41 protein-coding genes and 1 pseudogene (1 of these 42 running past the window's edge) are annotated in these 57,671 nt (G+C 57.4%); 23 read left to right on the forward strand and 19 right to left on the reverse strand.

Annotated features, from left to right (window positions below; translation table 11 throughout):
• From AC6I79_RS01065 to AC6I79_RS01080, 4 genes are all read left to right on the forward strand, one after another.
• Nucleotides 1–815 carry the 3' portion of an MFS transporter gene (locus AC6I79_RS01065; protein ID WP_152390341.1) on the forward strand. Its footprint begins 394 nt before the window's first position, so 815 of the gene's 1,209 nt are visible here — the last part of the coding sequence; its start codon lies off the left edge, out of view; it ends in the stop codon at nucleotides 813–815.
• 53 nt (nucleotides 816–868) lie between these two features.
• Nucleotides 869–2,218 (forward strand): cation:proton antiporter, encoded by a 1,350-nt coding sequence (locus AC6I79_RS01070; RefSeq protein ID WP_159378010.1) that lies wholly within the window; start codon nucleotides 869–871, stop codon nucleotides 2,216–2,218.
• A gap of 26 nt (nucleotides 2,219–2,244) precedes the next feature.
• Nucleotides 2,245–2,592 (forward strand): hypothetical protein, encoded by a 348-nt coding sequence (locus AC6I79_RS01075; RefSeq protein WP_021507870.1) that lies wholly within the window; start codon nucleotides 2,245–2,247, stop codon nucleotides 2,590–2,592.
• Between the two features lie 163 nt (nucleotides 2,593–2,755).
• Entirely contained in the window at nucleotides 2,756–3,652 is an 897-nt protein-coding gene (locus AC6I79_RS01080) for an alpha/beta hydrolase (RefSeq protein WP_058759350.1), read from the forward strand.
• Between the two features lie 184 nt (nucleotides 3,653–3,836).
• On the opposite strand, the gene AC6I79_RS01085 is transcribed toward AC6I79_RS01080, so the two are convergent.
• A complete protein-coding gene (locus AC6I79_RS01085) occupies nucleotides 3,837–4,754 on the reverse strand; it encodes a bestrophin family protein (protein ID WP_031279808.1) in 918 nt (305 codons plus the stop codon).
• A gap of 252 nt (nucleotides 4,755–5,006) precedes the next feature.
• Here AC6I79_RS01085 and AC6I79_RS01090 point away from each other — a divergent pair, with 252 nt between their 5' ends.
• A complete protein-coding gene (locus tag AC6I79_RS01090) occupies nucleotides 5,007–5,648 on the forward strand; it encodes a hydrolase (RefSeq protein ID WP_021508093.1) in 642 nt (213 codons plus the stop codon).
• A 1-nt stretch (nucleotide 5,649) separates the two neighbouring features.
• Here the strand turns inward: AC6I79_RS01090 and AC6I79_RS01095 are convergent, their stop codons facing one another.
• On the reverse strand, nucleotides 5,650–6,552 hold the full coding sequence (locus tag AC6I79_RS01095; protein ID WP_262256841.1) for a LysR substrate-binding domain-containing protein: 903 nt from the start codon (nucleotides 6,550–6,552) through the stop codon (nucleotides 5,650–5,652).
• Nucleotides 6,553–6,647: 95 nt separating this feature from the next.
• Here AC6I79_RS01095 and AC6I79_RS01100 point away from each other — a divergent pair, with 95 nt between their 5' ends.
• Entirely contained in the window at nucleotides 6,648–7,469 is an 822-nt protein-coding gene (locus AC6I79_RS01100) for an SDR family oxidoreductase (RefSeq protein ID WP_021508095.1), read from the forward strand.
• Between the two features lie 95 nt (nucleotides 7,470–7,564).
• Here the strand turns inward: AC6I79_RS01100 and AC6I79_RS01105 are convergent, their stop codons facing one another.
• The 3 genes from AC6I79_RS01105 to gorA form a co-directional block, all read right to left on the reverse strand.
• On the reverse strand, nucleotides 7,565–8,368 hold the full coding sequence (locus tag AC6I79_RS01105) for an acyltransferase (protein ID WP_059012346.1): 804 nt from the start codon (nucleotides 8,366–8,368) through the stop codon (nucleotides 7,565–7,567).
• A gap of 70 nt (nucleotides 8,369–8,438) precedes the next feature.
• Nucleotides 8,439–9,371 (reverse strand): nucleoside recognition domain-containing protein, encoded by a 933-nt coding sequence (locus AC6I79_RS01110; RefSeq protein ID WP_031279810.1) that lies wholly within the window; start codon nucleotides 9,369–9,371, stop codon nucleotides 8,439–8,441.
• Between the two features lie 141 nt (nucleotides 9,372–9,512).
• The gene (gorA, locus tag AC6I79_RS01115; RefSeq protein ID WP_159378013.1) at nucleotides 9,513–10,865 is read right to left on the reverse strand and encodes a glutathione-disulfide reductase; all 1,353 of its coding nucleotides are present in this window, start codon (nucleotides 10,863–10,865) and stop codon (nucleotides 9,513–9,515) included.
• Between the two features lie 130 nt (nucleotides 10,866–10,995).
• On the opposite strand from gorA, the gene rnz reads away from it, so the two are divergent.
• A complete protein-coding gene (gene rnz, locus AC6I79_RS01120) occupies nucleotides 10,996–11,907 on the forward strand; it encodes a ribonuclease Z (RefSeq protein WP_058759345.1) in 912 nt (303 codons plus the stop codon).
• A 3-nt stretch (nucleotides 11,908–11,910) separates the two neighbouring features.
• On the opposite strand, the gene AC6I79_RS01125 is transcribed toward rnz, so the two are convergent.
• The gene (locus tag AC6I79_RS01125) at nucleotides 11,911–12,753 is read right to left on the reverse strand and encodes a 23S rRNA (adenine(2030)-N(6))-methyltransferase RlmJ (protein ID WP_021508100.1); all 843 of its coding nucleotides are present in this window, start codon (nucleotides 12,751–12,753) and stop codon (nucleotides 11,911–11,913) included.
• A gap of 336 nt (nucleotides 12,754–13,089) precedes the next feature.
• Here AC6I79_RS01125 and AC6I79_RS01130 point away from each other — a divergent pair, with 336 nt between their 5' ends.
• The 6 genes from AC6I79_RS01130 (at nucleotide 13,090) to AC6I79_RS01155 (ending at nucleotide 30,143) form a co-directional block, all read left to right on the forward strand.
• Entirely contained in the window at nucleotides 13,090–13,539 is a 450-nt protein-coding gene (locus tag AC6I79_RS01130; RefSeq protein WP_021508101.1) for a YuaE family lipoprotein, read from the forward strand.
• A gap of 133 nt (nucleotides 13,540–13,672) precedes the next feature.
• Nucleotides 13,673–15,517 carry a hypothetical protein gene (locus AC6I79_RS01135; RefSeq protein WP_498027519.1) on the forward strand — a complete coding sequence of 615 codons (1,845 nt, stop codon included), beginning with the start codon at nucleotides 13,673–13,675 and terminating at the stop codon, nucleotides 15,515–15,517.
• 216 nt (nucleotides 15,518–15,733) lie between these two features.
• Complete coding sequence (gene prlC / locus AC6I79_RS01140) at nucleotides 15,734–17,776, forward strand: oligopeptidase A (RefSeq protein WP_211724982.1); 2,043 nt, start codon at nucleotides 15,734–15,736, stop codon at nucleotides 17,774–17,776.
• A gap of 8 nt (nucleotides 17,777–17,784) precedes the next feature.
• On the forward strand, nucleotides 17,785–18,534 hold the full coding sequence (gene rsmJ / locus AC6I79_RS01145) for a 16S rRNA (guanine(1516)-N(2))-methyltransferase RsmJ (protein WP_021508104.1): 750 nt from the start codon (nucleotides 17,785–17,787) through the stop codon (nucleotides 18,532–18,534).
• Between the two features lie 508 nt (nucleotides 18,535–19,042).
• Nucleotides 19,043–29,179: an Ig-like domain-containing protein gene (locus AC6I79_RS01150; protein ID WP_498027520.1), complete on the forward strand. Its 10,137-nt coding sequence runs from the start codon at nucleotides 19,043–19,045 to the stop codon at nucleotides 29,177–29,179.
• A gap of 73 nt (nucleotides 29,180–29,252) precedes the next feature.
• The gene (locus AC6I79_RS01155; protein WP_021508106.1) at nucleotides 29,253–30,143 is read left to right on the forward strand and encodes an OmpA family protein; all 891 of its coding nucleotides are present in this window, start codon (nucleotides 29,253–29,255) and stop codon (nucleotides 30,141–30,143) included.
• Between the two features lie 84 nt (nucleotides 30,144–30,227).
• On the opposite strand, the gene uspA is transcribed toward AC6I79_RS01155, so the two are convergent.
• Nucleotides 30,228–30,665, reverse strand: coding sequence for a universal stress protein UspA (gene uspA, locus AC6I79_RS01160; protein ID WP_021508107.1), 438 nt, complete (start codon nucleotides 30,663–30,665; stop codon nucleotides 30,228–30,230).
• 421 nt (nucleotides 30,666–31,086) lie between these two features.
• On the opposite strand from uspA, the gene uspB reads away from it, so the two are divergent.
• A complete protein-coding gene (uspB, locus tag AC6I79_RS01165; protein WP_010618665.1) occupies nucleotides 31,087–31,422 on the forward strand; it encodes a universal stress protein UspB in 336 nt (111 codons plus the stop codon).
• A 78-nt stretch (nucleotides 31,423–31,500) separates the two neighbouring features.
• On the opposite strand, the gene pitA is transcribed toward uspB, so the two are convergent.
• Complete coding sequence (gene pitA, locus AC6I79_RS01170; protein WP_021508108.1) at nucleotides 31,501–33,000, reverse strand: inorganic phosphate transporter PitA; 1,500 nt, start codon at nucleotides 32,998–33,000, stop codon at nucleotides 31,501–31,503.
• A gap of 240 nt (nucleotides 33,001–33,240) precedes the next feature.
• On the opposite strand from pitA, the gene AC6I79_RS01175 reads away from it, so the two are divergent.
• Together AC6I79_RS01175 and AC6I79_RS01180 are read left to right on the forward strand one after the other, a co-directional pair.
• Entirely contained in the window at nucleotides 33,241–34,425 is a 1,185-nt protein-coding gene (locus tag AC6I79_RS01175) for a BaiN/RdsA family NAD(P)/FAD-dependent oxidoreductase (protein WP_031279812.1), read from the forward strand.
• 360 nt (nucleotides 34,426–34,785) lie between these two features.
• On the forward strand, nucleotides 34,786–35,133 hold the full coding sequence (locus AC6I79_RS01180; RefSeq protein WP_136548270.1) for a hypothetical protein: 348 nt from the start codon (nucleotides 34,786–34,788) through the stop codon (nucleotides 35,131–35,133).
• Nucleotides 35,134–35,309: 176 nt separating this feature from the next.
• On the opposite strand, the gene AC6I79_RS01185 is transcribed toward AC6I79_RS01180, so the two are convergent.
• Complete coding sequence (locus AC6I79_RS01185; RefSeq protein ID WP_021312984.1) at nucleotides 35,310–35,930, reverse strand: hypothetical protein; 621 nt, start codon at nucleotides 35,928–35,930, stop codon at nucleotides 35,310–35,312.
• Between the two features lie 229 nt (nucleotides 35,931–36,159).
• Here AC6I79_RS01185 and AC6I79_RS01190 point away from each other — a divergent pair, with 229 nt between their 5' ends.
• A complete protein-coding gene (locus AC6I79_RS01190) occupies nucleotides 36,160–36,786 on the forward strand; it encodes a response regulator (RefSeq protein WP_021508111.1) in 627 nt (208 codons plus the stop codon).
• A 2-nt stretch (nucleotides 36,787–36,788) separates the two neighbouring features.
• Nucleotides 36,789–40,412: a response regulator gene (locus AC6I79_RS01195; protein WP_159378016.1), complete on the forward strand. Its 3,624-nt coding sequence runs from the start codon at nucleotides 36,789–36,791 to the stop codon at nucleotides 40,410–40,412.
• 610 nt (nucleotides 40,413–41,022) lie between these two features.
• Here AC6I79_RS01195 and AC6I79_RS01200 read toward each other — a convergent pair.
• The 3 genes and pseudogenes from AC6I79_RS01200 to AC6I79_RS01210 form a co-directional block, all read right to left on the reverse strand.
• Nucleotides 41,023–42,420, reverse strand: a complete 1,398-nt coding sequence (locus AC6I79_RS01200; protein WP_159378017.1) for an autotransporter domain-containing protein — start codon at nucleotides 42,418–42,420, stop codon at nucleotides 41,023–41,025.
• Between the two features lie 148 nt (nucleotides 42,421–42,568).
• The gene (locus AC6I79_RS01205) at nucleotides 42,569–42,973 is read right to left on the reverse strand and encodes a hypothetical protein (protein WP_159378018.1); all 405 of its coding nucleotides are present in this window, start codon (nucleotides 42,971–42,973) and stop codon (nucleotides 42,569–42,571) included.
• Nucleotides 42,918–43,733 (reverse strand): annotated as a pseudogene (locus AC6I79_RS01210) (S6 family peptidase). The gene AC6I79_RS01205 and the pseudogene AC6I79_RS01210 overlap by 56 nt, the downstream one beginning before the upstream one ends.
• A gap of 115 nt (nucleotides 43,734–43,848) precedes the next feature.
• On the opposite strand from AC6I79_RS01210, the gene AC6I79_RS01215 reads away from it, so the two are divergent.
• Nucleotides 43,849–44,196, forward strand: a complete 348-nt coding sequence (locus AC6I79_RS01215) for a hypothetical protein (protein WP_031279814.1) — start codon at nucleotides 43,849–43,851, stop codon at nucleotides 44,194–44,196.
• Between the two features lie 361 nt (nucleotides 44,197–44,557).
• On the opposite strand, the gene AC6I79_RS01220 is transcribed toward AC6I79_RS01215, so the two are convergent.
• Nucleotides 44,558–45,052, reverse strand: a complete 495-nt coding sequence (locus tag AC6I79_RS01220; protein ID WP_150360762.1) for a helix-turn-helix domain-containing protein — start codon at nucleotides 45,050–45,052, stop codon at nucleotides 44,558–44,560.
• Nucleotides 45,053–45,423: 371 nt separating this feature from the next.
• On the opposite strand from AC6I79_RS01220, the gene AC6I79_RS01225 reads away from it, so the two are divergent.
• Nucleotides 45,424–46,392, forward strand: coding sequence for an alpha/beta fold hydrolase (locus AC6I79_RS01225; RefSeq protein WP_375140419.1), 969 nt, complete (start codon nucleotides 45,424–45,426; stop codon nucleotides 46,390–46,392).
• Between the two features lie 20 nt (nucleotides 46,393–46,412).
• Here AC6I79_RS01225 and AC6I79_RS01230 read toward each other — a convergent pair whose 3' ends face one another.
• The 3 genes from AC6I79_RS01230 to proP form a co-directional block, all read right to left on the reverse strand.
• The gene (locus AC6I79_RS01230) at nucleotides 46,413–47,387 is read right to left on the reverse strand and encodes a GGDEF domain-containing protein (protein ID WP_498027521.1); all 975 of its coding nucleotides are present in this window, start codon (nucleotides 47,385–47,387) and stop codon (nucleotides 46,413–46,415) included.
• A 116-nt stretch (nucleotides 47,388–47,503) separates the two neighbouring features.
• Nucleotides 47,504–48,481: a porphobilinogen synthase gene (gene hemB / locus AC6I79_RS01235; protein ID WP_031279816.1), complete on the reverse strand. Its 978-nt coding sequence runs from the start codon at nucleotides 48,479–48,481 to the stop codon at nucleotides 47,504–47,506.
• A gap of 278 nt (nucleotides 48,482–48,759) precedes the next feature.
• Nucleotides 48,760–50,265: a glycine betaine/L-proline transporter ProP gene (proP, locus tag AC6I79_RS01240; RefSeq protein WP_498027522.1), complete on the reverse strand. Its 1,506-nt coding sequence runs from the start codon at nucleotides 50,263–50,265 to the stop codon at nucleotides 48,760–48,762.
• 358 nt (nucleotides 50,266–50,623) lie between these two features.
• On the opposite strand from proP, the gene AC6I79_RS01245 reads away from it, so the two are divergent.
• Nucleotides 50,624–51,415 (forward strand): hypothetical protein, encoded by a 792-nt coding sequence (locus AC6I79_RS01245; protein WP_058774975.1) that lies wholly within the window; start codon nucleotides 50,624–50,626, stop codon nucleotides 51,413–51,415.
• Nucleotides 51,408–51,878: a hypothetical protein gene (locus AC6I79_RS01250; protein WP_021508122.1), complete on the forward strand. Its 471-nt coding sequence runs from the start codon at nucleotides 51,408–51,410 to the stop codon at nucleotides 51,876–51,878. The genes AC6I79_RS01245 and AC6I79_RS01250 overlap by 8 nt, the downstream gene beginning before the upstream one ends.
• A gap of 27 nt (nucleotides 51,879–51,905) precedes the next feature.
• On the opposite strand, the gene AC6I79_RS01255 is transcribed toward AC6I79_RS01250, so the two are convergent.
• From AC6I79_RS01255 to AC6I79_RS01265, 3 genes are all read right to left on the reverse strand, one after another.
• On the reverse strand, nucleotides 51,906–52,865 hold the full coding sequence (locus tag AC6I79_RS01255) for a D-2-hydroxyacid dehydrogenase family protein (RefSeq protein WP_058774976.1): 960 nt from the start codon (nucleotides 52,863–52,865) through the stop codon (nucleotides 51,906–51,908).
• Nucleotides 52,840–54,444 (reverse strand): EAL domain-containing protein, encoded by a 1,605-nt coding sequence (locus AC6I79_RS01260; protein WP_058775014.1) that lies wholly within the window; start codon nucleotides 54,442–54,444, stop codon nucleotides 52,840–52,842. The genes AC6I79_RS01255 and AC6I79_RS01260 overlap by 26 nt, the downstream gene beginning before the upstream one ends.
• A 336-nt stretch (nucleotides 54,445–54,780) precedes the next feature.
• Nucleotides 54,781–55,857: an AI-2E family transporter gene (locus tag AC6I79_RS01265; RefSeq protein WP_058759330.1), complete on the reverse strand. Its 1,077-nt coding sequence runs from the start codon at nucleotides 55,855–55,857 to the stop codon at nucleotides 54,781–54,783.
• Between the two features lie 208 nt (nucleotides 55,858–56,065).
• Between AC6I79_RS01265 and AC6I79_RS01270 the strand changes: the two genes are divergently transcribed.
• Nucleotides 56,066–57,289: an MFS transporter gene (locus tag AC6I79_RS01270; protein ID WP_058774977.1), complete on the forward strand. Its 1,224-nt coding sequence runs from the start codon at nucleotides 56,066–56,068 to the stop codon at nucleotides 57,287–57,289.
• Nucleotides 57,290–57,671 lie beyond the last annotated feature (382 nt).

Consider the following 57,671-nt stretch of genomic DNA (forward strand, 5'->3'; position numbering starts at 1 on the left):
CGCTGGCACCGGAGCGCAGCCGTGGCAAAACCGTCGGCACGGTGATGACCGGGCTGCTGGTCGGCATTCTGCTGTCGCGCGTGGTGAGCGGCGTGGTGGCGGAGTATCTGGGCTGGCGCACCATGTACATGATGGCGGCGGCGGCGGTGCTGCTGAGCAGCCTGGCGCTGTGGCGCGCGCTGCCACGCTTTACGCCGGGCACCACGGTGAGCTATCCGCGTCTGCTGCTGTCGCTGGCGCATCTGTGGCAGCATCACCAGACGCTGCGCCGCGCGGCGCTGGCGCAGGGCCTGCTGTCGGTAAGTTTTAGCGCCTTCTGGTCTACCCTGGCGCTGATGCTGAGCGATCGCTTCCATCTCGACAGCGCCGTGGCAGGGGCCTTCGGTCTGGCCGGTGCCGCCGGGGCGCTGGCCGCGCCGCTGGCGGGCAGTTTTGCCGACCGCATCGGCCCGGCGCGTGTCACCCAGTATGGCGCCACGCTGGTGATGGTGTCGTTTGCCCTGATGTTCCTGCTGCCGGTGCTGTCGGTGCCGGCCCAGCTTGGCCTGATTATCCTCAGCACCATCGGCTTTGACCTTGGCGTGCAGGCCACGCTGGTGGCGCATCAGACGCTGGTCTACAGCCTGGCGCCGGAAGCGCGCAGCCGCCTCAATGCGCTGATGTTCACCGTGGTGTTTATCGGTATGGCGACCGGCGCGGCGCTCGGCAGCCTGGCGCTGGCCCATTTCGGCTGGAATGGCGTGGTCAGCCTTGCGACGGCTGCCGCTGTGCTTGCGCTGCTGATTCGTCTCGCCAGTCGCCATCTGCAAAACTAATTCACGATCCTGTGCCAGGCTTAAAGGAGAATGTTATTTAAAAACGGAGCGTTATGAACTTCCTGGCCTGGACCGCCCTTACTGGCGGTCTGCTACTTTTGATGTCACTGGCTTCCGGCTGGATTCACCGGGGGCCGGTGACGTCGTTTGGTCTCTACCTGTTCGCGGGCATTCTGTGTGGCCCGTGGATGCTTAATCTGCTGCAAATCGACATTATCGGCCACGCCGAGCTCGCCGCCCATATCACCGAAATCACCATGGCCGCCTCGCTGTTTATCACCGGGCTCAAGCTGCGTCTGCCGATGAGCGCGCACGCGTGGCGCGTCGGGCTGCGGCTGGCATTCCCGGCGATGCTGCTGACCGTCGGCGGCATGGCCTGCCTGATTCACTGGATTACCGGCTTTGGCTGGCCGCTGTCGCTGGCGTTTGGTGCCATTGTTGCCCCGACCGACCCGGTGCTTGCCAGCCTGATCTCCGTAAACGATGCGCGCGATGACGATGCGCTGCGCGTGGCGCTCTCCAGCGAGGCCGGCATGAACGATGGTTCAGCGCTGCCGCTGCTGATGCTGGCGCTGCTGCTGATGCACCCGGGCGCCTTCAGTCTGGAGCTGCTGGGCGGCTGGGCGGCGCGCGATGTGGTGTGGGCGATTGGGGGCGGGCTGGCGATTGGTTACCTGCTCGGACGGCTGATCGGCCAGCTGGCGACCCATCTGCGCAGCGCGCATCACGACGTGGCGCCCAATGATTTTCTCGCGCTGGCACTGATTGCCCTGAGCTACGCGGCGGCGCAGTCGGTGGATGCGTCTGGCTTTCTTGCCACCTTTGCGGCAGGCGTCGGCTTGCGCCGCGCCGAGCTGCGCGTGACTAAACGCTTTCCGCTGGAAGACCTGCCGGAAGAGAAGCGCTACCTGCCGGCAGAGGTGCTGGTCAATCCTAACCAGCGTCTGAAGCAGCAGGGCGGCAGCCCGGTAAAATCGGTCGGCCTGGTGGTCGGCGATGCGCTGTCGTTTGGTGATACTATCGAACGCCTGCTGGCGGCAGCGATGATGGTGGTGCTGGGCATCACGCTGGCGCATCACTGGAATCTCACCGGCATCGGCCTGGCGTTGCTGCTGTTTGTGGTAGTGCGGCCGCTGGCGGTATGGCTGACCACCTGGCGCTGCGAAATGCCGTTTATGCGGCGGATGCTGATTGGCTGGCTGGGGATTCGCGGCATCGGCAGTATCAATTATATTGCTTATGCCTGGGTGCATGGCCTGCAGGGCCCGCAGGCGGAACAGATGATGGACATGGCGCTGACGCTGGTGGTGTGCAGCATTGTGCTGCACGGCATCACGGTGACGCCGCTACTGAACTGGCGTGCTGCCCGGCAGGCGGCACGCACGCAGCAAGATGAAACGTGATTTTCTGGAAATAACGGGAGCTTATTATGAAAGCATTGCTTATCGCCCTGGTAGGGCTGTCGCTGTCCGCCAGCGCGCTGGCGGATGATACGGATGCCGACGCGCAGGAGAATATCTATGCCAGCCAGCTGTGCCACATTGTTAGCGGGGAGCAGAAAACCGGTGACATGCAGAGCTACACTGAGAAAATGAAGTCACAGCTGGCGGCCAGCCAGTCACCGTCGGCCATGAACAAGCCTTCCTTCAACGAGGAAACCGCGCAGGAAGTGGTCAACGGCTGGCTGGAGCTGGGCGAAGAAGAGCGGGCGAAGCTGCGCCACGATCAGCAGCAGTGTGAGCAGACGGTGATGACTCAATTCCAGCAGCAGGATTAACTTTTCCCCTTCTCTTCGTGAATACGCGCCTTTTCTGGCGCGTTTTTTTATGGCTTTTTTGTACGAAATGCGTACATTATCGCCAGATTGAAACAGGACCTGCATCACATAATGAGACGCCGCCTCCGGGCTGGCGCATTTTCCATACCGGCTACTGGGCAAGATGATTACACGGCGTCGTTTTCTGTTGGCTAGCGGAGCAACCGTACTCTCCATGACGGCGGGCAAACTGTTTGCCCGGGATGACATTATTCCGCTCTGGCCGGACGACCCACCGGGCGGCGGCGGTCCGTCTGGCTTACTGAAAGTCAGCGCTAACGGTTCATGGACCAATATCGTTTCTCCCGCTATTCAGCGCTTTCGTCCGGAGAATCCCAACGGCGAAGCGGTGATCGTTGCGGCTGGTGGCGGCTACCGTTTTATCGGCATGGGGCGCGAAGCCTGGCCGGTCGCGCGCTGGCTTAATGCCAACGGGTATACTGCCTACGTGCTGAGCTACCGACTGCCGGGTGAAAAGTGGCAGGCCGGCAGACTGGCGCCGCTGCAGGATGCGCAGCGCGCGATTCGCATGGTGCGCGCGATGGAAAACAAGGTGCACCTGCTGGGCTTTTCGGCCGGCGGCCATCTGCTCGGCATGGCGGCAGCGCGGCCTGACTTCGTCACCTATTCACCGCAGGATTCGCTGGATGACATCCGGCCAACCGCAGACAGCGTCGGGCTGATTTACCCGGTTATCACCCTTGAAGCGCCGTATCAGCACACCCGTACTCACCAGATGATCGTGGGCAATGACGCCACGCCGACCCAGGAAGCCAACTGGTCAGTGCAAAATTACGTCACCCGCGCCTACCCGCCAACCTTTCTGGCGCAGGCGGAGGACGATCATACCTCCAACCCTCATAACACCGAGCTGATGCGCGACGCCTGCCGCCGTATGCGCGTGCCGGTTGAGCTGATTGAACTGAGCAGCGGCGGCCACGGCTTTGGCCTCGGTAAAGCCGGCACCCCCGCCGCGCTGTGGGACCAGGCGTATGTCCGCTGGCTGGATAAGCTGGGATAATTTCTTTACTGGCGCATCAATCCAGGAGCGCTTGCAACGGCGCTGTAGTAACCTTCCGCACAAACCGTAGCGGCGCAATTTATTGCGCAAAAAACAGCGGCGCAGCGGTCGGATTAGCGCGATAAATCGCGCCGCTACGATGCGGTGCGCTCAGCGAGCATGGCGATTGAATCAGCCCGTGCCGTCACGTCAGATTAAAATACCGGTCCGGCTGGCTCGCTGCCGGCAGCGGAAAATCGTTGTTCATCGCTTTCAGATTGCGTTCGATATTCACGCACAGCGCGTCCAGCGGCAGGTGATTGGGCGCTGTGCCGAACGGATCTTCCAGCTCCTCCGCCAGCGACTCCAGCGACAAAAAGGTGTACGAAATAAACACCGACACCAGCGGCGTCATCAGGTGCAAATCGGCCACCAGCGCGAACGGCAGCAGGGTGCAGAACAGATACACCGTGCGGTGCAGAATCAGGCTGTAGGCGAAGGGAATCGGTGTGCTGGCCAGCCGGTCGCACCCCCCCAGATACGCCGACAGATGGTTAAGGTTGTCATCAATACTCTGCCAGACGATATCCGTCACTAACCCCTCATCACGCCGCTGCGCCAGCCATTCGCCCATGCATAACATGATTTGCGAGGTCGGCATCGGATGGCCGAGCACCGCGGCGTGCCACGCGGGCGGCAGCAGCCGCTGCAGATCGGCTTGCGCATCGGTTTTACGCAGCCGGTGTTTCAGGCTCCAGCTAAACGCCAGCTGCAGTCCGATAAACTCCTGCACCTGTTCCGCACGCAGTCCGCGCAGCGTTTTCACCTGGCGCAGCAGCGAGCGCTGAGTAATGTGCATATTGCCCCACAGCGTGCGCGCCTCGATAAAGCGCGCGTAGCTGGCGTTATTGCGAAAGCCAAGAAAGATGGCGATCGACACGCCAATCAGGCTGAACGGTGCGGTGGTCAGGTGAATGCCGAGCGTGGAATACCAGGGATAACCCAGTATGGCGATCACTGACATCAGCAGGTTAAGCGACAGGCGGAACGCAATGCGAGACAGCACTGAGCCGTGCCAGTCAAACAACCGGAGAAACCAGTGTTGATGAGGACGTACGATCATTTTGCGATGGTGTTTTTATGATTTTGTCGGCACAGATTACGCCCGTCGCAGGCGCAGAATCAACGCCGGTGAGCCGCTGTTTTACCAGCAAAAACGCTGCGCTTTGACTAATTAATCTATTTAAATCAAGCTTCTAAAAACGCTTTGAACAAGTTGTAAAATTCTTTGCGTTATCTCTTTGTCCGCGCTTTCTCTAAAGTTTATTCCAGCAGCACAACACACAAATTTAAAACCACTTTAGAGGAAACTATCATGTCTAAACTCGACCTGCTTGACCCACAGAACTCAACCCTGATCTTCATCGACCATCAGCCACAGATGGCGTTTGGTGTCGCCAATATTGACCGCCAGCAGCTCAAAAATAACACCGTCGCCCTGGCGAAAGCGGGGAAAATTTTCGACGTGCCGGTGATTTACACCTCGGTAGAAACGGAAAGCTTCAGCGGCTACATCTGGCCAGAACTGCTGGCGGTGCACCCGGAATCGAAGCCGATTGAGCGTACCTCCATGAACTCCTGGGAAGACGCGAAATTTGTCGAGGCGGTAGAGAAAACCGGTCGTAAAAAACTGATCATCTCGGCGCTGTGGACCGAAGTGTGCCTGACTTTCCCGGCCCTGATGGCGCTGAAAGCCGGTTATGAAGTGTATGTGGTGACCGATACCTCCGGCGGCACCAGTGTTGATGCGCACGAACGTTCCGTGCAACGCATGGTGCAGGCGGGTGCGGTGCCGGTGACCTGGCAGCAGGTGCTGCTGGAGTACCAGCGCGACTGGTCACGCAAAGAGACCTACGATGCAGTGATGGATCTGGTGCGTGAGCACAGCGGTGCCTACGGCATGGGCGTCGACTACGCCTACACCATGGTGCACAAAGCGCCGCAGCGTCAGGGCTGATTCAGCGGTAGTGCGGCAGGCGGGTTTTCAATGCGTCGATAAACAGCCGCAGCGCCATCGACTGATGCCGGTTCGGCGGGAACCACAGCGCGATTCCCGCCGACTGAATGCGCCAGTCGGCCAGCAGCTCCACTAATTTCCCCTGCTGCAGTGCCTCGCTAACGTACAGTGAGGGCACGAACGCAATCCCTGAACCGTTGATGGCCGCGCGCGCCATCAGCGCGTTATTGTCTAACGTCAGCGTACCCGGCACGTCAATCTCCAGACTTTCTTCCGCACTCTGATACTCCCAGCGATAGCGTTTGCCCCCGGGCAGGCGATGACGAATACACTGCTGCTGCAGTAAATCCTGCGGCTGACGCACCGGCGCGTGCACCGCCAGATAGTCGGGCGAGGCCACGGTAACGAAGGTCAGCGGGCCGCCGAGCGCAATAGCCACCATATCCTGCGGCACATCTTCAATCAGCCGGATACCGGCATCAAACCCGGCAGCGGTGATATCCACCAGCGCGCCCTGAGCGGCGAAATCAAGCTGAATACCGGGATAGCGCGCGCTGAACTCGGGCACTACCTGATCCAGCAGCAGGCCAATCACCACATCGCTGGCGCTGATGCGCAGCGTACCGTACTGCTGCTGGCGGCTCAGGCTGACCTCGTGCAGCACCTCATCCATCTGATTGAGCAGCGGCGCGAGGCGCTGTAATAGCTGCTCACCGGCGTCGGTCAGCGACACGCTGCGTGTGGTGCGCTGAAACAGCTGCACGCCGAGGTTGTGCTCCAGCGTTTTCACCAGGTGGCTGAGCGAAGATCGCTTCAGGCCAAGCAGCTCGGCAGCGCGCCGGAAGCTGCGCTGCTCGCCCAGCGTTTTGATCGCCTGCAGTTCGTGCCATGAAGGGCGTTTCATTGGTGGTATTTCCTCACCAGGTCATGTGCGATTGGGGAGATTATGACCACCAGTAAAGCGATCTATCATCAGGTTTTCAACATGAGGAGCGCAAAATGAAAACCTGGTTAATTACCGGTGCCAGCAGCGGACTGGGCCGACTGATGAGTGAACGTTTACTTGAGCGCGGCGATCGCGTGGTGGCAACGGTGCGCCGCGAGCAGGCGCTGGAAGATTTGCAGCAGCAATATGGCGATCGGCTGCTGGTGATGCGGCTGGATCTGGCCGAAACGGCCAGTATCGCACCGGCCATCGCCAGCGCCTTTGCCCGCGTCGGGCGTATTGATGTGGTGGTAAGCAACGCCGCTTACGGTCTGTTTGGCGCGGCGGAAGAGCTCAGCGACGCGCAGATTGCACGCCAGATCGCCACCAATCTCACCGGATCGATCCAGCTGATTCGCGCCGTCATCCCGCATTTGCGCCAGCAGGGCGGTGGCCGCATTGCGCAGATCTCGTCCGAAGGCGGCCAGGTGGCGTATCCCAATTTCAGCCTGTATCACGCCAGCAAATGGGGCATTGAAGGTTTTGTCGAAGCGGTGCGCCAGGAAGTCGCCAGCTTTGGCATCGAGCTGCTGCTGGTGGAGCCGGGCCCGACCGTCACTAACTTCGCCAGCGGGCTGGATATCGCCGCGCCGCTCGACGCCTATCGTGATAACGCATCCGGTCAGTTCCGTCGGGCGATTGAAGCGGGTGACTTTGCTATATTGGGTGATGCCGGAAAATGCGTGGCGGCCACGCTGGCGACGCTGGATCAGGAAACGATGCCGCTGCGGCTGGCGCTGGGCAGCACGGCCTATCAGCACATCGAAGCCGCGCTGGAAGCCCGGCTGGCAGAACTGCGCGCGCAGAGAGCGCTGGCGTTTGGCGCGGATGCGTAACTTTGCCGTGTAACCTGGTTGCGCAGACCGTTATTAATGGCGGTCTGCGGCTGGTTAACACGGACTGGCTGACATCGTTGTCTCTTTTATTTACCTTAACCATAAAAACGATTTTTATTTTCGTTTTTAACGATATGCTTCAATAGATATTGGCATTTATCAACAACATTGCGGGCATTTTTAAACCCCTGTTCAATCACCGCAATATTTAATACATGGTCGTCATGGTTAAACTGCATTGGTTCGGTATCGCACATGTTCCAGGCACGCGTTGTCGCTTCTGTCCAGTGATGAACGCTTTCTCCGGACCAGGCAATATTCTCTTTAAGCATTCTCACTGGGTTCCCGCCCCAGCAGCTATTGGAGTGTATCGTTTTCCCCGCCACCAGACTCATGGCACCAATTACGCTGCCGGAGTGGATCGAGGAACCTTTTAAAATCATCGCGTTTTGTCCGATCCACACGTGATCGCCGATATAAATGCTACGGGAATGATTGATGCGCTGATTATCCGCAATGTTATATATCAGATGAGGATCGGCGGTTCGCATCCAGATACCAAAGGAGAGACAACAATGATTGCCAATGATGATATTTTTTTCTTCTGAGAGAATCAGCGTTAACTTTTCATTGAAGTAATTATGTCTGCCGATGAAGCAGACCGAATTTGAGAATGCAATTATTTTAACGATGTAGGGTATCGCACTTTGGCTCAAATAAATGATTGAATTATCCGCCCGAAAATCCACTACGGAATCCTGCAGGACTACGCCCTCCTCACATATCAGAATATTGTTCTTACCATGAAAATTAATCTGGCTATTGATGAGTGTCGGTTCTTTACCGAGAAATTTGTTACCTTCAATAAGCCTGAGCTGCTCTGGATGTAATATTGTCATTTTTCGCTACGTGAGTCGGGATGGCCGTTTTCAAAGCGGCCTGAATCACGTCGATATTAAGCGTTGGGCATCAGAACAGCAGGCTGTGCGCCGTGGCGCGCAGCGCAATGCCGAGCAAAATGCCGGGCACGGCGAAGCGGAACAGGCGCGGAAAACGGCTGGAGAGCCCGAGGAAAATGCCGATGCCGGGCAGGTCGAAGGTCTGAATCAGCAGGCCTGCCGCGGCGTTGATGTTGTGCGCACTGTACTGCCCCTGTTCGACCAGTCCGGCAACCACGCCGTAATAGGCGGTACCGCCGGCCAGGCATTTGGTCAGCGCAGGCAGCACATACACCTCGGCGATATGCAGTTTGTGTAACAGCGGTGCCAGCAGCTGCGTCAGCAGCTCAATGGCGCCGGCACTCTTCAGGATGCCCACTACCGACAAGGAAAGGATCAGCATCGGCAGCGAACCGAGCGCGAGGCGAATGGCGTCGGCACCCGAGGTGTTGATGATGGCGATCAGTCCCGGCTTCGTGTCGCTGTTCTCCACGCCCTGGTCTTCATCGCGCAGCGCGACGTCGGAAAGTTTGCGGGCAAAAAAGTGATAGGTTGATGCGGCCGCCAGCACGCCGCCGCTGATGGAGAACAGCAGCGCGGCGCTCCAGTTGAGCCCGTCAGGAATCAGCGGATAAAAGGCGTTGGCCTGGCCCATCGCAAACAGCATCGCCAGCGTGGCCGCCATATGGCGGTCTGAAGTGCCGCGCTTCTCCATGATCGCCAGCGCGGCGAGCGGTGCGGCAAAACTGACAAAATTCAACTGGATGAGTGCGAACAGCGCCAGGCCGGTAATCCCCAGCGGCTTCAGTAACGGCGTGGCGTGGCGCACGACAAAATCCAGCACGCCTTTCACTTCGAGGTATTTCATGATGAATAGCATCACCACCATGATGGGAATCAGAGTGTAAAGCGCGACGTCGACCGCAGCTTTGCCCGACTCCATAATTATGCTGATGATATTCACGTGCTGACGTCGTCCCGTTACCGCAAAACGCTGGCCGCCGCGCCAGCAAAGCAAAAATCATAGCGGGTATGCGCGCTGTTGAGTAGTCAGCAAACAAAAAAGCCCCCAGGCGGGGGCTGCGATGATGGCGCGGAGGCGGTGTTAGCGCATGGTGACGAACTCTTCCGCCGCCGTCGGGTGAATCGCCACGGTGTTGTCGAAGTCTTTTTTGGTGGCGCCCATCTTCAGCGCCACCGCAAAGCCCTGCAGCATCTCATCCATGCCGTTGCCGATACCGTGAATACCCACAATCTTCTCTTCCGGCCCCACGCATACCAGCTTCATGCGGCACGGCTGACGGTGCTGGGTCACCGCGGTATACATGGCGGTGAACGACGATTTGTACACTTTTACCTGGTCGTCGCCATACTGCTCACGCGCCTGCGGTTCGGTCAGACCGACGGTGCCAATCGGCGGATGGCTGAACACCACGGTGGGAACGTTGCTGTAGTCGAGATGCTCGTCCGGCTTGTTATTAAACAGGCGTTCGGACAGGCGACGGCCTGCCGCCACGGCCACCGGCGTCAGCTCGACCGCACCGGTGTTATCACCCACCGCATAGATGCCTTTGACGTTAGTGTTCTGGAACTTGTCGACCTGAATGTAGCCTTTGTCATTCAGCGCCACACCGGTCACCGTCAGGTTGAGGTTATCGGTGGCGGGCTCGCGGCCAATTGCCCATACCAGGCAATCCACCGTCTGCTGCTGGCCGTTTTCCAGCTGCAGCGTCAGGCTGCCGTCAGCATTCCTGATCACCGCTTTCGGGATCGATTCGGTGTGCAGCGTCGGACCTTCCGCCTGCATCACTTCTACCAGCGTCTCAACAATCAGCGGGTCGAAGCTGCGCAGCGGCGCATGCTGACGCACAAACAGGTGAGTTTCTGCGCCCAGCGCATTCACCACGCCGGCCAGCTCTACCGCAATATAGCCTGCGCCTACCACCGCAACGCGTTTTGGCAGCGCCTCCAGCTCAAAGAAGCCGTCGGAATCGATGCCGTACTCTGCGCCCGGCACCTGTGGATGGCTGGGACGACCGCCGGTGGCGATCAGGATATGGTCGGCAGTAATGGTCTCGCCGTTCACTTCCACCGTGTGGGCATCGACAAAGCGCGCGAACCCTTTGATCACTTCTACCTGGTTTTTACCCAGCACGTTGTCGTACGAGGTGTGGATACGGTCGATGTAGGCGCTGCGGTTTTTCACCAGCGTTGACCAGTCAAAGCGATTAACGGTGGTATCAAAGCCGTAATCCGGACCGTACAGGTGAATCGCTTCGGCGATCTGCGCGGCGTGCCACATCACTTTCTTCGGTACACAGCCGACGTTGACGCAGGTGCCGCCCAGCTCTTTCGCTTCGATCAGCGCGCACTTCTGGCCATACATCGCCGCACGGTTAATGGAGGCGATACCGCCGCTGCCGCCGCCAATGGCGAGGTAATCAAAATGTCTGGTCATCCGTTGTGTCCATCTGTTGGAGGAAAACTGGCATAGAGTGTAACGCCGCTTCAGTTACCGGCGCAAAGTTTGCACCTATGTATGTAATAGGGTTGAATGCCGGCAAGGGGTTGGCTCAAAGGAACTTATCATGCACCTGACATTTCTTGGTACTGGCGCGGGCGCGCCCAGCCTGCAGCGCAACGTCACGGCCATTGCGCTGACGCTGTCGAAACGCGGCGAGACCTGGCTGTTCGACTGTGGCGAAGCGACGCAGCATCAGTTTATGCGATCGGCGCTTAAGCCCGGCAAGCTGGAAAAAATCTTTATTACCCATTTGCATGGCGATCACATCTTTGGCCTGCCGGGTCTGCTCACCAGCCGTTCGATGGCGGGCCTGACCGAGCCGATGACGCTGTACGGTCCGAAAGGATTGCGCCAGTTTGTCGAGACCGCGCTCAGCCTGAGTGGCTCTTATACCGGCTATCCGCTGGAGATTGTTGAGATCGAAGCCGGTCCGGTGCTGGATAACGGTGAGTTTCGCGTCACTGCTTATGCGCTGAATCACGTGGTCGAGTGCTATGGCTACCGCATCGAACAGCATGATAAGCCGGGCTTCCTTGACGCACCGCGCCTGAAGGCGGAAGGCGTGCCGCGCGGCCCATGGTATCAGGATCTGAAACAGGGCAAACGCATCACGCTGGAAGATGGCCGCGAGATCAACGGTGCCGACTATCTTGGCCCGGCCACCAAAGGCAAAGTGCTGGCGATCTTCGGCGATACCGGCCCTACCGAGGTGGCGTTGCAGCTGGCGGCGAACGCCGATGTGATGGTGCATGAAACCACACTGGAAGCGGCGATGGCGGAAAAAGCCAACGGGCGCGGCCACTCGACTACGGTGCAGGCGGCCAGCGTGGCACAGCGCGCTGGCGCAAAACGCATGATCGCTACGCACTTTAGCTCGCGCTATTTGTCACAGGATCGGGAAAGGCTGCTGGCTGAGTGCCAGTCGGTGTTTCCGGCCACCGAACTGGCCCATGATTTTGCGATATTTGAGGTGTAGCGCTTATTCCGGCACGATTTGCGTCACGCTGTAGTGACCGGTGCCGGCGGGCACCAGCTTCTGGTGCAGCCACGGCAGCAGCTCTTCCATCTGCGCTTTCAGCTTCCACGGCGGGTTGATGACAATCATCCCGGACGCGGTCATGCCGCGCTGATCGCTGTCCGGACGTACTGCCAGCTCGATCTGCAGAATATTGCGGATGCCGGTGGCTTCCAGATCCTTCAGCATGTGCTTGATCTGCTGGCGCAACACCACCGGATACCACAGCGCATAGACACCGGTGGCGAAACGTTTGTGACCTTCCTGAATGCCTTTCACCACATCCTGATAATCGCTTTTCATTTCGTACGGCGGGTCGATAAGGATCAGGCCGCGACGGGTCGGTGGCGGCAGTTTGGCCTTCAGCTGCTGATAACCATCCGCGCGTTCAACGCGGGCGCGCGCATCTTTACTGAACTCACTGCGCAGCAGCGGGTAATCGGTCGGATGCAGTTCGGTGAGCTGCAGCTTATCCTCGTCGCGCAGCAGATGGCGGGCGATCAGCGGCGAGCCAGGGTAATAGCGCAGCGTACCGGTTGGGTTAAGGTTGCGAATCGCCGCCAGATAGGGCTTCAGCAGCGCCGGTGCGTCCGGCTGTTGCCAGATACGCGCAATGCCTTCCAGATATTCGCCGGTACGTTCGGCGTGCTCACCGCTCAGCTGGTAACGTCCGGCACCGGCGTGGGTGTCCAGATAGAGGAAAGGTTTCTCCTTCTCCATCAGGGCGGTAAGGATCAGGCTTTCAACGGTGTGTTTCAGCACGTCGGCGTGGTTGCCGGCATGAAAACTGTGGCGATAACTCAGCATAAAAAAGAGGGGTCCGCGGTTGGATCAATGAAGTCGAATAGATCGTGTGTGGCGCGATTATAGCCGCGCCGCATAAAAATTGCTGACGTTTTACCATCCGCTTAAGTTTTCAGCGCCCGGGTCGCTTTAGCGGAATGCGACCGGTCTGGTAGAGAACTAATTTCACTTAGGGATAATTCGACTCTCGAAATTTTACCGCAGATTAAGTAAGTTAGTAGCCGAAAACGAAGCGGTCGCGAGCGAAATGCCAGGAATGCGTCTCTGGCAAGGAAACTTTTCGGCCATGGCCGTATAATTTTTTGCTTCAAGCATCCTTAATAACTCCTGGTGACAATAATGAAAAAAATGACTGGTATCGCGGTGGCAAGCCTGCTGGCACTGGCTGGTTGCGCGAAACAACAGCCTGTTCATAGCCTGGTAACGCCGCCCGCCGCCGACGCTCAGCCGATGGCTGAATCCGCTGCACGGCCTGACGGCCAGCCGTTTGTAACCGAAGCGCCAGCCCAGCCGGCCGCTGCCTCGTTCGCTGACGATCGCGCCAGCAATATTCAGCAGTGCCGTAAAGAGCTGGATGCGATGCGCCTCTACAGCCAGGCGTCTTATGACAGCTACCAGGCGGAGTTCCAGAAAATTGGCGCGCAGACCAACAAATATCTGCAGATTAAAGATTCGATTGGCGCAGATATTAACGATTTAGTCATGCCGCGCTATCAGTTCCAGATCCGTGAACTATGCTTCCGCATTAAAACCCGTCTGTCACAGCTGATTATTCGCCAGGCCGGTTAACAATAACGGCGCAAGCCGACCCCTTTTTTAACAGCGCGACAACCTCGCGCGGTGGATGGCTTCATCTCAATTAACATATTGAGATGAGGCCTTTTGTTTTCTTAGCGGCAAGGAGCCGCGACTGGAGGTTTTGATGACACAGCGTCATCTGCTGGCGGTGCTGATTAGCGCGGCCTTACTGCTACCCGGACAGGCCGCGTCAGCGGCTGATGATGACATGCTGCGCGCGTTCAGCGAAGCAGCGCGCACCCTGCCGCCGGCACCGGCAGCAAAACCACAGCCACCTGCAAAACCGGCCGCTAAACCGGCGGCGAAAACCGTCAGCAAGGCAGAGAAAAAAGCCGCAACAGCGCCCGATCACAGTGCGGAACTGACGCGTCTGCGCGCGCGCGTGGCGGAGCTGGAAAAGCTGTCTGCGGCACCTGCGGTGAAAGCGGACGATGCGTTAAAGGCGCAGCTGGCTGCCAGCGACAAAAAACTGGCAGCGCTCAGCGCGGAGAAACAGCAGCAGGAGAAAAACATCGCCACGCTGCAGCAGGCGCTGAAAGAGGCTCAGCAGCAGCAAAGCGCCGGCAGTGCCCAGCTGACGAAACAGCTCAGCGACGCGCGCGCAGCGGCCACCCAGAGCGTCGACGCGCTGAAAGCGCTGAAAGCCGAAAACGAGAAAGCGCTGGCGGCGTTGCAGGCTGAGAGCAAAAAACAGCTCAGCGCCCAGCAGGCCGTGAACGACAAAAAACTGGCGGCGCTCAGCGCGGAGAAGCAGCAGCAGGAGAAAAACATCGCCACGCTGCAGCAGGCGCTGAAAGAGGCACAGCAGCAGCAAAGCGCCGGCAGCGCCCAGCTGACGAAACAGCTCAGTGACGCGCGCGCGGCGGCCACCCAGAGCGCCGACGCGCTGAAAGCGCTGAAAGCCGAAAACGAGAAAACGCTGGCGGCACTGCAGGCTGAGAGCAAAAAACAGCTCAGCGCCCAGCAGGCGGCAAGCGACAAAAAGCTGGCGGCCTTACAGGCAGAAAACGAGAAGGTGCTGGCGGCGCTGCAGGCTGAGAGCAAAAAGCAGCTCAGCGCCCAGCAGGCGGAAAGCGATAAAAAGCTGGCGGCATTACAGGCTGAAACCAAACAGCAGCTCAGCGCACAACAGGCTGAAAGCGCCCAAAAACTGGCCGCGCAGCAGACTGCAAGCGACAAGCAGCTGAAAGCGTTACAGTCTCAGCAGACGGAAAGCGAGAAGAAGCTCACCGCACTGCAGACGCAGCAGGCCGAGCGTGAAAAACAACTCGCTGCGCTGGATAGCGAAAAACAGCAGCAGGCGCACAATCTGGCGCAGCTGACGCGGGAACTGGAGGCAGCGAAGCAGCAACCGGCCGCCGCGCCGAAACTTTCTGCCCCGAAAAGCGATGCCGAACGCGATGGTTATACGCTGGGTCAGTTCATCGCCAGCAATGCGGTGGTGCAGCTGCAGATGGTCAAAGACATCGGCCTCAGCATCAGTATGGATCAGCTGATTGCCGGCTTAACCACCCAGCTGCAAAGCGGTGATTCGCTGCTTGATGGCGAAGAGATGGCGCGCCGTTACGCCACTATGCAGGCCTCCATTGGCAAAGGACTGAACGCACTGATTGAAAAAGGTTACGCGCAGCTGGACAAGAAAGTGGCGAAGCGTAAAGCGCTGAAGAAAGATCTCGGCATGCAGTGGTTTGCGGTGAAAAGCGTCAAAGGCAAACTGCTGCCGGACCAGCAGGCAGCGGTCAGTGTCCGCGTCACCACTCTGAGCGGCAAGGTAATCAACGATTTTTCGCACGATCAGGTGCCGTTCAACGACAGCCTGCCGCCACTGTTGCAGGAAGGCATGTCGCTGACTGGTAAAGGCGGCGCAGTGGAAGGCTGGGCGCTGGCGAAAGATATTTACGAGCGCGAGCCGCTGCCACCGTGGGTCGCGCCGTATGATGTGATCCATTATCAGCTGACCATCAAATAACCTCTGGCCCGCCGTCTGGCGGGCTTTTTTTTCAACATTGCGCGCTAGATCGCGCCGCTACTGATACGTGCACTTATTGTAGCGGCGCGATTCATCGCGCGTTTTTCTCTCTGCCCTTGCGGGTGGCATTGATTTTCCCCTCGTCTGGCCGCATGTTAGTAAAATTGCGTCGCGCCCCTGCGCGCGGCCCCACTCCATGATGAAAGGACTGCGCTTATGACCAATCCGTTACTCACGCCTTTTACGCTACCGCCTTTTTCCGCCATCAAACCTGAGCACGTGGTTCCCGCTGTAACTGAAGCGCTGAACGACTGTCGCGCGGCGGTGGAGCGCGTAGTGGCGCAGGGCGCGCCTTACACCTGGGAAAATTTAGTCCAGCCGCTGGCGGAAGTGGACGATCGCCTGGGCCGCATCTTCTCGCCGGTCAGCCATCTCAACTCGGTAAAAAACAGCCCGGAACTGCGCGAAGCCTACGAGCAGACGCTGCCGCTGCTGTCCGAATACAGCACCTGGGTGGGTCAGCACGAAGGCCTGTATCAGGCGTATCGCAACCTGCGTGAGGGCGAGAGCTACGCACAGCTGGATACCGCGCAGAAGAAAGCGGTGGATAACAGCCTGCGCGACTTTGAGCTGTCCGGTATCGGCCTCGATAAACAGAAACAGAAACGCTATGGCGAGATCGCCGCGCGCCTCTCCGAGCTGGGATCGGCTTACAGCAACAACGTGCTGGACGCCACCATGGGCTGGAGCAAACTGATCACCGACGAAGCTGAACTGGCGGGAATGCCGGAGAGCGCACTGGCCGCAGCCAAAGCGCAGGCGGAAGCCAAACAGCAGGAAGGCTGGCTGCTGACGCTGGATATCCCGAGCTATCTGCCGGTGATGACCTACTGCGACAACGCCGCGCTGCGTGAAGAGATGTATCGCGCCTATTCCACCCGTGCCTCCGATCAGGGCCCGAACGCCGGTAAATGGGACAATGGCCCAATCATGGCGGAAGAGCTGGCGCTGCGCCACGAGCTGGCCGAGCTGCTGGGCTTTGACTCGTTCGCCGACAAATCGCTGGCAACCAAAATGGCGGAAAGCCCGTCTCAGGTGATCGACTTCCTGAACGACCTCGCCAAACGCGCGCGCCCGCAGGGTGAAAAAGAGCTGGCGCAGCTGCGTGCCTTCGCCAAAAAAGAGTTTGGCGTGGATGAGATGAATCCGTGGGATCTCACCTATTACGGCGAGAAGCAGAAACAGCATCTGTATACCATCAGCGACGAACAGCTGCGTCCGTACTTCCCGGAATCACGCGCGGTGAACGGCCTGTTTGAAGTGGTGAAGCGCATTTATGGCATCACCGCCAAAGAGCGTACCGACGTGGATGTTTATCATCCGGACGTGCGTTTCTTCGACCTGTACGACGAGAGCGGCGAGCTGCGTGGCAGCTTCTACCTCGACCTTTACGCGCGCGAGCACAAGCGCGGCGGCGCGTGGATGGATGACTGCGTCGGGCAGATGCGCAAAGCCGATGGCAGTCTGCAGAAGCCGGTGGCGTACCTGACCTGTAACTTCAATCGCCCGGTACAGGGCAAACCGGCGCTGTTCACTCACGATGAAGTGACCACACTGTTCCACGAGTTCGGCCACGGCCTGCACCACATGCTGACGCGCATCGAAGCGCCGGGCGTATCCGGCATCAACGGCGTGCCTTGGGATGCGGTCGAGCTGCCGAGCCAGTTTATGGAAAACTGGTGCTGGGAGCCGGAAGCGCTGGCGTTCATCTCCGGCCATTACGAAACCGGTGAGCCGCTGCCGAAAGCGCTGCTGGATAAAATGCTGGCGGCGAAGAACTATCAGGCGGCGCTGTTCATTCTGCGTCAGCTGGAGTTCGGCCTGTTCGATTTCCGTCTGCATACCGAATTTGATCCGGCGCAGGGCGCGCAAATCCTCGAAACCCTGCGTGAAGTGAAAAAACAGGTTGCCGTAGTGCCGAGTCCGGAGTGGGGCCGCTTCCCGCACGCCTTCAGCCACGTGTTTGCCGGTGGCTACGCGGCGGGTTACTACAGCTATCTGTGGGCCGATGTGCTGGCTGCCGATGCGTATTCGCGCTTCGAAGAAGAGGGCATCTTCAACCGTCAGACCGGTCAGTCGTTCCTCGACAACATCCTGACGCGCGGCGGTTCCGAAGAGCCGATGGAGCTGTTCAAGCGCTTCCGCGGCCGTGAACCGCAGCTGGATGCGATGCTGGAACACTACGGAATTCAGGGATAAACCTGCTTGTGAAGATCGGTTTAGTGGATGAAACAGGCGCCGGAGACGGCGCCTTATTACATTTGGCGCAGCGCTGGGGGCTGGAGCAGGACGACAGCGCCACGCTGGCGCTGGTGCTGACAGCTCAGCATCTGGAGCTGCGTAAAGTCGATGAGCCAAAGCTTGGCGGCATCTTTGTCGATTTCGTTTCCGGCGCGATGGCGCACCGGCGCAAATTTGGCGGCGGACGCGGCGAAGCGGTGGCGAAAGCGGTGGGCATCAAAGGGGATTATCTGCCCGACGTGGTGGATGCGACGGCAGGATTGGGGCGCGATGCCTTTGTGCTGGCCGCGCTGGGCTGTCGCGTGCGTATGCTGGAGCGTCATCCGGTGGTCGCGGCGCTGCTGGAAGATGGTTTGCGGCGTGGTTATGAAGATGCGGAGATCGGCGGCTGGCTGCGCGAGCGGCTGACGCTGCTGCATGTGGTCAGCCAGCAGGCGCTGAGTGATATCACGCCGGCACCGGACGTGGTGTATCTCGATCCGATGTATCCGCACCGGCAGAAAAGCGCGCTGGTGAAGAAGGAGATGCGGGTGTTTCAGTCGCTGGTGGGGCCGGACGAGGATGCCGATGCGCTGCTCGAACCGGCGCGCCGTCTGGCGAAGAAGCGCATCGTGGTGAAGCGCCCGGATTACGCACCGCCGCTGGCCGGCGTCGCCACCCAATCGGCGGTGGTGACCAAAAGCCACCGTTTCGATATTTATCCGCCGTTGTCGTAAGCAGTCACTATGGGCTTAGCGGCGTGAATCATCGCGTCGCTGCAAGCCATATAATTTCATATCATGACGATGCATAACGTGGATTGTGCATAGCCATAAGTTAACTGGTTAAAACTCATATCTTTACTGTCTTCCGCCCGGAAATTCACTCCTTCCAGACTTATGCTAACCCATCAAGTATATTTCCGTTATTTTTTTTTGATATCAGTGTTGCTATTTTTATGTTTTTTGTTTTTAAGGGTGAAATTACTGATAAACATCCGGCTATATAAGATTTTTCCCCTAAGAGATTAATCTTAATATTTATTTAAGTCATTGATAAAATTAATTATCTGTATTTTTTATCTGGATTTGTTTTGCGACATGTCTCAATAAGAAAGTGCGGTCCTTGTTGATATTATTTCCGCGTTAAGGATGGGGCTTTCATTGTGCTCTCTCATCCGGGAAATTTCTCAACGCTAACCTGGTTGTTTAGCGTGACTATTAAAATACATGGACTAAATAAATTATGAACGCCATCCCCGTTAATGTCGCCGTTGTAGACAAAAAAACGGTTGTCGAAGCGCAGGTGCTTCGCAACGGTAAAAATGGAAAACCAGTAAAAATCAAAGCCATTGCCAATGGGAAATATATCCTTGCTGAAGGTGAGAAGGGTGTTGCACCTGAAAACATCACCGTCAAGCGCGTAGGCAAAAGTCTCTGGGTTATCCTGGAGGATGGCGATCTGGATAAACCCGACCTCATCATTGAGGATTTTTTTGTTTACCCTGGCCAGCTGGTTGGTAAAGCAGAAGATAACGCTTTCCATGAATACATCGCCTCTGATGCGCGTGATGATCACGAAGCTGCAGCGCTTGCTGATGGCGATTATTCAGCGCTGGTACTCGGGTCAGATTCCGTCCCGGGGCTGGATAATCTGCTGATTGCCGAAAATGGTCTGATTAATCCGATGTTGTTAGGCCTGGGTTTACTCAGCGCTATTGGTGCAGCGGCAGGCATCATTTATCACAATCACAAAAAAGATCACGGTAAGTCAGGTGAGGGTGAAGGCGGGAATCTGCCTGATCCGGTATTCACGCGAGGCGCAACCATTGATGCGGTGACGGATAACGTGGGCGCCATTCAGGGACCGCTGGCCAGCGGCGACTATACCGATGACGCGACGCCAACTCTGAGCGGCACCGGCACCAATCCTGGTAATACTGTTGAGATCTGGGATAACGGCACAAAAATTGGTGAAGCCATTGTCGATCAGGACGGTAACTGGACATTTACGCCAGGCACGGCGCTGGCTGAAGGCGACCATAGCTTTACGGTGATTGAACGCGACGGTAAGGGTAACACCAGCCAGCCTTCCGAACCGTTTGAGCTAATTATCGATCTCAAAGCGCCAGCACAGGCGACGCTGGACAGCGTATTCGACGATCACGGTTCGCTCACCGGGTTGATTGCCAACGGCGAGGCCACCGATGACAATACGCCGACCCTTTCCGGCAAAGCGGAACCGTACAGTACCGTATCGATCTACGACAACGGTGAAAAAATCGGTGAAGCACTGACTGATGCCAACGGCAACTGGACCTTCACCCCTGCAACGGCACTGGCTGATGGTGAGCACGCATTCACCGTGGTAGCTGCCGACCGTGCCGGTAATATCGGCCTGCCCTCTGCTCCTCACATCATCACTATTGATACGCAGGCACCGGTAAATCCGGGCATTGGTGAAGTCACTGACAACGTGGGTAGCATTGTCGGACCGGTAGACAACGGCGGCAGCACCGACGACAGGACTCCTACCATCGGCGGCGGCGGCACGCCTGGCGACGTGGTAACCATTATTGATGACGGCAAGCCGATTGGCAGCACTGTCGTGGGTGATGACGGCAAGTGGGAGTTTACGCCGGAACAACCCCTGGAAGATGGTGAGCACAACATCGGTATCATCATCACCGATCCGGTCGGCAACGAGTCTGCACCTTCAGATGATTACACCATTATTGTCGATACCCAGGCACCGGATAAGCCGCGCATTGTTGCGGTTATCGACAATCAGGGTGAACAGCAGGGTGAACTGCAGCCGGGCGATACGACCGATGATGCGCTCCCGACCATAAAAGGCGAGGCTGAAGCTGGCAGCATTGTTAACCTGTATGACAATGGCGTGCTGATTGGCTCCGCGCGTGCAGACGCCGCAGGCAACTGGGAATTTACTCCGAACAAACCGCTCAGCAATGGCGGACACTCTCTCACGGCAGAAGCAACTGACGCGGCGGGTAACGTCAGCGAAACGTCTGACAGCTTTGATTTCACCCTGATCACCGGTGGTGTGCCAAGCGCGCCGGCGATTATTGGTGTGCTGGACGATGTGGGTGATATTCAGGGCAACGTCGCGAAAAACGGTGTCACCGATGACACCCGCCCAACCGTTCATGGCACGGCGCAGCCAGGCTATACCGTTTCCGTTTATGACGGTGATGTGCTGCTGGGCACCACCACCGCTGATGAAAACGGCCGCTGGCACTTTACACCGGAAGTGGACCTGGCTGAAGGTGAACATCAGCTGTCCGCTACTGCTACCGATGCGGCGGGCAACATCAGTCCGCAGACCGGCGTGTATCCGATTATCATTGACACTACCCCGCCAGAAAATAGCGGCGACAACACCCTGACTGATGATGTCGGCGCGATTCAGGGGCCGATTAACAGTGGCGATACCACTGATGACGCCACACCTACCTTTGACGGTAAAACTGAGCCGGGCGCTGTGGTGATTATCCGTGATAACGGTGAAGAAATTGGCCGCGTTGTCGCGGACAAAGACGGTAACTGGACATTCACCCCGGAACAACCGCTGGCCGAAGGCGATCACAGCTTTTCTGCGCAACCGGTAGATAACGCCGGTAACAAAGGTGAAGAAAGCGCGCCAGTCGACTTCATCGTCGATACCTCTGGTGTTGAAGTGACGATTATCAACGTCTATGACGACGCAGGCGAAGCTGGCTACGTGCAAAAAGGTGGCGTGACTAACGATGCTACGCCGACCATCAATGGTTCAGCGACGCCAGGTGCGCTGATCCATATTTATGACAACGGTGAGCTGATTGGCTCCGCGCTGGCAAATTACAAGGGTGAATGGTCATTTACACCAGCGGAGCCGCTGAATGAAGGCGAACACAGCTTTACTGCCACGGCGACGACCGAAGCCAATGGCGTCAGCGCACCGACCGCACCGTTTGATCTGATCATTGATATCACTGCCCCAGGCAATGACGGCATTGACGAGGTGCAGGATGACGTAGGTAGCGTTCAGGGACCCGTTGAAAGCGGCGAGGTGACTGATGACAGCACGCCAACGCTGGTTGGTGGCGGCACGCCGGGTGACGTGGTGACCATTATTGATAACGGCGAAACCATCGGTAGTACCGTCATCGGTGATGACGGCAAGTGGGAATTCACGCCAGAAACGCCACTCAACGACGGTGAACACAAGTTTGAAACCGTAATCACCGATCCGGCGGGTAACACCAGCGAACCGTCCGATCCTTACACTGTCATCGTGGATACCACCCCACCCGCGAAACCGGAAATCGGCGATATCATTGACGATGTCGGTAACGAAACCGGGCCTATCGAAAACGGCGAATCAACCGACGACACGCAGCCGACCATCGGCGGTGGCGGCACACCGGGTGACGTAGTGACTATCATCGACAACGGTAATCCAATCGGCAGCACCGTGATCGGTGACGATGGCAAGTGGGAATTTACCCCGGAAGAGCCGCTGGAAGACGGCGAACACAATATCGGCATCATCGTGACAGATCCGGCAGGTAATGAATCCTCACCGTCTGACGATTACACCATTATCGTGGATACGCAGGCGCCAGAAAAACCTGTAATTAAAGAAGTATATGATAATCAAGGTGATAAGCAGGGTGCACTCAATCCGGGTGAGGTGACGGATGACGCCCAGCCGACCGTGCGCGGCGAAGCGGAGCCGGGTAGCCTGGTCAACCTGTATGACAATGGCCAACTGGTGGGTTCAGCTGTCACGAATGCTGAAGGCCAATGGGAATTCACGCCAACCCGACCGCTGCTGAACGGTGCGCATTCACTCACTGTGGAAGCAGTTGATGCGGCCGGTAACATTAGCGAACCGTCCGACAGCTTTGACTTCATGCTGGAGGCCGGCGGCGCGCCGACCGCACCGGCGATCACTGGCGTAGTGGACAACGTCGGAGATGTGCAGGGCGCAATTGAAAAAGGCGGCGTGACCGATGATGTCCGTCCTGGCATTAACGGTACCGCGCAGCCAGACAGCGTAGTCACCGTGTATGCCGATGGCAAAGTGCTGGGGACCGCCCTGACGGATGCCGCAGGCAAATGGTCATTCACGCCAGATAGTGACCTGGCCGAAGGGCTGCGTAATCTGAGTGCTACCGCGACCAACGCGGCCGGTAATATCAGCCCGTCAACCGGACTCTACCCGATTGTGATTGACACCACCGCGCCTGATGCCAGCAGCGATAATCAGCTGACGGATGACGTTGGCGACATTCAGGGGCCGATTAATAGCGGCGACACTACGGATGACGCGCAACCAACCTTCAGCGGTGTGACCGAGCCGGGTGCGACCATTATTATCCGCGACAACGGCCAGCCGATTGGCAGCGCGGTCGCCGGTAAAGACGGCAACTGGCGCTTTACGCCGGACCAGCCGCTGGCGGATGGCGATCACAGCTTCACTGCGCAGCCAGTTGATAAAGCCGGTAATAAAGGTACGGAAAGCCAGCCAGTTGACTTCATTGTCGATACCTCTGCGGTGCTGGTGACCATCAATAGCGTTTATGACGATGCGGGTTCTGTCACGGGCAACCTGACCAGCGGTGCGGTCAGCGATGACACCACGCCAACCCTCAACGGTTCGGCGACGCCAGACGCGCTGATTCACATCTATAACAACGGCACGCTCATCGGTTCCGCAAAAGCCAACTACAAAGGCGAGTGGAGCTTTACCCCAGATGTTGCGCTGGCGGAAGGTGAACATCACTTTACGGCTACGGCGACAAACGCCGCCGGAACCAGCGCTGAGTCGTCACCTTTTGACCTCACCATCGATCTGACCCCGCCAGTCGTGGGCGGTATTGATAGCGTCCTGGATGACGTGGGCACGGTGCAGGGCCCGGTCGACAACGGTGGCATTACTGACGACACCACGCCAACGCTTGTAGGTGAAGGCGTGCCGGGCGATGTGGTGACCATTATCGACAATGGTGAAACCATCGGCAGCGCGGTAATTGGCGAGAATGGCAAGTGGACCTTCACGCCGGAAACCCCGCTCAACGACGGCGAGCATAAATTTGAAACCGTGATCACCGATCCGGCCGGCAACAGCAGCCAGCCGTCCGATCCGTACATTGTGACTGTTGATACGCTGGCGCCGAACAAGCCAGCGATTACCGAAGTGTTTGATGACCAGGGCGATCGCACCGGTGCGCTGAAATCCGGTGATACCACCGATGACAGCATTCCTACCGTGAAGGGCACTGCGGAAGCCAACAGCCTGGTGAAGATTTATGACAACGGTGAACTGATCGGTAGCGTGCGCGCTGACGGGCAGGGCAACTGGCGCTTCGAACCGGGCAAACCGCTGGTTAACGGCGCACACTCGCTGACCGTGGAAGCGATCGACGCGGCGGGCAACGCTAGCGAGCCATCAGAGAAGTTTGACTTCTCGCTGGCAGCCGGCGGTAAGCCAACGGCACCGGCTATCACTGGCGTGATGGACAACGTAGGTGACATTCAAGGTGCAATCCAGAAAGGCGGTCTGACCGACGACGCGCGTCCGACCATCAACGGTACCGCCCAGCCGGGCAGCATCGTTACGCTGCTGGTTGATGGCAAAGCTGTGGGCAGCACCCAGGCCGATGGCGCCGGGAACTGGTCATTTACGCCGGACAGCGATTTGGCGGATGGTGTGCGCAACATCACCGCTACCGCCACTAACGCGGCCGGTAATATCAGTCCGGAAACCGGGGCGTATCAAATTGATATCGATACCTCCGCGCCAGAAGCCAGCAAAGGTAATCAGCTGATTGACGACGTTGGCCTGGTGCAGGGTCCGATTAACAGCGGCGACATCACCGATGACGCGACGCCCACCTTTAAAGGTAAAACCGAGCCGGGCGCCACGGTAATCGTGCGCGATAACGGTAATGAACTGGGTCGCGCGGTAGCTGATAAAGACGGTAACTGGAGCTTCACGCCGGATCAGCCGCTGGCGGATGGCGACCACAGCTTTACCGTTCAGCCGGTGGATAAGGCCGGTAACAAAGGGCCGGAAACTGACGCCATTGACTTCACCGTCGACACCTCCAAAGTGGTGATTGCTATCACTCAGGTGTATGACGATGCGGGCAGCATTACCGGTAATCTCACGTCCGGTCAGGTGACAGATGACACCACGCCGACCCTGAAAGGCACCGCAACCGGCAACGCGCTGGTGAAAATTTACGACAATGGCCAGCTGATTGGCAGCACGGTGGCAGCCAAAGACGGCAGCTGGAGCTTTACGCCTGGCGTTGCGCTGAGCGAAGGGCCGCACAGCCTGACGGCGACCGCCACCACGCCGGCACACGGCGAGAGTGAGGCCACAGCCGCCTTCGATATCACTATTGATATCACGGCGCCAAACAACGCGGGTATTGAGGATGTCCGTGATGACGTGGGTACAGAGCAGGGCACCGTGGACAACGGCGGCGCGACTGACGATACCACGCCAACGCTGACTGGCGGCGGTAAACCGGGCGACGTGGTAACCATTATCGATAACGGTGAAACCATCGGCAGCGCGGTAATTGGCGAGAATGGCAAGTGGACCTTCACGCCGGAAACTCCGCTCAACGACGGTGAGCACAAATTTGAAACCGTGATCACCGACCCGGCGGGCAACAGCAGTAAGCCGTCGGATCCTTATGTAGTGAATGTGGATACGCAGGCACCGAATAAGCCAGCGATCACTGAAGTGTATGACGATCAGGGCGATCGCCGTGGACCAATCGCTGCAGGCGACACCACTGATGATGCGACACCGACGGTACGCGGTACCGCTGAAGCCGACAGTCTGGTGAATATTTATGACAATGGCGTGCTGATAGGCTCAACCCGCACCGACAGCAAAGGCAACTGGAGCTTCGAGCCACCGTTACCGCTGGCCAACGGTGCCCATGCGCTGACAGCGGAAGCGGTAGATGCCGCTGGTAACGTCAGCGAGTCGTCAGACAAGTTTGAGTTTGGCCTGATCAGCGGCGGTGTGCCGAATGCGCCGGCGATTACCAGCGTAATGGATAACGTAGGAGACATTCAGGGCCTGGTGCAGAAGGGAAGCGTCACCGACGATGCACGACCAACCATTAACGGTACCGCACAGCCGAACAGCCTCGTTACGCTTTATGCAGACGGCATTAAGCTGGGCACGGTAACGGCAGACGCCAACGGTAACTGGAGCTATACGCCAGCCAGCGATCTGCGTGACGGCGTGCATAACATCAGCGCGACTTCCACCAATGCTGCCGGCAACGTCAGCCCGGAAACCGGCGTCTATCCGATTGAAGTGGATACCACGGCGCCAGGCAACATCATCAATCCGGTACTGACGGATGATGTCGGCCAGGTACAGGGGCCGATTCGCAGCGGCGAGACCACCGACGATGCCACGCCGACCTTTAGCGGTAAAACTGAGCCGGGCGCTACAGTAATTGTGCGCGACAACGGCAAAGAGTTGGGCAGAGCGGTCGCCGATGACAGCGGTAACTGGACGTTTACCCCGGGCACGCCGCTGACAGATGGCAAGCACAGCTTCACCGCGCAGCCGGTCGATCTCGCCGGTAATCAGGGCCCAATTGGCGGGGCGATTGACTTTACCGTCGATACTTCTGCGGTGGTGGTAGCGCTGACTCGCGTGGAAGACAACGCCGGCAGTGTCAAAGGCGATCTGAGTTCCGGCCAGGCCACCGATGACACCACGCCAACGCTGTATGGCACCGCGACGCCGAACGCGCTGGTGAAAATTTATGACAACGGCAAGCTGATTGGTCAGGTAAGCGCTAACGCGCAGGGCCAGTGGAACTTCACGCCGGGTACAGCGCTCAGCGAAGGTTCGCACGCCCTGACCGTGACGGCGACCACTGAAGCACACGGCGAAAGTGAGCCAACCAGCCAGTTCGATCTGCTGATTGACATCACCGCGCCGAACAAGGGCGTGATTGACTCCGTCAGCGACGACGTCGGCACGGTTCAGGGACCAATTGGCAAAGGCGGCTACACCGATGACACCACGCCAACCCTGTCTGGCCGCGGTACGCCAAATGATAAGGTCACCATCATCGATAACGGTACGCCGATTGGTGAGGTCACCGTTGGTAACGACGGGCGCTGGAGCTTTACCCCGACTACGCCGCTTAACGATGGTACGCACAACTTCACCGTGGTGATGACCGATCCGGTGGGCAACAGCTCGGCACCGTCTGACGTCTGGCCGGTGATTGTCGATACCCAGGCACCGAATCCGGTAGTGCTCACCAGCATTATGGATAACGTTGGCAGCGTGACCGGCCCGATTCAGCGCGACGGCACGACCGATGATAAGCGACCAACGCTGAATGGCACCGCCGAGGCCAATAGCCTGGTGACCATTTACATTGGTGAAGTTGCAGTAGGCTCGGTGAAAGCGGATGCCAGCGGCAACTGGAGCTTTACGCCGGGCAGCGATCTGGCTGACGGACGCTATGAGTTCACCGTCACTGCCACCGACGCGGCCGGTAACACCAGCTACCCAACCCAGCCGTGGGCGATAACCGTTGATACCGTGGCGCCGAACCTGCCAGCGATTGTACGCGTCTACGATGACGCCGGCAGCATCACCGGTGATGTGCTGAACAACGGCATTACCGATGATAAGCGGCCGACCATCAGCGGCACCGCCGAGGCCAACAGCACCGTTACCGTATACATCGACGGTACGGCTGCCGGTACGGTACGCACCGATGGCAGCGGTAACTGGAGCTTTACCCCGGGCAGCGATCTGGCCGATGGTCTGCACCGCATTACCGCCACCGCCACCGATACCGCAGGCAACACCAGCGGCCAGACCGCGGCGTGGAACATTACCGTAGACACCGTGGCACCGAACGCACCGGTAATTGTCACCATTGAAGATGATATCGGCAGCATTAAGGGCAACATCGATAAAAATGGCTTCACTGACGACAAGCGGCCAACCATCAACGGCACCGCCGAGGTCAACAGCCTGGTAACCATCTACATCGACGGCAAAGCGGTGGGCAGCACCCGCGCCAATGGCAGCGGTAACTGGAGCTTCATCCCGGCCAGTGACCTGTCGGACGGACTGCATCACATCAGCGCCAAAGCCAGTGATAGCGCTGGCAACAGCAGCGGTGAGGCTGTGACCTGGGATATCACCGTTGATACAGTGATCAGTACCCCGACCATCGATACGGTGTATGACAACGCCGGCAGCAAAACCGGTAACGTGGCTAACGGCGGTAAAACCGATGACACCACGCCGACGCTGTCAGGCAAGGCGGAAGCCAACAGTGTGGTGACCATTTATGATGGCAGCACCAAACTGGGTTCGGTGACTGCGGGCGCGGATGGTAAGTGGACCTTTACGCCATCGCCAGCGTTGAGTAAAGGTACTCATAATTTCAGCGTACAGGCAACGGATCAAGCAGGTAATAACAGCGAGAAATCTCCTGGCTGGAACATAATAATTGCTAATGATGTAGATTTGGTTAAAGGTTCAGAGGACTTTAATAATGCCGGTGGTACCGGATATAAAAATTCATATACTCTTCCTAGTGGACTTACTTTTTCCTCTGATGGTGAATGGCAAATAGGGGGGAGCAAAAATGGAACAAATATTTTGGCGATGTGGCAGTATACCACGGTTACATTTACCTTTGGAGTCAATAAAGTAATATCAGACATTGAGTTTACTGTTTTAGGATGGGGATCTGTTCAGGGGCAACCTTCAAGGCCAATGACAATCAAAATTTTTGATGAAGAAGGAGTATTAATATCGACTCAATCAATCTGGGCCAATCTCTACGAATCTAAAAAATTCGAATATGTTGCCCCAGCAGGAAAAGTAATCGGTAAAGTTGAAATGTATACAGATGACCCTTATGGTCTTGGTATAGATAATGTTAGCTGGAGTAAGCATAGTAATGCTGCTTCCTCAACTGCCTATAATGATTTTATAACATCGGAAGATGAAAGCCTTTCTTATATGGTTCAGGATTCTCATCGATTTGAAAAAGAAGAAGAACCCTTATTTACACATGAAAATGAAGAACTGAAAAATATGAATCTTTCAGAGCTTATAGTTTTTTCATCTGAAGGTATTGGCCTTATCTCTTCCAATCAATCAATAATTGATGGTTCGATTGATGACAGAATAATCCTCTCTGATCTCCTTAAGGATGGCACCGATCTCGGCGACTGGTCACAGGTGGCGGGCACGATTACTCAGGGCGGCCATGTCTATGATGTTTATCGTCACAGCGGAGTGGAAGGTGAATTGCTGGTGCAGCAGGGGGTAAAAGTCGAACTGGATAATCATTAATCAGCCGTGGCTTTTTTAACCTGTTAACCATCAATACTAATCGGGTGCCCTTGTGGGCACCCGTGGAGGAGTTATGAAAACTTTCAGCCTTACCCTGCTGGCCGCACTGCTGGCCGGTTCCGCCACCTTTAGTCATACCGCGCTGGCGGCAAAACCGTTCGGTGAACTGTATCAGCCGGTGAGCGGCGTATCGGCATCGCAGACCCAGGTGGTGTACTACCGCACACTGGCGCAGTCGGGCAATGATGCGGCGCACGTGTATGTCGACGGCGAATTCCAGACCGCGCTGCTGCCGGGCGGTTTCAGCGTATTTTGCCTCAAACCGGGCAGCCACTCGCTGGATAACTACATGAAAGACGCGCCGCGCTACAGCGGCAAGCGCGCCCAGGCGTGGCGCGACAACTTTGCCGGCGGCACCACCTACTTTGTGCGCCTCGGCAACGTCACCACTGGCCAGCCGCAGGTGGTCAGCCGCCAGCAGGCGGAGCGGGAACTCAACGGAGCGCAGCAGCAGATTCACGCGCTGTCGCGCGCATCATCGGTAGTGAAGTGTGACAACCTCGCGCCGCGCAGCTACAAAGACTACGTGCTGGCCGGTGACGTGCTGTTTAACTTTGGCAAATCGTCCATTGGCGATATCTCCGCCGCCGGCCGCCGCGCGGTCGGCGCGCTGATTGCCGAGCTGCAGCGCGATCGCGCCGAGCTGAAAAGCCTCGAAGTGATTGGTCACACCGACCCGATTGGTAACGCCAGCGCCAACCGCCAGCTCGGTCAGCAGCGCGCTGCTACGGTACGCCAGATGTTGATTGACGGCGGCCTGCCGGCCACGGTGATCCGCGCCAGCAGCGCGGGCAGCAGTGAACCGGTGGTGGAGTATTGTGAAGGGTCGCGCGCCGCACAGATTGCCTGTAACGCGCCGAATCGCCGGGTCGTCGTACGGGTGGCGCTGAACCAACAGCCGTAAGCGTCAGGAATTTCCCTAAGCCATGTTGTAGTTGTTCTGTTATTGCAGTCTTTTGCCCCTCGGTCCGAGGGGCATTTTTACTGGTTATTCCTCTTCCTCGTCGCGCAGCGGCACAATCAGCATATCGATATGCACGGTATTGATCAGCTGGCGCGCCGACGACATCAGCTTGCTCCAGAAATCCTGATGATGGCCGCACACCACCAAATCGACATCGTATTTTTTAATCGCGTCCACCAGCACCTGGCCGAGATCGCCGCTGCCGCTCAGGGTTTCGCTAATCGGGTAACCGGCGTTGGTGGAAAGCTCGCGCAGCGCGGTGTGTGTCTCTTCCGAAATTCGCTTCTGCATGTCGCCGAGGTTGACGTCAATCAGCCCGGTGTAGAGATCTGAATAGTTCACGTCAACGTGAATCAGCGAGATTTTTGCATCATAAGGACGGGCCAGTGATACCGCTTTATCAACCAGTAACTGGCTTTCCGGGGAAAGGTCTACTGCAATCAGGATGTGTTTATAAGCCATGATAAAACTCCTTTCTCAAGATTCTGGGGCAACCGAATTTCTGCCGTTCGGCTGGCGTAATCCTTTGCGCGTAACGGCGATGAAGCGCCACCAACCACAATGTCAGCCACGCAGGCGAATAATTGTTATATCCCGAGTATAGCCAGAGTGGGTAGCAAATGCTGCAAACCGAAGCCCGGCTGTGAGTCAGATCATGGGTTATCGCTTTTTTCGCTCGCGCTGAACGAAAATCATCGCTGGAAAAAATTTAAACAGATCTCCTACACTGAAAATGAGGGCCACTCCCGTCCGGGTAGCGCGCTCAGGTCCGCATAACAACAATGCAATTCGATTCATCTGTGGCTGGCTTATTTCCCGTGGGGCGTCTGCAGCTTTTCCCCGCTGCAGGTAACGTCATTGCGGCTCCAGCCGGGAGGGGAACATGATCAGCACTATCGCGCTTTTTTGGGCTCTGTGTGTGGTTTGTCTGGTGAATATGGCGCGTTACTTCTCATCGTTGCGCTCACTGCTGGCGGTGCTGCGCGGGTGCGATCCGTTGCTGTATCAGTATGTTGATGGTGCCGGTTTCTTTACGTCCCACGGTCAGCCGAGCAAGCAGGTGCGGCTGGTGCGCTATATCTGGGAGAAACGCTATCGCGATCATCACGACGATGAATTTATTCGTCGCTGCGAGCGGGTGCGTGGTCAGTTTGTTCTGACCAGCGGGCTGTGTTTTCTGGTGGTGGTGAGCCTGATCGCCTTAGCGATTTGGCACTGAGAGGGGGAGCGGGTTCTGTCGCGGCGCGCTGTGTTGTATTCGCAACGCACTACGACAGAACCCTGCAACGCTGAAGCGTTAAATCAGCTTCAGCGCAATCCAGTACAGCGAGCCAGATAGCAAAATACACACCGGCAGGGTGAATACCCAGGCCATCGCGATATTTTTGATGGTGCGGCTTTGCAGACCGCCGCCATCTACCAGCATGGTACCGGCAACCGACGATGACAGAATGTGCGTGGTCGAAACCGGCATCCCGGTGTAGCTGGCGATACCAATCGACACCGCCGCCGTTACCTGGGCCGACATGCCCTGCGCATACGTCATTCCTTTTTTACCGATCTTCTCGCCGATGGTGGTCGCCACGCGGCGCCAGCCAATCATGGTACCAATGCCGAGCGCCAGCGCGACCGCCACGATAATCCAGACCGGCGCATACTCAATGGTGCCGAGCAGATCGCCTTTCAGCTTATTAAGGAAGCGCTTATCGTCGGCGCTGGTCTCCGGCAGCTTAGCGGCTTTGTCCGCGGTGTCGGAGATGCACAGCAGCAGACGACGCATCTGACCGCGCTGGTCAGGCGTGAGATCGCTGTAGCTCTGCAGATTACCCAGCAGACCCTGCGCACGGTTAATCGCATCAAGCGCACGGGAGCTATCACAATGGAACTCCTGCGGGCCGCCGAGCGACTCTTCCGGCGTCGGCACCGCCGGTGGCGCCATCTGCACGATGTGCGTCAGCGACTGGCCGTGCTGCTGGTAATACTGCTCCAGATGGTTCACCGCATCGCGCGTGCGGGTGATGTCATAACCGGAGGCATTCATATTCACCACAAATCCCGCCGGTGCGACGCCAATCAGCACCAGCATGATCAGGCCGATGCCTTTCTGACCGTCGTTGGCACCGTGCGAATAGCTCACACCAATGGCGGAGACAATCAGCGCGATACGCGTCCAGAACGGCGGCTTTTTCTTGCCGTCGATCTTCTCGCGGTCAGCAGGTGTCATGTGGATGCGAGCCCGTTTTTTGGTGCTGCTCCAGTAGCGACGCAGCAGGAAAATCAGGCCACCCGCAATGATCAGACCAACAATCGGCGACAGAATCAGTGAGAGGAAAATATTGATGACTTTCGGCAGGTTCAGCGCATCCACCACCGACGTGCCGGTCATCAGCGCATTGGTGAGACCAATACCGATGATGGCGCCGATCAGCGTGTGCGAACTGGACGCCGGTAAGCCGAGATACCAGGTACCGAGATTCCAGATAATCGCCGCCAGCAACATGGAGAACACCATGGCAAGCCCATGCGCCGAACCGACATTCAACAGCAAATCGGTTGGCAGCATATGCACGATGGCATAAGCCACGCTCAAACCGCCGAGCAGCACACCTAAGAAGTTGAACACACCGGCCATCACAACCGCCAGTTGCGCCCGCATCGCACGGGTGTAAATGACTGTAGCGACCGCGTTGGCAGTGTCGTGAAAGCCGTTGATTGCTTCGTAAAACAACACAAACAGCAGAGCAAGAACCAATAACAGGCCGGTGCTTAGGTCAAGACCAGCAAACAGATGTAGCATAAACGTTACGCCATTTTGGAGGACATGAACGCGGCGCATTATCTGCGACAACGTGCGCTATGGGAAAGAAAAATATAGCTCTTTTTTGTCTTAAATTTGTCATCCGGCAGGTAATTAAAGGCAAAAAGACCGCAAAATGAGCAAGTTACAATATGACACATTTACGGCAATTTTTTGTCGCTGGCGCGAAAAGCCGCAGATCTCTACAATCAGCGCCTTTCAATCAGGTGGGTTATGGCCGTGGAAAAGTTTGACGTTATCATTATTGGTGCAGGCGCGGCCGGCATGTTCTGCGCGGCACAGGCCGGGCAATTGGGCCGTCGCGTATTGCTGCTGGATAACGGCAAGAAGGCAGGGCGCAAAATCCTGATGTCCGGCGGCGGCCGCTGCAACTTCACCAATCTCTACACCGAACCGGCGGCGTACCTGTCGCACAATCCACATTTCTGTAAATCGGCGCTGGCGCGTTACACCCAGTGGGATTTCATCGATCTGGTTAATCGTCACGGCATCGCCTGGCACGAGAAAACTCTCGGCCAGCTGTTCTGCGATGATTCGGCGCAGCAGATTGTTGATCTGCTGCTGAAGGAGTGTGAAGCCGGCCAGGTGACGCTGCGGCTGCGCAGCGAAGTGCTGAACGTGGCGCGCGACGACGACGGTTATACGCTGCAGCTGAATGGCTCGGCGGTTCGTGCGGACAAGCTGGTGATCGCCAGCGGTGGTCTGTCGATGCCGGGACTGGGGGCAACACCGTTCGGTTATAAGGTGGCGGAACAGTTTGGCCTGCGCGTCCATCAGACGCGCGCCGCGCTGGTACCGTTTACGCTGCATAAGCCGCTGCTGGAGCAGCTGAACACGCTTTCCGGCGTGGCGCTGCCGACCACCATCACTGCTCAGGACGGCACGCTGTTTAAAGAGGCGATGCTGTTTACCCACCGCGGCCTGTCCGGTCCGGCGGTACTGCAGATTTCCAGCTACTGGCAGCCGGGCGAGTTTGTCACCGTCAACCTGTCGCCGGAGACCGCGCTGGACGATTTTATCGACGTGCAGCGTGCGGCGCATCCCAACCTCAGCCTGAAAAATAGCCTGGCGAAGATCCTGCCGAAGCGGCTGGTGGAAGTGTTGCAGGAGCTGCAGCAGATTCCGGACGTGACGCTGAAGCAGCTCAACAGCAAGCAGCAGAGCGAGCTGGTGACTACGCTGCACCAGTGGCGCGTGCAGCCAAACGGCACCGAAGGCTATCGCACCGCCGAAGTGACGCTGGGCGGCGTGGATACTTCGCAGCTGTCGTCTAAGACCATGGAAGCACGCGATGTGCCGGGGCTCTATTTCATTGGCGAAGTGGTGGACGTGACGGGCTGGCTCGGTGGCTATAATTTCCAGTGGGCGTGGAGCTCAGCGTGGGCGTGCGCGCAGGCGGTTTAATTTTTTAATAGTCGAGTGGTTTTTCCCTCACCCTAACCCTCTCCCGCAAGCGGGAGAGGGAACTGACCAGTGCATGCCTTTCACATTTCCACTCGCTGCGCCTTCCCGGTTAACAAATGTTACGTACTGCATTCCCCGCCCGCAGCGGACCGCTCCCTCTCCCGCTTGCGGGAGAGGGCCGGGGTGAGGGCAAACCCAAACCCAAACCCAAACCCAAACGACTAAGAATCTCCCCCATTTGTCAGACTGCACTGACCGGCGCGTAGGCCTGGTCTCATTAACCTTAAACCTGCCAGTCCTTAAAATAGCCTGAGGCCAGCCGGTCAGCACAGGGGAAGCGCAGGGATGAAAGACGCATACATGGATTGGTTCATTCACCACTTTATTCAGCCGCCGCGCCAGGCGCGCGTGCGTTTGCTGGCTTATACCGGCGGGCCGGTGGCAGCGCATCAGCTGGCGAACAGCCTGCCGCGCTGGCTCACTAACGATGTGCAGCACCTGCGACGCGGCATGATGCGCGAGTACCGGGCGCAGATTAACGGCATGGCGCATTTTCCGGCGCTGGTGACGGATTTCAATGACGCGCGCACGCTGGCGCTGGGGGAACTGCAGCCGCAAAGGTGTAAGCTAAGGCTGGTGATTAGCCCTGCAGCCGGGAAATTTTTCCTTTTCGACCAGACAGGCGATGTATGGATAGGTTGTATTTAACGTCTGATTTGTTTTGGACACGCCATGGCAGGGGAAATTAAAGCCTGAAAGGATGCTGCTACAACAAAATTTTGTCGCGCTGTTAAAGTTAGCATTTTGTTGTTATCGGATTATTCCCTCCGTGTCAAAAATCGAGCGCTGTTAACGCAAGAAAATTTTATTAACTAAAAGTGACATCATTGTGATGTCCTTGATGCGCACGCCAGCATGGCATTAAGCGATGAAAAACCGCTTCTTGCCAGGCAATTAATTTTGCTACGACTGATTTCACGTGGGTGCAGTCCCATTTCCCGTGCAATCAACGACGGTTTCACTCCGCGTAATAAAGCACAAATAACGCGTTTTTCACGTATGAGGGCGTTTTTCCCGATTAACTGTTCTTCAATAGACTCAGGGTTAGCTTGCAGCAGATTATGTATTACCTGATGCAGCGTCGTTAATTTTTCTTTTTTCATTACCACATCACTGAAGTCTGCATCCAGGAGTGTGCGACGCATCGCCTTAGCTTCTTCATCCAATAAAATCAACGTGCTGCCTTTGAACCATTCAGGAATGAGAAGTAACTCTGCCAGACCTGCCGCATCACGAGGCAGGTCGGTAATCACTAAATCGGCATAACTAAACATGAGCTCATCTGATATCGCTTCTGGCGCACCCAGTATCGTTTGCACTTCACATCCCGGGAGTGAACGGCAAAGCTCTTGTAAACCGGTCTGCGCAAAATTGCAGCTTAGCGCAATAATGATTTTTTTGGGTTTATTATCGTCACCAGTGTTGAACAGAATATCCATTCCCATTTTTGTGCTCTTATTTTATGACGGTTTGTGAAATTGTTTACAGGGTGATTAATTGCGACATAAAGATCATACGATTAATGTTCTTACAAAGATATGGGATTGTTCATCGGTGTCGTGTAGGACATGGCCTACGTTTTGTTATTTGATTATTATTGATTATTTGTTGAATTTATTAGTCTAATAGTTGGATAGAGGAAGTTTATATTTGGCTACTGACAGGAAATGAATCATGGCGAACTTTATCGTCGTCGACGATCATCCCATGGCGCGTATGGCTGTAACTTTTTTACTTGAAAAAGAAGGGCATACCTTAATTGCCGAAACTGATGATGGTCGCGAAGCACTCGAGCTGGTTGATCAGCATTACCCGGAAATCGTCGTAATGGATATTGATATTCACTCGATAAATGGTATTGAAGTCGTAAAAACTCTGCGCGCCAGGAGTTTTCCGGGTATTATTATTATCGTCTCAGGTAAGAATCAGAGTTTCTATGCAATACAGAGTATTCGCTGTGGCGCAAATGGTTTTATCAGTAAAAAAGACAATTTGCCGGAAATCATCACCGCAATTCGGGCGGCACAAAATGGTTATGGCTACTTTCCGTTAGCCGGTATTAATGCACCACCGGAACAGAGCAGCACTCATCCCGATATCCGGCTGCTGGAATCGCTGTCACCGCAGGAATTTCAGGTGTTCACTTATCTGTTGAAGGGGCTGGATAACATGCGCATTGCTAACCGCATGAATCTCAGCAATAAAACCGTTTCAACTTACAAAGGCCGTTTGCTGGAGAAATTGCACTGCAAAAGCCTGCGCGATCTCTTTACCTTCGCCAATCGTAATCATATGGAGTAGCGATGCTGCGCCTGGTCACTCTGCTTCTGCTGCTGTTGAGCCCGCTACTGGCCGCCCAGCCGCAGCCCGAAATATTTCAGTTGTTCAGCCGTGAAAAGCTGGCACCGATGCATATTGAGTTGAGCGGTGACGAGTGGCGCTGGCTGCGCATTAAACATGAGCTGCGCATCGCGGTGTGGGCACCGGAGCTGCCGCCTTATCTGATCTTTCAGGAGGCAGCGGGCAGCGGCAACAGCGTGGAAGGGATCTACGCCGATTATCTGCAACTGCTGGCGCGTAATCTTGGCGTGCAGGCGGTGATGGTGCGTTATCCCAGCCAGGCGGCGGCGCAGGCAGCGGTGAAAAGCGGCGCGGCGGACGCCTTGTTTAGCTCGCCGGGGCGCGAACTGCACGATGCGGCGGCCTTCAGGGCGACAGACAGTTTTCTCATCAATCGTCCGGTGGTGATCGCCGCGGAGAAGCAGGCCTCACAGCCGGTGCCCTACGATGCGCCGCTGCGCCTCGCCATGCGCGAAGGCTCTCTTACCGATGCTCAAATCAAACAGCGTTTTCCGCAGGCCAGTATAGTGCGTTATCCCTCCAGCCAGGCGGCGCTGGCGGCGGTGGCCAGTGGCGAAGCGGATTACGCGCTCGGCAGCCTGCTGGCGGCAGCGTTTCTGATTGAGCGCAGTTATGTCAATCAGCTGGCGCTGGCAGCGATTTTGCCGGAAGACGCGCTGTACGGCAGCCGTCTGGTGGTGAAAGCCGATAATCAGCCGCTGTTGAAAGCGCTGAATGCCGCCATCGCCGCCATTCCCGGCGAACAGCAGCGGCTGATTTCTCGGCAGTGGACGCAGCGGCCGGACGTCTGGCGTTTGCAGGATCCGCTCAGCCTGACGCCGCGCGAGCAGCAGTGGCTGCAGCAGCATGCGCAGGTGAAAGTGGCGTTCAATCCGTTCTCTGCACCGCTGGCGCTGCTGGACGAGCAGGGCGAATTTCAGGGGATCAGCGCTGATCTGCTGCATCTGATCCAGCTGCGCACCGGGCTGTTTTTCAACCCGGTGCCGGCGTATTCGTGGCGTGACGGCGTACAGCAGCTGGAGCAGCATCAGGTAGCTATGCTGGCAGCGGTGGCGCAGGATGGCGGCCATCAGGAGGCAGTGCGCTTTACCCGACCTTACCTGAAGGTGCCGCTGGTGCTGCTGGTGCCGGACCAGCCTGATGCGCCGCAGGCGCTCTATCCCGGCATGAAGCTCAGTATCGTCAAAGGCAATCCGGCGCGTCAGGCGCTGCTGGATCGCTTCCCCACGCTGCAGCTTTCTGAAGTAGATAACGCCAGCCTGGCGCTGCAGCTGTTGCAGGAGGGCAAGGTCGCCGGGCTGATCGATAACCAGCTGAGCGTGAACACGTTACTGGCGCGCTACGCGCAGCAGCCGCTGAAGATCGTGTCGCGTCTGGCGCTGCCGCCGGTGGAGCTGAGCTTTGCCGTCAGCCGCGATCAGCCGGAGCTGTTGAGCATTATTGATAAGGCGCTGGCTGACATTCAGCCGAGCGAAATCTCACTGATTGCCAGCCGCTGGCAGGGCACACCGCAGACCACGCGCACCACCTGGCAGCTGTACCGCGTGCAGTTTTACGCCATCACTCTGCTGACCGCGCTGCTGCTGATCGCCTGCCTGGCTTGGGTTTACTATCGCGGCAAAGAGGTGAAGCATCGCCGTCGCGCAGAAGCTGATCTGCAGGCTGAACTGCGCTTTCGCGATGCGCTGCTGAATGGCCTGCCAACGCCGGTCTATGTGCTGGATCGCAACTGGAAAGTGGTCAGTGCTAACGGCGCGTTTCAGCGCTTTTTTGCCGGTGTCGACGCCCAGCGTCTGAGTTTTTCGCTTTACGATCAGCGCCATCCGCTGTCGCCGCTCATCAGCAAACTCTATCCGCTGATGAGCCCGGAAGCGGTCAACGATCCGGAACTGGTGGCGCTGGCGCATAACAGTCTGTGGGGCGATACCGCCCAGGATCTGGAAATTGAGATCGAAAACGGCAGCGAAGCGCGCATGGTGCACCACTGGGCGCAGGAGCAGCGTGATGCGCAGGGCAATATTACCGGGCTGATCTGCGGCTGGCAGGATGTTACCGCCTACGAGCTGCTGATGCTGGCGCTGCAGGCGGAGAAAAAAGTGGCGGATGAAGCCAACCGCGCCAAGAGTTCGTTCCTCGCCACCATGAGCCATGAGATCCGCACGCCGATCAGCGCCATCATCGGCCTGCTGGAGCTGGAAGGGCGCAAACAGCGCGACAACGAAGCCATTCAAATCGCCTACGAGTCGGCCAACACGCTGCTGGGGCTGATTGGCGATATCCTCGACATGGCCAAGATTGAGAGCGGTCAGCTGGAGCTGATGCCGGAGTGGGTCAGCACCGAGCAGCTGGTGCTGCCGGTGGTGCGGTTGTTTGACGGCATGGCCAGCGGCAAAAATCTGACGCTGCACTACCACAGCGACACGCCGCCGGGGCTGGAAGTGTTTATCGATGCTGCGCGCTTCCGCCAGGTGATCGCCAATTACATCAATAACGCCATCAAGTTTACCCACGAAGGCGGCGTGGAAGTGCGGGTGATCGGCCATGAGTGGGAAGACGGTTCGCTGGAGCTGGAAATTGAGATCGAAGACAGCGGCGTGGGCATCAGCGCTGTCGACCAGGCCAAACTGTTTCAGCCGTTTGCTCAGACCGAAGAGGGGCGCAAGCAGACCGGCACCGGTCTTGGTCTGGTGATTAGCGCCCAGCTGCTGGAGAAGATGCAGGGCACCATGAACCTCAACAGCCAGCCGGGACGCGGCACGCTGATTCAGCTTAACGTGATGATGCCGGCACGCCGGGCGCGCAAGCTGCTGGAGAAAACCCGCGTGGCGCGCAGCCGTGCGCTGCCGCAGCTGAATATTCTGGTGGTCGACGACCATCCGGCCAACCGCCTGCTGCTGCGAAGCCAGCTCAGCGAGCTGGGCCAGCAGATCAGCGAAGCCAGCAGCGGCGAAGAGGCGCTGGCGCTGCTGGCGCATCAGTCGTTCGATCTGATTATCACCGACTGCAATATGCCAGGCATGAGCGGCATCGAACTGACGCAGACCCTGCGCCGCAGTGGCAACGCGGTGAAAATTTTTGGTCTGACGGCCAATGCGCAGTCGGACGTGCGCGTGCGCTGTCTGGAAGCGGGCATGAACGCCTGCCTGTTTAAGCCGCTGAAAATTGACAAGCTGGCCGAGCTGCTGAGCAGCAACGAGCCAGCCGCCGAAGTGCCGGCGCTGGATTCGCTGCTGTCGCTCGAATCGCTGCGCGCCATGGTGTATCACGACGATGCGATGGTGGCGAAGATGCTGGAGAAGGTCGGCGAGGAGAGCCGCAACGATATGCAGCAGTGCTGGCGCCATTTTGATGCGCAGGACTGGCCGGCGCTGGCTTCATCGCTGCACCGGCTGGGCGGATCGGCGCAGATCATTTACGCTGTCGAGATCGATGATCTGTGCGGGCAGATCGAGCGCGCCTGCCAAAGCGCTGAAGATCAGGAGGTCATCCGCGAAGGGCTTCTGCTGCTGGAAGAGAAGCTGGATACGCTGAACCAGTCGGTAGTGCATTATTTGCAGGCGTCGTGATGGCGCGGTGCGGTAATTGAAATGCGCGATAAATCGCGCCGCTACGGTTTGTGCGACTGGACAGTGCAGAAATCGCATCCGCAATAAATCATGATGGCGCGATTTCTCGTGCAGATATCCCTTCCATGTGATGCCGCTGATAACCGCACGGATGGTAGCGGCGCAATTTATTGCGCATTCCGCCGCGGTGCGGTAATTAAAATGCGCGATAAATCGCGCCGCTACGGTTTGTGCGGCTGGACAGTGCAGAAATCGCATCCACAATAAATCATGATGGCGCGACTTATCGTGCAGATATCCCTTCCATGTGATGCCGCAGATAACCGCACGGGTGGTAGCGGCGCAATTTATTGCGCATTCTGCCGCGGTGCGGTAATTGAAATGCGCGATGAATCGCGCCGCTACGGTTTGTGCGGCGGGATTATGCAGATATCGCATCCGCAATAAATCATGATGGCGCGACGTATCGTGCAGATATCCCTTCCATGTGATGCCGCAGATAACCGCACGGATGGTAGCGGCGCAATTTATTGCGCATTCTGCCGCGGTGCGGTAATTGAAATTGCGCGATAAATCGTGCCGCTACAACAATCTGCATCCTTTTACTGGTTTAAAACGCCACTTTCACTCCACTCAGCACATTCCAGTCGCTCACGCCGGGGCGATCCAGCCGCTGCTGCACCTGCAACTGCGTGCCGATCTCCACGTTTTCATGCAGCTGCCAGCTGACGTAACCGCCCAGCTGGGCGCTGTGGCGGGCGCGCTCAATCGGTAATCCGCGCATATCGCCGGCATCCAGCGTATTCTGCCTGCCGCTGTGCCAGACATAACGCGCCTCCAGCCCAAGCTTCACTGACGACAGCGGCTGATAATCATACTTAACGCCACCAGCCAGGCTGAACTGCGGCGCCAGCTGATAGTCCACCTGCTCCCCCTGTTGCTCGGTAAAATCCGCAATATGCAGCCATTGCACACCGGCTGCGGCCAGCGGCATCAGGCTATGCGCATCCTGCTGCCAGCGCCAGCCGGCTTCTGCGCCGATATTGCCGCTAACGGCGCTGATCCGCGCCACTTCACCCTGGGTTTCATGGCGTAAAGTGCCGCGATAATGCGTCAGCCCCAGCGGTACCTCCAGCTGCCAGCCCTCAGGCGGCTGAATGCCGATCAGCGCATTAATACCCTGGGTTTGCATACGCAACTGGCTGCGTCCCGCCGGCGTATCCGACAGCATAGTCACTACGCCTTTGTGCACGCCCGCACTGAAGGCTAGCGGGCTCTGTTCCGCTTCTGGCGTCCAGCGCGCGCCCAGCATCCAGCCCTGGTAGCGGCTGGTGGCATCGCTATCGCCCTGCGCACTGCGATAGCGCTCGCCACCGCTATAGCCATAGACAAACAGGTTGTGATGATCATCCAGGCTCATCTGCCGGGCAGCGAAGTGGAAGCGGGTTTGCATGGCGTCGTTGAGGGCATACAGCATGTTGGGCAGGGCGAGATAGGTCGGGATTTGTGGCGCGGGTGCTAATTGTGGCGGTTCCGGCTCAGGCGGCGGTGGCGGCGGCAATATGACAACTTCGCCACGACCGGGTGCTGGCGTCACGCCTTCCGGTGTATCAATTAACTGAGGAATACCATTGTCTGGCTCACCGGTCACAACCACGTTTTGTAATCGGTAATACCACAAATGATGGCTGTTATTGCCGGCCAGCACGCTGGATCGCACCAGGCCCGAGGTTGCCGGATTGATCTCATCAAACCACGAGCCGCGGGCGATCATTTTCCCAAGCTGTTTAATCCCTTCGCCGGTCTGGCGGCTGGCCTGCGCAAGCAGCGGCAGCTCAGGGATTTCCTGGGTTGATGGACCATGAAAGGGCCCCGGTGGATGCGGAATATTCGCAGCGTTAACGTTATTATTTTGTGATGTGGAAAATGCAGGGTAGCGCTCATCAGCGAATGCAGGAAGGCTATAACAGAACGTACTGATCACCAGCGTCAGCGGGGTAAGTTTCATATTCTCTTCCATGGATGAAAATAGCGAGAATCGCAAACCTAAAGCGACCGACTAACGTGGCAATTAAGTTTTGTCTGGTTTTTTTTCAGAAAAGCATAAAAAAGCCCGGTAAGACATGTCCCGGGCTGATGCGTGGTGAGAGCCGTGATTAAAAACTGATTTTCACACCGGCCTGCAGATTCCAGTCGCTGATGCCTTCCTGCGTCAGGCGCTGCTGGCCCTGAAGCTGGGTGTTAAGCTCCAGATTGTCCAGCACCTGCCAGCCGGCGTAACCGCTGTACTGCAGGCTATTGCCGCCGCGTCCGGTGGCGAAGCGCGCCGCCTGCTGGCCGTCACCAATCGCCACCCCATCGCGCTGGCTGATGCGCTGCACGTAGCGCGTTTCCGCGCCCAGCTTCAGCTTCTCGTTGAGGCGGAAGTCGTATTTTACTCCGCCGGAGAGCTGCCACTGCAGCGGATTCCGGTAGCTGACCTGTGCGCCGTTGTGGTTGCGATCGCTATCGATCCAGCTGGCCTGCAGTTTTACAGCGCTTGTCGATACTGTCCCAGGCAAATATCGGACTACCGCTATCACCTGGACGGGTACCAATGCTCAACGGAGAAAATGCCGGATTATCTGGCGCGAAGGTTCGCCACTTTATGTAGTAATGATAGAAAGTTGTAATGGCTTCGGGTTTGAAGGTTCCACCAGTGTTATAGACGTAGGCCCCATCGATGGGTATCAATTTACCGGATTCGGGATCATCAATTTGCTGATAACCGGCACCCAGGCGCGCATATACGGTATAACGACTGCGATTTGCCAGAAAGTCTTCTTCGGTGATATATGGGGTAGGCGCGCTTTCAACAATTACCTTATTCACCCGCGGCAAGTGAAAATCTCTCGAAGGATCATCGTTATAGTTAATGCCGCGGTAAGTCGGCGCGAACCTGGCTTTGTTGCCTAAGTTCAGCGACAGGACATATCGAATATGTTTGGCGCCTGTGACAAAAGATGGCGCGATAAATGAGCTGAAACCCTCGTCGCTGACCATGCTAAAGTCCGGCATCGGCACGTCCAGTACCTAGCCTTAAAAAGTGCCATCTTTGCGATAGAGGGGAATATCGGTGGCACCGATAGCATATTTGCCCCGGTTTTCGGCAAAATCGCGGTATTCCTGCACGTCAATGTCATGACGCATAATCCCGGCATAGGGTGAACCGCTAAGGCACAAGGTACTAATCAGCAGCGCCAGCTGGCTTTTTTTCATGATGTTCATTCCCTGAATGACGAGGAAAATTGAGCGGGCTACTTTATAAGCACATCGGTGCATTCCCCGTTAAGCCTCGTCTCAATCTGCCGGAGAAAAGCCTGAAAATGGCGTGCGGCATGGCGCGGTGAATCTGTTAAGATTGCGGCGTTTTCTTTTTCAGCTGGCCAATAAATCCATGTTAAAAATCAAATTCCTGCTGCCGCTGCTGCTGATTATCAGTGCGCTGATCTGGTGGCTGATGCCGCATTACAGCGATGAGGACAAGGCTTACTACATCGCGACCTTTTGTACGCTGACCCATGACGGGCGCGATAACAGCGCACAGGCGATGCAGCAGATTATTGAAGGCGGTAATTCGGATTATGCGCTGCAGAAGATTCATTTCCAGTCCGGGCTGGCGGAGCATCTGCAAACGGTATGGCAGGATTTGTCGCCGCAACAGCAGCAGCAGGCGCGGCAGGATGCGTTTGTCTGCCGCCAGTTGATGTCAGATAAGCTGCTGCCGGGCCAGCCGGTGCGCTGAGAAATAAAAGGATTTCACCGGCCGGACAGGCACGGTGCGGCGGAACATCAGCGCGATGAATCGCGCCGCTACAATCTGTGCGGTTGATAAGCACCGAAATGACGTTTCGCACGTACCGTAGCGGCGCAATTTATTGCGCGATGCCTGAATGGACACGGCGCAACTCAGCATCAGCGCGATAAGTCGCGCCGCTACAATCTGTGCGGTCGACAGGCACCGAGATGATATTTCGCACGTACCGTAGCGGCGCAATTTATTGCGCGATGCCTGAGTGGACACGGTGCACCTGAACATCAGCGCAATAAATCGCGCCGCTTCTACTCACGCGGTTATAAATATTTTCCCGAAATATCAGACGTGATTAACGTACCGCGCAGCTAATACGCGCTGGAAACTTCCCATTATTTTCGCTTACCGGATTACAAACCTGTTTTTCCTGCTCGCTGCGATTAAACCCGACCTTGCGACACAGCGCGCAGGGATCGTCACTGCTGCGCAGCAGGGCTTCGGCAGCATCGCTCAGCTGGCGTTTGCGGCAGAATAGCGGCGTGCAGCCCATCACCTGTTTAAACGAGCGGGTAAAGGATTGCTGACTTTCGAAATGGTATTTAACCGCCAGACTGATAATCGGCGTGCGGCTGAATTTCAGCTCGTTCACGCAACAAATCAGTTTCTTTTTGCGAATATAACGCGCCAGCGTTTCGTTATGGTAACGGGCAAACAGTTTCTGTAAATACCATTTGGAATAGCCAGATTTCAGAGCAATATCATCAATGCTCAAACGTTGATCCAGGTTGGCCATAATCCATTCGGTCACCGAATCAATCACCCCTTGGTTGTATTTTTGCTGCATCATTATGGTCCTCCAATAACTCGACACAGTGTAATTAAATTAAACTTTTTAAGCACTGTCGTAACGTAAAGTTTTATCAGGAAATGGCTTTTTTATTAATTGTCATCAAGACTGGTCTTGTTTATCGTGAAATTAATCGCCGACATGTTGTGATGATGTTGAATAGTTGCCGTAATTACGGCCGTTATTATTAACGCAAATGGATTATCGCTTTGCGCGGCTTAACAGTTAAAGGTGTGACGGGCGGCGGCACGGCGCATCAATATCCACCGGCGGTTTTCGTGCCAGACTGAGGGTTTTCCCTGTACAAAAGAGGTCACATGACGTTTCGTTTTCGATTAAAACCGTTACTGAGCGTAGCGCTGGCGTCAGCGATGCTGTGCGGCACGCTCAGCGCGCAGGCCGCAGAGGCCGTGTATGGCGAGCAGCTGGAGGGATTTCACTATCCGCATCCGCTGCAGCATTTTACCTTCTCCTCCCAGCAGCAGTCGCTCAGCATGGGCTATATGGACGTGAAGCCGGCGCAGCAGGCCAATGGTCAGACGGTGGTGCTGATGCACGGTAAAAACTTCTGCGCTGCCACCTGGGAAGACACCATCAACGCGCTGAGCCAGCAGGGCTATCGCGTGATTGCGCCGGATCAGATTGGTTTCTGCACCTCCACCAAACCCACCCGCTATCAGTACAGCTTCCAGCAGCTGGCGCAAAACACCCATCAGCTGTTAGCGCAGCTCGGCGTTGAGAACGCGGTGATCGTTGGCCACTCGACCGGCGGTATGCTGGCGACGCGTTACGCACTGATGTATCCGCAGCAGACGCAGAAGCTGGTGCTGGTCAATCCGATTGGCCTTGAGGACTGGAAGGCGAAGGGCGCGCCGTGGCGCTCGGTGGATCAGTGGTATCAGCGCGAGCTGAAGCTCGACGCGGCGGGCATTAAGAAATATGAGCAGCACACCTATTACAGCGGCCAGTGGAAGCCGGAATATGACAAATGGGTGCAGATGCTGGCCGGGCTGAATAAAGGACCGGGGCATGAGAAAGTGGCGTGGAACTCGGCGCTGATCTACGACATGATTTTCACCCAGCCGGTCTATTACGAGTTTAAAGACCTGAAGGTGCCGACCACGCTGATGATCGGCACGGCCGATACCACCGCGATTGGCAGCGATATCGCTTCACCGGCGGTGAAAGCGCAGCTCGGCCATTACAATGTGCTGGGCAAACAGGTGGCACAGCTGATTCCCGGCGCGCGACTGATCGAGTTCCCCGGCATGGGGCACGCGCCGCAGATGGAAGCGCCAGCGAAGTTTAATCAGACGTTGATTGACGACCTGGCGCGTTAAGGTGAATGCCCGCGCAGCGGCTATCTGCGCGGCTGCCTTTTCTGATACTTGGCGGCGTACATACGTGCGTCGCTGCTTTCCAGCAGCTGCTCCAGCGATTGCGGCTGCTGCGGATCAAATTCCACGATGCCCGACGAAAACTGCAGCGTGTAACGCCGCTCCAGATCCTGCATCTGTTTATGCAGATAGTGGGCGAAGCGCGCCAGCGTCGCTTCCGCCTCGTCCTGACGAATGCCGTTCAGCAGCACCACAAACTCATCGCCGCCGAGCCGGGCAAAGATATCGGCATGGCGAAAACTCACCTTCATGGCATCGGCAAAGTCCATCAGCGCGCGATCGCCCTCGCGGTGGCCATGCCGGTCATTGATGGCCTTAAAACCGTCGAGATCGAGAAACGTCAGGCTGGCGGGCAGCTGTCTCAGCTGGCACTCATTCAGCGCCATCTGTCCCAGCGTCATAAAGCCGCGCCGGTTGGTAATTTGCGTCAGCTCATCGGACGTCGCGGTCTGAAACGCCACCAGCTCGGCTTCGGCCATGGCCGCCAGATCGCGCAGCGCGTGCAGATCCTCCGCGTTGAACTGGCGCGCATGATTATCGATGATACACAGCGTACCGACTTTGGCGCCGGAGGGCGTGCGCAGCGGATAGCCCGCGTAGAAACGCACCGAATTGTCTGCATCGGTAACCAGTGGATTATCGCTGAAGCGCGTGTCGGCCAGTGCGTCCTCGACCACCATCACCTCATCCTGCAGGATGGTATGACCGCAAAAAGAGATGTTACGCGCGGTGGTTGGCCGATCAAAACCGTCGCTGGATTTAAACCATTGATAGTCATTCTCCAGCAGACTGACCATCGCGACCGGAACGTCAAACAGACGTCGGGCGAGGCGGGTTAAACGGTCAAAACGCTCTTCTGTGGGTGTGTGCAGAATGTTGAGCGCACGTAACTGGGCCAGACGCTGTGATTCGTCCGCAGGCAGTGCAGGTGCTTTCATCGCGTAACTCTTGTTAATGATGGATGTGTTACAGCAAACCGGATGTCGTGCCCGCGCAGGGGCAGAGAGCACTAAACAACCGCGGCAATGCGCGATTGTTCAGCGTAACGAGAGGATCAGAGCACTTTTTGCTCGGCAAGATCAAGGGCGAAATAGCTGAAAATGAGATCTGCACCGGCACGCTTAATGGCACCTAAGCTCTCCAGCACCACGTTGCGTTCATCGATGGCGCCCGCCTGGGCGGCAAATTTGATCATCGCGTACTCACCGCTCACCTGGTAAGCCGCCAGCGGCAGCGTGGTGCGCTCGCGGATATCACGCAGGATATCGAGGTAAGCGCCTGCCGGTTTAACCATCAGCGAATCTGCACCTTCCGCTTCATCAATCAGCGACTCGCGAATCGCTTCACGGCGGTTCATCGGGTTCATCTGATAGGTTTTGCGGTCGCCTTTCAGCGCGGTGCCCGCCGCTTCACGGAACGGGCCGTAGAACGACGAGGCGAATTTGGTGGAGTAGGACATGATAGCGGTATCGGTGAAGCCGGCCGCGTCCAGCGCCTGGCGAATCGCTTTCACCTGGCCATCCATTGCTGCTGACGGCGCGATGAAGTCGGCACCGGCCTGCGCAGCAACCACCGCCTGTTTGCCGAGGTTAATCAGCGTCTGGTCATTGTCGACGCCGTGATCGCACAGCACGCCGCAGTGGCCGTGACTGGTGTATTCACAGAAGCAGGTATCGGACATGACAATCATTTCCGGTACCGTGTCTTTGCAGATGCGCGACATGCGCGCCACGAGGCCGTTTTCGTTCCATGCATCGCTGCCGGTGGCATCGGTGTGGTGCGAGATACCGAAGGTCATGACCGAACGGATACCGGCTTTGGCGATGCGTTCGATTTCGTACGCCAGACGTTTTTCCGGAATGCGCATCACGCCCGGCATGGCGTTGATTGGCACGTAATCATCCACGCCTTCTTCAACGAAGATCGGCAGGGCCAGATCGTTCAGGCTGAGGTGGGATTCCTGGAACAGTTCGCGCATTGACGCGCTTTTGCGCAGTCTTCTTGGGCGCTGAATGAGATTGAAATCAGACATGCTCGGTTAACTTATGCTGGTGAAAAAAGTGGCGACAGTTTACCCCTTTTCGCCGGGTAGCATGAAGGATTGTGTGCGGTGCGGGCCGGGCGTTGTTGCCGGTCGGCATCAATGCCGACCCTACAGCGCACCAGGCAACTGCAGCATCCCAACCCGCCGTTACCCGTAGGGTGCACATTCATGCGCACCTGGAAGCCTCACCGCAGCACACACATGCTCACGCACCCGGCCACCGCAAAAACAAAACTCCCGCCGGGTGGCGGGAGTGAAAGGGCAGATTACTCGTTGATGTCCGGGTGCTGCTGCACCAGGTTTTTCCGCTTCGCCTCAAGGCGGGCGATCTCTTCATCAATATCTTCAATCTTCTGCTCGATATTGTCGTGATGCTCCTGCAGGATCTCACGCGCTTCTTCGAGGTCCGATGCCGCCGGTGTCGCGCCGCGCAGCGGTTTGTTGGCTGTCTCTTTCATGTACAGACCGGTCACCAGACCGACCACCGCCACCACCATCAGGTAGTAAGCCGGCATATACAGATTGTTGCTGGCTTCCACCGCCCAGGCGGTTACGGTTGGCGTCAGGCCGGCAATCAGAATCGAGATGTTAAAGGCACTGGCCAGCGCACTATAACGAATGTGCGTCGGGAACATCGCCGGCAGTGACGAGGCCATCACGCCGGTGAAGGCGTTGAGGATCACCGCCAGCAGCAGCAGACCGGCAAAAATCAGCCCCAGTACGTTACTGTTGATCAGCATAAAGGCCGGAATCGCACAGAAGAACAGGGCGATACTACCGACGATCACGAACGGGCGACGGCCGAAGCGGTCGCTCAGCATGCCCATCACCGGCTGCACAAACAGCATCCCCATCATGATGGCGATGATAATCAGCACGCCGTGATCTTCCGAGTAGTGCAGGTTATGCGACAGATAGCTCGGCATGTAGGTCAGCAGCATGTAATAGGTCACGTTGGTGGCAAGCACCAGACCGATACAGGCCAGCAGGCTTTTCCAGTGTTTGCTGGCGATCTCTTTAAACGACACTTTCGGGCCGTCGCGCAGACCTTCGCGGTCACCTTGCTCCAGCTTCTCAACATGCTGCTGGAACGTCGGGGTCTCTTCCAGTGCGTGACGCAGATACAGGCCGATAATGCCCAGCGGCAGCGCGAGGAAGAACGGAATACGCCAGCCCCAGTCGAGGAATTTCTGCTCGCCAATCACCGTTGAGATCAGCACCACCACGCCCGCGCCCAGCACGAAGCCGGCAATCGAACCAAAGTCCAGCCAGCTTCCCATGAAGCCACGCTTACGGTCCGGCGAATATTCGGCGACGAAGATCGACGCACCGGTATATTCCCCGCCCACCGAGAAGCCCTGCGCCATTTTCGCCAGCAGCAGCAGTATCGGTGCCCAGATGCCAATCGAGGCGTAAGAAGGGATCAGGCCGATACAGAAGGTACTGATCGACATGATGACAATGGTAATCGACAGGATTTTCTGGCGACCATATTTATCGCCCAGCATGCCGAAGAACAGGCCGCCCAGCGGACGGATCAGGAACGGCACCGAGAAGGTCCCGAGCGCGGCAATCATCTGCACGCCTGGCGAGGCGTCCGGGAAGAACACTTTACCCAGCGCGTAGGCCACAAAGCCATAAACACCGAAATCGAACCATTCCATCGCGTTACCGAGTGACGCGGCGGTAATGGCCTTACGTAAACGAGCGTCATCGATAATCGTGACGTCATCCAGCCCAATAGGTTTTACACGCTTCCTACGTAATTTCATGAGGTTACCCTGTATTGGAATTCAAAAAGTCCTCAACGCTGCGGACTCGGTGGAGCGTTCAGTCCGCGGCGTTGAGAAAATTAAAGCATAGCCGTGAAAGTGGTTTTTTCCCTGGCCTGCCAAAGCAATTATTACTCAGGTAATTATTGCATCCCGCGACAGAGTATACCGTTTAAATGTGATATTTGTCATGTTTCCGCCAATAACTGGCTATTTTTTGGCTAAAACTATGGCCGTTTTGGTCCACAATCGCGGCAAAAAAATTGTCTGAATCGCGACACAGGCCGCAGCGTAGATGCGCGGGCGAGCGAAAATATCTATACTTGCGCCAGTTTCTCTGCCGGAGATCGGGCGCCGCATGGCACGCTTTGTTTTATTTGCAAAAAGTCTCTGTTTTGACGTTGACCAGCAGGTCCTCTTCCCGGTGCAGTCGCCCGCGCACCGCGTGGCACTGACGCCGCTGCAAACCGCTATTCTGCGGCGCGTGATTGATGCGGATGGCAAACTGGTGCGCAACCAGACCCTGCATGCGTTGTTCCAGCGCGTCCCCAGCGACACACCGTTCGCCGAACGCCTGACGGCCACCATTGCCGCCATCAATCAGCAGGCGCAGCTGGCACACGCGCCGGGACCGCTGGTGCATCAGGTGCCGCTGATTGGCTGCGTGCTGGCCGATCAGGTCGATGTGGCGCCGCTGAGCGATGAGCCGGTGGCTGCGCCAGCGGCAGCGGTGGTCAGTCCGCAACCTGCGCCCGCGCCGGCCAGCGTAAAGAAAAAGCGGCCTGTGCTGCGCTGGGTAATCGTTGCGCTGCTGCTGGTGAATGTCGCGCTGGCGCTGCTGGCACGCCAGATGTTTGCGCCTGTGCAGCACGATGCGCTGGATTTCCGGCCGCTGCTGCGCATTCAGAACAGCCAGGTGTTTATCCCCAGCCACCTGAAAGCCGATTCGTGGGTGGTGCAGGACGCGCTGCGCCGCTATCGGCAGTGGCAGCCGCGCCTGCCGGATGGCTCAGCGCCGCCGATGGTGTACATCAACCCGGTGCGCACCCGACTCTTTTCCAGCACCTTCCTGTGCGCCAAACCGATCGCGCAGAAGGACAACGAATGTATTTCATGGATGGTGTCCGCGCAGGAGATACCCGATGCGTAAAGCGATAATCACCACGGCGGTGGTGCTGGCCTTTGTGCTGCCGTGGGCGCTGGCGCTGCTGCTGCGGCCGGCAGAACCGGTGCCGGAGTGGTGTGAAGTACCGTATCGTATTGATCATGAAGGCGCGCCGGCTGGCGCGATTGATGCCACTATTCGCACGCGCTTTAAGGCGGACGGCAGCGGCAGCTCAACGCTAACCGGCACCGTCACGGTACGCGATCGCCACTATCGCCTGCATCGCGTATCCGATACCACCTGGCGCCGCCAGGGCGATTTCATGCTCAGCACCACGCGCAACGTACGTATTCTGGCAGACGACACCGTACCGCCCGCGCTGGCGGCGCAGATTGTGTTTTCGCCAGCGCGCGAGGGCAATAACGATTATTACCAGATGTACCAGCTGCCCAATGGCGACCAGATGATTAATTATGCCGGGCTGCCGCGGCTGTACTGCCACAGCTAACCCTGGTGCTGTCGACGCGCCGGGGGCTTAAAGCAGCGAGCGCAGCGGCGCGCCGTGCAGCCAGCCAGCAATATCTTCCACCGCCTCGCTGAAGTAGGTGCGGTAATTAGTGTCGGCGACGTAGCCCAGATGCGGCGTCGCCAGCACGTTCGGCAGCTGACGCAGCGGATGATCGGCCGGTAGCGGCTCCTGTTCAAAGACATCCAGCCCGGCGCCCGCCAGCTGACCAGACTGCAGCGCGCTGATCATCGCCTGCTGATCGACAATCCCGGCGCGCGAGGTGTTAATCAGCAGCGCGCCCGGCTTCATGTGCGCCAGCGCCGCGTCGTCCAGCAGATGACGGGTGCGCTCACTCAGCACCAGATGAATCGATACCACATCGCTCGCCCTGAGCAGCGCCGGCAGCGAAGCCATCTTCTCTGCGCCGCACGCCGCTGCGCGTGCTTCGCTCAGGTTCTGGCTCCAGGCGCACACGCGCATGCCAAAGGCGCGCGCCACGTTAGCCATCTCACCGCCAATCTTGCCCAGCCCAAGCAGGCCGAGAGTTTTGCCGTGCAGCGCCATGCCCAGCGTATGCTGCCACGCACCGTTGCTGCGCAGCGCCTGGCTTTCCGCCGGAATATGGCGTGCCAGACCGAGCAGCAGCCCCCAGCTCAGTTCCAGCGGCGCCGCGCTGCTACTGGCGGTGCCGCACACCGCAATCAGCCGTTCGGCACAGGCGTGCAGATCAATTGAGGCATTGCGCATACCGGAGGTGACAATCAGTTTCAGATTGGGCAGGCGGCCTATCAGCCGGGCGCTGAGCGGCGTGCGTTCGCGCATCACCACCAGAATGTCGGCGTGCGCGATGTGAGCGACCAGTTCATCTTCGTCGGCGTAGTGGCGGTGCAGCGCGCTAGTTTGTACCTGCGGTTGCAGCGATGCCCAGTCGGCCAGCGACAGGGCAACATTTTGATAATCATCAAGAATGATGCAGTTCAGGCTCATGATGGTCCTCAACGGGAAGCGGTTGGCGCCCCTGCTGATTAAGCCAGGCGCGAAGCTGGTTATTGTCCATCGGACGGGCGTAATAATAGCCCTGAATAAACACCACGCCACGCTGCTGCAGATACTGAAATTGCAACGCGGTTTCTACCCCTTCACCCAGTACCTCGAGCTGCAGCTTGTGGCACAGATTGATGATGGCATCCAGCACCGGGGTTTCGATCTCCAGTCCTTCAATGGCGTTGATAAAGCCGCGGTCAATCTTCAGGTAATCGAGCGGGAAGGTCATCAGATAGGAGAGCGCGCAGTGGCCGGTGCCGAAGTCGTCAATCGCCACCTTCATGCCGTGCGACTGCAAATAACGCAGCTTGCGTGACACCGCGTCGCCGTCCTCGATCAGGCTGCGCTCGGTAAGCTCCAGCGTGATCAGCATCTGCTTGTCACGGATGTTGCGGGCAAAACGCATCATGTCCTGCACAAAATCGGGGTGTTGCAGATGCTCAGCGGCGAGGTTAAAGCCAATGTGGAAGCCCGGTTCAACCTGCCAGCTCTGGATATCTTCCGCCATCATCGCCAGTAAATGCTGGGTCAGCGGCACGATCATGCCTTCCGCTTCGGCATGGCTGATGAAGATATCCGGGCGGATCATTTCGCCGTTGGGCCGCTGCCAGCGCATCAGCGCTTCCGCACCGGTGCAGCGCTGAATCCCGGTGCTGTACACCGGCTGATAGTGCACCGTGAACTCACGGTTGCGTATCGCCCGGCGAATTTCATCCGCCCATGAGAGGCGGCGGCGCAGCCAGTTGGCGGTCAGCACCATCAGCAATATCGAAAAGATGGCGGCCATTGGCAGAAAAATAAGCAACGCCTGGCGCCAGGCTTTGATCAGCTCGGCGGCGGGTACCGTCACGCTGACGCTGATCGGATAGCGGCTGGACTCCGCCTGATAGTTGGCGCTGCTGAGGTACAGCAGTTCTGGCTGGTCGTCCGGACCGCTGGCGATGGGGCTGCCGCCGTTGAAGCGCAGGCTCATCTGATAACGGTTCGACTCGCCGATGGCGCGCATGAAGTCCATCAGATACTGACCATCAATCACCGCCCAGAAACCGCTGCTGTCCGGCAGGTGACGCACGAAAATCACCGCCGGGCGATCCGGTACGCCGGAGGTGCCGCGAATCGACAGGCTCCACCAGGCTTTGCCGGTCACCGGTGGCGGCTGCATCATCATCCCGGCCAGCGTGTCGTGCTGCAGTCCGTAAGCCGACGAGCAGGTGATTTCGCTGCCCTGCAGGGTACCAATCGAGCGGAAGTAGGCGTTAAGGGTGCCGGCGCGCTGCAAATCTTCATCAATATCGGCGCAGCGACGATTCTGGTACTGACGCAGGCGGGTCACCATGTCCCAGGCGCTGTCGCTCATCTTTTCTGCCTGCGTCAGCAGGGCATTGGCGGTGGCAATTTGCTGCTGGCTGACCGTATGGCGCGCCTCAATGGCTGTGCAAAATATGCCCAGCACCAGTGGTAATAACCCGGCACAGACAATCAACAGCCAGCCAAAATCGCGTTGTCGTTTTTGCAGAGGCACCAGACTTTCCTCGGTCGGTTTAAGCAGCATTCAGGGAGCGCGTTACGGCGTCAGCAGCATAACACTTTCCCGCGGCCGTGCATGTTAGCGTTTTGATTTTCCACCAATCTGATACAAGTCAATTATGGTTCGCGCTTTGCGTTTATTGACAATGTTTTGCCGTTACTGGCATTTCCCGGCAGGAAAACGCCTGTGGCACGAGATGAGTAAGAATGTTGCGCCAGAATCATCAGGCATGGCGATGCGCGCTGACGCCATACGGCAGCGTCACTGCGCAGGGAAGCTGCCAGACGATCGGCAAAAACGGATCGTCTGGCATCGTGGCGTGGTAAGACGTTACGGGCGCGGCGCGGGCCGGTTAGCTTTGACGCGCAGGCGCGGTTTGGGGCGGCCATTACCCAGCATTATCGCCAGCCGGCTGCCGCCCGGCGTGGTTTCCATCAGGATTTTAGTGACGCTGGTCAGCGGCACCGACAGCAGCATCCCGACCGGACCGAGCAGCCAGCCCCAGAAAATCAGCGACAGAAACACCACCAGCGTTGACAGCCCCAGCCCACGTCCCATCAGGCGCGGTTCCAGCATATTGCCAAACACCATGTGAATGGCACTGAACAGCGCCGCCACCAGCACGGCGTCATACACATCATTCAGCACCAGCGCCTGAATAAACGGCGGCACACCGGCGATAATCGGGCCGATATTGGGGATAAAATTGAGGATAAAGGCGACAACACCCCAGAACAGCGCAAATTTGACGTCCAGCAGCATCAGCACCAGCCACACCGCCAGCCCGGTAATCAGGCTGACCAGCGTTTTCAGTGCCAGATAGTGCGTGACGCCCTTCAGCGCCTTGTGCAATCCGGCGATGCGGATCTGCGGATTCATCATCGCATTGCGCAATTTGTACGGCAGATGGTGCACCTCAAACAGCATGAACACCACGGTCAGAATCAACAGCACCACATTGGTCATGGCACCGGAGAACTGCGCCAGCAGCGTGGTGGCCATGTTCATAATCACATTGGGATCGAGCCGTGCCGCCAGTGCGCTGGTGGAGATATTGATATGAAACTGTGCGGCAAAATGCTGCAGCACCGTCAGCTTCTGTTCCAGCAGGCTGCGGATTTGCGGATAGGTATCGCTGAACTCGCTTACCGAACTGGCCAGCACCCCGACCAGCAGCAGCATCACAATGAAGATCACCGTGATCACCAGCGAGATCGCCACGCCGCGCCGCAAACCCCGGCGCATCAGCAGGGTCACCAGCGGATTAAGTACAATCGCCAGGAAACTGGCGAGTAAGAAGGGCACCAGAATATCTGACGCGGCACGAATGCCCGCCAGAATAATCACTAACATCGCCAGCTTGACCAGGATGTTCTGGCCAATTTTCTCCTGTGGCTTTTCGTTCATTCCCTCTCCTGAATGGTGGTTCGCTGTGGAAAGTGTAGTTGAACGCCAGTAAGTAATTGTTTGTTTAGGAGTAAGCGAAGCGAACCCGATAAGCGCCGTCGGAGATACCGCCATCGGCCCGCCGCGAATCGACGGTGCGCACGGCGAGAAAAGGCGTATAGTGAAGCTTCAGCTATAAAAATTCCGTCAAACACGAGCGCAATCACTCATGCCTGACCAGCCCGCCGCGGCCGAATACAGCCGTTTTCGTCTGAATTTACAGATTCTCTCCATCGTGAAGTTCAACTTCGCCACCTATCTCACCATTGGCCTGCCGCTGGCGGTGCTGCCGGGCTTTGTCCATGACGGCCTGGGCTACAGCGCTTTCTGGGCCGGCGTGGTGATCAGTCTGCAATATGTCGCCACGCTGCTTAGCCGTCCGCATGCCGGTCGCTATGCCGACAGCTGGGGACCCAAAAAGGTGGTGGTGCTTGGGCTGTTTGGCAGCCTGGTGAGCGGGCTGTGTATTTTGCTGTCGGCGCTGATAGAGGAGCAGGAGGTGCTCAGCCTCGCGCTGCTGTGCCTCGGGCGCGTGCTGCTGGGCGTCGGGCAGAGTTTCTGCGGCACCGGCACCTCGCTGTGGGGCGTGGCGAAAGTCGGCTCGCTGCATATTGGTCGGGTGATCTCCTGGAACGGCATTGTCACCTATGGCGCAATGGCGATTGGCGCACCGCTTGGGGTGATGATCTTTCGCAGCGGCGGCCTGCTGCTGCTCTCCAGCGTGATTATCGCCATCAGCGTGCTGGCGATAGTGCTGGCGCTGCCCCGTGCGCCGGTGAAAGGCAGCAAGGCCAAACCGCTGCCGTTCCGTGCGGTGCTCGGCAAGGTGTACGGTTTTGGCCTGCTGCTGGCGATGGGCTCGGCGGGCTTTGGCGTGATCGCCACCTTTATCACCCTGTTTTATCAGGAGCAGGGCTGGGACGGTGCTGCCTTCGCGCTGACGCTGTTCAGCGCTGCGTTCGTCGGCATGCGCCTGCTGTTTCCCAACGCCATTAATAAGCTCGGCGGACTGCGCGTCGCCAGCCTGTGTTTTGCCGTTGAGGCGATTGGCCTGCTGCTGGTGGCGGGCGCGTTCGAACCGTGGATGGCGAAGTTCGGCGCTTTTCTCACCGGCGCCGGTTTCTCGCTGGTGTTTCCGGCGATTGGCGTGGTCGCAGTCAAAGTGGTGCCGCAGCAGAACCAGGGCAGCGCGCTGGCCACCTACACCGCGTTTATGGATCTGTCGCTCGGCATCACCGGTCCGATCGCGGGTTTTATCATGAGCTTCGCCGGTGTACAGCTGGTTTATCTGCTGACTGCGCTGCTGGTGGGATTTGCGCTGCTTTGTACCCTGCGGATGATCAAGCGTCAGGCTGGGATGCCAGCCGGGGACGCTGCGTCCAGGTCGCCATAAATGGCGCCCCTACAGCATGACAGAGCGCGCATTAATGCGCACCGGGCAATCGACGGGGCCAGCACCGCAGGGTGCGCATTGATGCGCACCGGGCAATCGACGGGGCCAACACCGTAGGGTGCGCATTGATGCGCACCAGGCAATCCGCTGCGGCAATCACGCATGGGGTGGGGAAACAGGTGAAAAAAAGGCCTCCGACCGAGGCCAACACTAACAAAAGCGTGTCGCTAAGACACAGATAAGGGTTCGTTTCACATCGCATTGTCTGCAGATGCTGCAAAGAAAACATTTATTTCGTTTTAATTGAATTATGAAATAACGGATATTGGATCTGCCTCGCAAAAATTTCATATTTCGTTTCATCCAGCCACGCACCGGCGCT

It is taken from the genome of gamma proteobacterium symbiont of Scutellera amethystina (genome assembly GCF_059730845.1).

Coding starts and splice junctions, on each gene's coding strand:
- AC6I79_RS01070 (WP_159378010.1), top strand. CDS start 869: ATGAACTTCCTGGCCTGGACCGCCCTTACTGGCGGTCTGCTACTTTTG.
- AC6I79_RS01075 (WP_021507870.1), top strand. CDS start 2,245: ATGAAAGCATTGCTTATCGCCCTGGTAGGGCTGTCGCTGTCCGCCAGC.
- AC6I79_RS01080 (WP_058759350.1), top strand. CDS start 2,756: ATGATTACACGGCGTCGTTTTCTGTTGGCTAGCGGAGCAACCGTACTC.
- AC6I79_RS01085 (WP_031279808.1), bottom strand. CDS start 4,754: ATGATCGTACGTCCTCATCAACACTGGTTTCTCCGGTTGTTTGACTGG.
- AC6I79_RS01090 (WP_021508093.1), top strand. CDS start 5,007: ATGTCTAAACTCGACCTGCTTGACCCACAGAACTCAACCCTGATCTTC.
- AC6I79_RS01095 (WP_262256841.1), bottom strand. CDS start 6,552: ATGAAACGCCCTTCATGGCACGAACTGCAGGCGATCAAAACGCTGGGC.
- AC6I79_RS01100 (WP_021508095.1), top strand. CDS start 6,648: ATGAAAACCTGGTTAATTACCGGTGCCAGCAGCGGACTGGGCCGACTG.
- AC6I79_RS01105 (WP_059012346.1), bottom strand. CDS start 8,368: ATGACAATATTACATCCAGAGCAGCTCAGGCTTATTGAAGGTAACAAA.
- gorA (WP_159378013.1), bottom strand. CDS start 10,865: ATGACCAGACATTTTGATTACCTCGCCATTGGCGGCGGCAGCGGCGGT.
- rnz (WP_058759345.1), top strand. CDS start 10,996: ATGCACCTGACATTTCTTGGTACTGGCGCGGGCGCGCCCAGCCTGCAG.
- AC6I79_RS01125 (WP_021508100.1), bottom strand. CDS start 12,753: ATGCTGAGTTATCGCCACAGTTTTCATGCCGGCAACCACGCCGACGTG.
- AC6I79_RS01130 (WP_021508101.1), top strand. CDS start 13,090: ATGAAAAAAATGACTGGTATCGCGGTGGCAAGCCTGCTGGCACTGGCT.
- AC6I79_RS01135 (WP_498027519.1), top strand. CDS start 13,673: ATGACACAGCGTCATCTGCTGGCGGTGCTGATTAGCGCGGCCTTACTG.
- prlC (WP_211724982.1), top strand. CDS start 15,734: ATGACCAATCCGTTACTCACGCCTTTTACGCTACCGCCTTTTTCCGCC.
- AC6I79_RS01150 (WP_498027520.1), top strand. CDS start 19,043: ATGAACGCCATCCCCGTTAATGTCGCCGTTGTAGACAAAAAAACGGTT.
- AC6I79_RS01155 (WP_021508106.1), top strand. CDS start 29,253: ATGAAAACTTTCAGCCTTACCCTGCTGGCCGCACTGCTGGCCGGTTCC.
- uspA (WP_021508107.1), bottom strand. CDS start 30,665: ATGGCTTATAAACACATCCTGATTGCAGTAGACCTTTCCCCGGAAAGC.
- uspB (WP_010618665.1), top strand. CDS start 31,087: ATGATCAGCACTATCGCGCTTTTTTGGGCTCTGTGTGTGGTTTGTCTG.
- pitA (WP_021508108.1), bottom strand. CDS start 33,000: ATGCTACATCTGTTTGCTGGTCTTGACCTAAGCACCGGCCTGTTATTG.
- AC6I79_RS01180 (WP_136548270.1), top strand. CDS start 34,786: ATGGATTGGTTCATTCACCACTTTATTCAGCCGCCGCGCCAGGCGCGC.
- AC6I79_RS01185 (WP_021312984.1), bottom strand. CDS start 35,930: ATGGGAATGGATATTCTGTTCAACACTGGTGACGATAATAAACCCAAA.
- AC6I79_RS01190 (WP_021508111.1), top strand. CDS start 36,160: ATGGCGAACTTTATCGTCGTCGACGATCATCCCATGGCGCGTATGGCT.
- AC6I79_RS01195 (WP_159378016.1), top strand. CDS start 36,789: ATGCTGCGCCTGGTCACTCTGCTTCTGCTGCTGTTGAGCCCGCTACTG.
- AC6I79_RS01200 (WP_159378017.1), bottom strand. CDS start 42,420: ATGAAACTTACCCCGCTGACGCTGGTGATCAGTACGTTCTGTTATAGC.
- AC6I79_RS01215 (WP_031279814.1), top strand. CDS start 43,849: ATGTTAAAAATCAAATTCCTGCTGCCGCTGCTGCTGATTATCAGTGCG.
- AC6I79_RS01220 (WP_150360762.1), bottom strand. CDS start 45,052: ATGATGCAGCAAAAATACAACCAAGGGGTGATTGATTCGGTGACCGAA.
- AC6I79_RS01225 (WP_375140419.1), top strand. CDS start 45,424: ATGCTGTGCGGCACGCTCAGCGCGCAGGCCGCAGAGGCCGTGTATGGC.
- AC6I79_RS01230 (WP_498027521.1), bottom strand. CDS start 47,387: ATGAAAGCACCTGCACTGCCTGCGGACGAATCACAGCGTCTGGCCCAG.
- hemB (WP_031279816.1), bottom strand. CDS start 48,481: ATGTCTGATTTCAATCTCATTCAGCGCCCAAGAAGACTGCGCAAAAGC.
- proP (WP_498027522.1), bottom strand. CDS start 50,265: ATGAAATTACGTAGGAAGCGTGTAAAACCTATTGGGCTGGATGACGTC.
- AC6I79_RS01245 (WP_058774975.1), top strand. CDS start 50,624: ATGGCACGCTTTGTTTTATTTGCAAAAAGTCTCTGTTTTGACGTTGAC.
- AC6I79_RS01250 (WP_021508122.1), top strand. CDS start 51,408: ATGCGTAAAGCGATAATCACCACGGCGGTGGTGCTGGCCTTTGTGCTG.
- AC6I79_RS01255 (WP_058774976.1), bottom strand. CDS start 52,865: ATGAGCCTGAACTGCATCATTCTTGATGATTATCAAAATGTTGCCCTG.
- AC6I79_RS01265 (WP_058759330.1), bottom strand. CDS start 55,857: ATGAACGAAAAGCCACAGGAGAAAATTGGCCAGAACATCCTGGTCAAG.
- AC6I79_RS01270 (WP_058774977.1), top strand. CDS start 56,066: ATGCCTGACCAGCCCGCCGCGGCCGAATACAGCCGTTTTCGTCTGAAT.